This window comes from Acidithiobacillus sp., assembly GCF_023229925.1.
Taxonomy (GTDB): domain Bacteria; phylum Pseudomonadota; class Gammaproteobacteria; order Acidithiobacillales; family Acidithiobacillaceae; genus Acidithiobacillus.
Genome location: NZ_JALNYM010000001.1, coordinates 1 through 54,157 on the forward strand (window position 1 = coordinate 1; position 54,157 = coordinate 54,157).

Here is a 54,157-nt window from a genome sequence, read left to right on the forward strand (position 1 = left end):
CTATCCCATCGCTATCGGCGATACTCCAGGAACCCTCTCGCAGGCGTGTCATCCATGGCAACAGTGCTGGAAACAATTCAGCTACGACAATCCACAGGCACATTAAATACCCTATGATTATTGGGTGACCATTTACGGGGCACACCGCCGCCCATCGCGGGTTGCGCGGCTCCTCCGTGAAAAACGTGGGCCAACGCTTACAGCAGGTTGATGTTTACCCGTTGGAGCGCTCCGCAGGAGGCTGGGTGCCGGGCACCAGATAGGTTGCTTCCTGATCGGCAGGCATCTCGGTGAGTTCCTCCGGGGTCAGGCGCGCGTAGACTTCCAGGTTGTAACCGGTGGGGTCGCGCAGCCAGAGTTCATGGAGGGGCGTGCCCCGCCAGGTGGTGCGGGGAGGCTTGACGATCTCGGCACCAGCGGCCTGGGCGCGGTGGTAGCTTTCGACGACCGCTGCGCGGTTGGGTACACCTAAACCCAGGTGATAGAGGCTATAGGTGTCCAATGCTTCACCTTTATCGTTGACCAGCAGCACCAGATTCAGGCGCAAGTGGGGCACGATGAAGGTGCTGTAACGTGTCGTCCGATCTTTGGGTTCAACACCGAAAAACTGCACGTAAAAATCGGTACTCGCCGCGAGGTCAGCAACGCGGATGCTGATATGAAATTCTTGGGGATCAACGATCATGGACATCGTGATGTGCTCCGTAGAATGGGGTGACTCAGGGTTCCAGGCTGCCAATACGGGCCAGTTCCGCACGCAATTGTGCCGGGTCTTTTTCCATGAGCTCTGCCACAGGCAATTGGCACATGGTCTCAATGCGATGCCGCAAAATACGGTAGGCTGTGTCGAAAGCGGCTTCGATTTCACTTTCGCTGCCGGTAGCTTTGGCAGGGTCTTCCACACCCCAGTGGGCGCGGATGGCCGGACCCAGATACGCCGGGCAGGTTTCGCCGGCGGCACTGGCGCAGACGGTAATGACGACGTCGGGGGTGACGGTGAGGTCATCCCAGGATTTGCTGCTGAGCCCTTCAGTAGAAAACCCCTCCCGCCGCAGCAAGGCCAGCGACCGGGGATGGACGTACCCGGCGGGATGGCTGCCCGCACTGACGGCGTGCATGGCCGGAGCCGCCAGGGCATTGAAGGTGACCTCGGCGAGAATGGAGCGGCAGGAGTTGCCGGTGCAGAGGAACAAAATTTCCGGTTTTTTCATGGCAGATTTCCTGGTGGGACGATAGGCGCTGTGGATACTTCCGCATGCGTTATGGCGCATTCCTGAGTGCCGCGGCAGCAATTTTCAGTGAGATAGGCCACTAAAGCGCGTACTACAGGCATGGCCGCACGATAGCGTTGGTAGCGGCCCTCCCGCTGCACGGTGACCAGTCCTGCATGCTGCAGTGACTTGAGATGAAAAGAGATGCTGTTGTGCGCCTGGCCCAGATGCTCGGCAAGCTCACCAGACACCAAGCCTGCGGGCTCCTGCTCCACCAGGAGCCGGAAAATATCCAGCCGTACCGGCGACGCGAGTGCCTCCAGGTAGATCACAATCTGATCCCGTTGTTCTGCCGTGTCCATAAATCAACTCCCGAACTTTCGTTGCAGTATTGACAGGAACTGGTAGCTCGTCAAGACTACGAGCCAAATTTTCTGCGGAGTAGCCGATCCATGCTGGCGGTACTGATCTTTCTGGCAACGTTGATATTGGTGGTCTGGCAACCCAAGGGGCTGAGTATCGGTTGGAGTGCTATGGGCGGTGCGGTGCTGGCACTGACGACTGGCGTCATCACCTGGAGTGATATCCCCGTGGTCTGGCACATCATCTGGGATGCCACTTTTACTTTTGTGGCGCTCATCATCATCTCGCTGATTCTGGATGAAGCGGGCTTTTTCCACTGGGCGGCGCTGCACGTAGCCCGCTGGGGCGGCGGGCGAGGGCGACTCCTGTTCCCGCTGATTGTCATCCTCGGGGCAGCCATTGCCGCGGTCTTTGCCAATGATGGCGCAGCGCTGCTCCTGACCCCGATCGTGATGGCCATCCTGTTGCAACTGGAGTTCACCCCGACCGCCACTTTTGCTTTTGTCATCGCCACGGGATTTGTGGCCGATACCACCAGCCTGCCTCTGATGATTTCTAATCTGGTGAATATCGTCAGCGCCAATTATTTCAATATTTCGTTTGTTCGCTATGCCCTGGTGATGGTTCCGGTGGATCTGGTGGCGCTGACCGCGACGCTGCTGGTGCTCTGGATCGCCTTTCGGCGGGTGCTGCCGCAGCATTACGGCACGGCGCATCTCCCGGAACCGGCAACAGCGATCAGGGACCATCTGGTGTTTCGCGCCAGCTTTCCGGTGCTGGGCCTGCTGCTCATCGCCTATTTTGTCACCGCGCAGTGGCAGGTGCCCGTCTCTGTGGTCACTGTTACGGGCGCCTTGATTCTGCTTGCTCTGGCGGGCCGCTGGTTTCGGGGTGGACGCGGCGCCCAGATTTCCGTACGTAAGGTTTTGCAGGATGCGCCCTGGAAAATTGTGGTTTTCAGTTTGGGTATGTACCTGGTGGTGTATGGGCTGCGCAATGCCGGACTGACGGCCTATGTGGCGCAGGCCCTGCACTGGTTTGGCACCCATGGGCCGGTCGCCGCCGCACTGGGTACGGGTTTTCTGGCGGCATTGCTCTCATCGATAATGAATAACATGCCCGCGGTGCTGGTGGGCGCGCTGGCTATCCATCACGCGTCTGCCGCGGCGGATCCCATGATTCGCGAGATCATGGTTTATGCCAATATCATCGGTTGTGATCTGGGTCCCAAGTTTACACCCATTGGCAGTCTCGCCACTTTGTTGTGGTTACATGTGCTGGGTCGCAAGGGGGTCACCATCACCTGGGGCCAATATATGAAGACCGGACTGCTGATCACACCGCCGGTGCTTTTGGTGACTCTGCTGGCACTCGCCTGGTGGCTGCCGTTGATTTAAGGAAAAAGCCATGATGGATACATTGCCAAATATCGACCCGGCGCTCTTGCGGATTCCCGTTTCGGCGAACTTGAAGAGCGGGACCGAATGTCTGGGAAAACCGCGCGTGCTTCTGCTGTATGGTTCCAATCGCGAGCGTTCCTACAGCCGTCTGATGGTGGAGGAGGCCGCCCGGCTGCTCCGCCTCTTCGGGGCAGAAACCCGCATTTTCAATCCCTCCGGGCTGCCTCTGGCCGATGATGCGCCCGATACTCACCCGAAGGTTCAGGAGCTGCGGGAAGCCGTGCTATGGTCGGAGGGGCAGGTCTGGTGTTCGCCGGAGCGTCATGGTGCCATGACCGGGGTATTTAAATCACAAATCGACTGGATCCCCCTGAATGCCGGGGCGGTGCGTCCCAGCCAGGGCAAGACCCTCGCCCTCATCCAGGTCTGCGGTGGATCCCAGTCTTTCAACGCGCTGAACCAGATGCGTATTCTGGGTCGTTGGATGCGCATGTTCACCATTCCCAACCAGTCTTCGGTGCCCAAGGCCTTTCTGGAGTTTGACGAGATTGGGCGGATGAAACCTTCGGCCTATTACGACCGGCTGGTGGATGTAATGGAAGAGCTTGTGAAGTTCACTCTGCTGTTGCGCAACCATGCCGAATATCTGGTGGACCGCTATTCGGAGCGCAAAGAATCCGCCGGGGAGTTGTCCCAGCGAGTGAATCAGCAGGAAATCTGAGCGCGAATCAGGGATTTTTCTGTGCGGTCTAATCACGGCCCCTTGAAAAAATTCTTTCCTATCCTGATATATCTAACATGAAGATGTTGGCCTTATAGCGGCCAGGGAGAGTGCTTCATGAATCTCGTCAGACCAGCGGCGGTGGCCGGCATGTTTTATCCTGCCGAGGCTGCTGTTTTGCGGGCGGAAGTAGGACGTTTACTGGCCAGGGCTGAAGATGCCAGCAATGTGGTGTCGGTTCCCTGGCCCAAGGCCATTATTGTCCCCCATGCGGGCTACATCTACTCGGGAGCGGTAGCCGCTTCCGGTTACGCCCTGTTGGCCACGGGGCGGGGGCGCATCCGTCGGGTGGTACTTCTCGGGCCAGCGCATCGCCTTCCATTTCGCGGCCTCGCTCTGCCTGGGGTTCAGGCCATGCAAACGCCGCTGGGTACCGTCGCGGTGGATCAGGCGGGGGTGGAAGCACTGGCCGGGTTGCCGCAGGTTCGGGAAATCGCCGCTGCCCACGCGCAGGAGCATGCCCTGGAAGTACAATTGCCTTTTATCCAGGAGGTGCTGGGTGACGTCAGCGTCGTCCCGCTGGTGGTGGGCGATGCCCGGCCGGACGAAGTGGCCCAGGTTCTGGAGAAGCTCTGGGGTGGCGAGGAGACGGTCATCGTCATCAGTTCCGATCTTTCTCACTATCACCCCTATGCCGAAGCCCGTGCGATAGACCTCCATACGGTGGAGGAAATATTGCGCTTCGATCCCATGCCCATAGACCACGAGCAGGCTTGCGGCGCCACGCCCATCAATGGCCTTCTTCCGGTTGCCCACAAGCACCACCTGCACCCACGCCTGGTGGAGCTGTGTAATTCGGGTGATACGGCAGGGTCCCGTGATGCGGTGGTGGGTTATGCCGCAGTCGCTTTTTACGGAGAGAGCCATGATCGCGCATGAAGGTGACGAAAAGACCGGTGGGCTTCCGCCGGAAGCCGGGGGAATCCTGCTTGATATAGCCCGTGCCACCATTGCCGACGCACTGAATTTGCCTGTCGAGCCCCCGGTGGTGCCGAACTGGGCGCAGCAGCCCGGTGCGACTTTCGTGACGCTCACCGAACCCCAGGGCTTGCGAGGCTGCATCGGCAGCCTGCAAGCCTATCGTCCCCTCGGGGTGGACCTGCGCGCCAATGCACTGGCGGCGGCCTTCGAGGATCCACGTTTTCCGCCGCTGGCTGTAGCGGAGTGGTCACAGGTGCGGGTGGAAGTTTCATTACTCTCTGCGCTGCAGCGCATACATTTTGACAGTGAGGAGAGCCTTTTGGCGCAAATTCAACCGCACCGGCATGGTTTGGTTCTCACTTATGGTTCGCGTCGCGGCACCTTTCTTCCCCAGGTGTGGGAAGAGCTTCCCCAGCCACGGGAATTTCTGCGGGCGCTCAAACGCAAGGCGGGTCTGCCGGCGGATTTCTGGGCCGGAGAAATGGAAGTGTATTGGTACACGGTGGAGAAATGGCGTGAAGAGCAGCCGCCAGGGGGGAGGGGCAATGGATAAGGAGACGTTTATAACGCATCCGGGCCGCTACTGGCATACACTCGCCGATGGGCGCATTCAGTGTGACCTCTGTCCGCGCGACTGCCGTCTGCAGGAAGGGCAACGCGGGGCCTGTTTCGTGCGAATGCGGGAGGGCGACACCATGGTCCTCACCACCTATGGTCGCTCCTCGGGTTTTTGTATTGACCCCATCGAGAAAAAACCACTGAATCATTTTTATCCCGGCAGCAGTGTGCTTTCTTTTGGCACAGCAGGCTGTAATCTGGCCTGCAAGTTCTGCCAGAACTGGGATATTTCCAAATCCCGCGAAATGGACCGGCTCCAGGACCAGGCGAGTCCCGCAGGCATCGCGGCAACCGCCCAGTCGCTGGATGTCAAAAGTGTGGCCTTTACCTATAACGATCCGGTTATTTTTGCCGAATACGCCATGGATACGGCGGATGCCTGCCATGCCGTCGGCATCAAGACCGTGGCCGTTACCGCCGGTTATATCCATGCGCAGCCGCGGGCGGAGTTTTTCGCCAAAATGGACGCAACCAATGTCGACCTCAAGGCCTTTACCGACGAGTTTTACTTCAAACTGACCGGGGCGCATCTCGCCCCCATACTGGAAACACTGGAGTATATCGTCAAGGAGACCCAGACCTGGCTGGAAATCACCACGTTGCTTATTCCGGGCCATAATGATTCCGAGGCGGAGATTCGCGCCGCGGCGGAGTGGATGATGGGGCATCTGGGTCCCGACGTACCGCTGCATTTCTCCGCTTTCCATCCTGACTACCGGATGCCGGATGTGCCTGCCACACCGGCAGATACCCTGGTGCGGGCACGCCGCGTGGCCATGGAGACGGGTTTGCATTACGTCTATACCGGCAATGTGCATGATCAGGCGGGCGATACCACTTTTTGTCCCGGATGCGGGGCGGCATTGATCGTCCGCGACTGGTATCAGATATTGTCGTATCACCTGACTCCGGAGGGGCATTGTCCCCATTGTGGTCACGGTATTGCCGGACATTTCGAGGCCAGACCGGGGCATTTCGGGCGCAAGCGCATTCCCCTGCGCGTCGGGGCCTGAAGAGGGTCACATTCCCTGGATTCACTGCATCCGGTGGCGGAACAACCAGGCCGCGGCGGTCATGGAACTCAGGGCGATCAGGGCCAATGGCCAGTATTGCGACCAGAGTTCGTGAAAGCCGTCGCCCTCCAGAAAAACCCCGCGCACGATCACCAGGAAGTAACGCATGGGATTGATATAGGTGAGATCCTGCACCAATTCCGGCATGTTGGCGATGGGGGTGGCGAAGCCGGAGAGAATGATGGCGGGCACCAAAAAAAGAAATACCCCCAACAGACCCTGCTGCTGGGTGACGGCGAGCGATGAGATCATCAGCCCGATCCCGATGGCGGCGAGCAGGAACAGCGCCATGCCCAGCGCCAGCGCCAGGATGCTGCCGATGAAGGGGACCTGAAACCAGAAAATCCCCGCGAGGATGATAAAAACGCCTTCCAGCGCGCCAATGATGAAGCCGGGCAGTGCCTTGCCCAGGAGGATTTCCAGGGGATTCAGCGGGGTGACGAGCAACTGATCGAAGGTGCCCTGCTCGCGCTCCCGCGCCACGGACAACCCAGTCACCAGCAGGGTGACCACCAGGGTCAGTAGGGCGACAATGCCCGGTACGATAAACCAGCGGGATAACAAATTGGGGTTGAACCAGGAGCGAACCACCAGTTGCGCCGGAGGCTTACCCCAATGGTGGGTGGCGGCCCAGTGGGTGTCGAAAGACAGGATGACACTGTTGACGTAGTTGAGTGCCACGGTAGCGGTGTTGGAGTTGCGTCCATCGATGATCACCTGCACGGATGCCGGGTGATGCAGCAGCAGGTCGCGGGTGAAGTTCGGACCGATCTGCAATACCAGTAACACTTTCTGATTGTTGATCATGGGCGCGATTTGGGCATTATGGGTAATGGCCGCCTCCTGCTGAAAGGCGGGGGAGCCCTGAAAATGGCTTAATAACTCTCTGGACGCAAAACCGGGATCCTGATTGTAGGCTGCGTAGGGGATATGATTGAGATCGAAAGTCGCGGCATAGCCGAAGACCAGCAACTGAATCAGAGGCGGACCGATCAGCACGAATCGGCTCCTTTTGTCCCGCAACAGAGCGAGGAATTCCTTGATCACCAAAGCCCAGACTCGCGCCAGCATCAGTCCAGCCTCTTGCGGGAACGACGCAGGGTAATGCCGAGAAAGAAGGTTGCCATGAGTGCCAGGGCCAGGCTGTTCCAGAAAATGACGGGCCAGACGTCACCGGCGAGGAAGAGGGTCTGCAGAATAGTGACGAAGTAGCGGGCGGCCACGATATGGGTGATGACCTGAATAGCCGTGGGCATGGACTGGATGTCGAAGATAAAGCCCGAGAGGATAAAGGCCGGCAGGAAGGTCACGATAATGGCGATTTGACCGGCCACGAACTGGTTATGGGCGGCGCTGGAGATCAGCAGTCCCATGCCCAGCGCCGCCAGTAAAAAGAGCGAGGAGCAGAGCAGCAGGATCCAGAAGCTGCCCACCAGAGGGACGGTGAAGAGCCAGACCGCCAGCGCCACCGACAGGAGCATGCCGCCCATACCGAGAAAGAAATAGGGGATGAGCTTGCCGAGGAGGATCTCCCCCATGGTCACCGGACTGGCCATGAGGGCTTCCATGGTGCCGCGCTCCCATTCCCGGGCCACCACCAGTGCTGTCAGCAGAGCACCAATGAGGGTCATGATCACGGCAATGAGCCCCGGTACCAGATAATCGCGACTGCGCAGAGCCGGATTGAACCAGATACGGTCCTGACCGGTGACCGGAATGACCAGCGCGGCCCCGGCGCTAGCAGCGCGTTGTTGCAGCCACGCCTGCCAGACACCCTGCAGGTAACCCTGCAAAATGCGGGCATTATTGGCATCCTTACCGTTGACGAATACCCCGATGCTGGTGGTGTCCCCTTGCAACACCTGACGGCTGAAGTTGCCGCGCAGCCAGAGAATACCGTCGGCCTGGCGCGCCATCACTGCCTGTCGGGCCGCTTGAATACTGCCATAGACCTGTGGCGTGAAGTAAGCCGACTGCTGTAGCCCGCCGATAAAGGCGCTGGTTTCCGCACTGGGCTGGTCCACCACCACGGCCACCGGCACATGGCGCGCGTCCAGCGATACGCCATAGCCAAAAAGAAAGAGCAGAAACACCGGCATGACAAAAGCGATGGCAATGGCGGACGGGTCGCGCCAGATCTGGATGAACTCCTTGCGAATCAGGCCGTGCAGGCGCTGGAGCTTCATGATGCTCTCCGGAGCTGGCTTTCATGATGCTGAATGAGATGGATGAAGGCCTCTTCCATGCTCGGCTCGGGGTGTGCCGGATCTTTGGCCTGATCCCGTATTTCCTGGGGGCTACCCCGGGCCAGCACCTCGCCCAGGGACATCAGGACGAGTTGATCGCAATATTCGGCCTCGTCCATGAAGTGGGTAGTGATCAACACCGTGACCCCGCCTTCGGCCAGGGCATTGATGCGCTGCCAGAATTCGCGGCGGGCGAGGGGGTCCACGCCGGAGGTGGGTTCGTCCAGGAAAAGAATGGGCGGTTCGTGCAGGAGGGCGCAGGACAGGGCCAGGCGCTGTTTGATCCCCAGTGGCAGATCGTCGGCATTGACGTTGCGATAGTCCGCTAGTTGGAATTCCCGTCGCGCCCAGTCCATACGCGTTTGTCGCGCCTCGCCGTGCAGTCCGTAGGCGGCCGAGAAAAAGGCCAGGTTCTGGTCGGCGCTGAGGTTACCGTAGAGGGCAAATTTCTGGGCGACGTAGCCGATGCGCCCCCGAGCCTGTGCGGAGGCATGGCGCATATCCACCCCGGCAATTCGCAGGGTGCCGGAAGAAGCCGGGAGCAGGCCGCAGAGCATGCGAAAGGTGGTGGTCTTGCCCGCGCCGTTGGCGCCCAGCAGGCCAAATATCTGACCTTTGCGAACGGTGAAGGTGTTGCCTTTAACCGCCTCGAACTTGCCGTAGAACTTGCACAGATCGCGCACTTCCACCACGGTTTCTGCTTCCTGGTCCGTGGGCGGGGCGGCGGCTGGAGGGTCGGACATGATTTCGGCATCCGGGTCTTCGGGGGCACCTAACAGGTCGACAAAGGCATCTTCAAAGGTGGGTGTCGCAATCTGCCAGTTTTCCCCCGCCACGGCATGGGGCTGGGTATCCCGGCAGAGCACGCGCACGCCTTCGGCGAGGATGCGCGCGTCCTGGACGCTGGCCCGGTGTTGCAGGGTTTCCCGTAGGTGGCGTTTGCTCACCGCCGCCTGGGTGACCAGGAAACAGCGCCCGTTCAGCGGCTGGTGGAAGGCCTCGGGGCTGTCCTTTTTCAGGAGCTTGCCCTGATGCAGCAGAATGATTTCGTCACAGCGCTCCGCCTCGTCAAAATAGGCGGTGCTCATGAGCACCGTAACGCCCTGTTTACTGAGTCCCTGGACGATCTCCCAGAGTTCGCGGCGGGCGATGGGATCCACGCCCACCGTTGGCTCGTCCAGGAGGAGCAGTTGCGGGGCACGCAGCAGGGCGCAAGCGACGCCGAGTTTTTGTTTCATGCCGCCGGACAGCGCTCCGGCGCGCCGGGCACCAAAGGGACCGAGCGCCGTGAGTTTGAGCAGTTCCTGCTGCCGGGCGGCTGCCGCCACCGGCGTCAATCCCTGCAAATCGGCGTACAGGTCGAGATTCTCCTGCACAGTGAGATCTTCATAGAGACCAAAGCGTTGTGGCATATAACCGATGGCCGCCTGCACCTGTTTCGCCCGGAGGCGGGTGTCGGCGCCGAAGACGGATATCGTGCCGCTGTCGGGGACCATCAGCCCGGCGGCAAGACGCATCAGCGTGGTCTTGCCCGCCCCGTCAGGTCCCAGAAGGGCGGTGATGGAGCCGGAGGGGAGACTCAGATCCAGGTTGCTCAAAGCCTGCACCCGGTCTTTGCCGCGGGCGAAGCTTTTGCTGACCTGGCTGAAACGCAAGGGCGTGTCGGTCATGGCTCAACGTCCGCAGACGTTCGTATCTCGATTCTGTGGCGGATTATTTCGGAGCGGAATCTGTACCGTCACGGGCATGCCCAGGCGCAACTGGTGCCCGGGATTACAGGCATAAATACGCACCCGATACACCAGCTCGGTGCGCAGATCCGTGGTTTGTACGGTTTTTGGGGTGAACTCGGCAGTGGGCGAAATAAAACCGACCCAACCGGCGAAATGCTTGTCTGGAAAAGAATCACTCTCGATGTCGGCCTGCATGCCGAGGCGCACCTGCCCCAGTGATTTTTCGGGCAGATAGGCACGTACCCAGACGGGATTGTCCAACGCGAGGGTAAAAACGGGCACCTGTGGACTGGCCATATCCCCCGGTTCGAGGATGCGGTCCTGTACCACGCCCTCTTGCGGCGCGAAGAGTTGGGTGTCCACCAGTTGGCGCTGTGCCAGATGCAGAGCGGCCTGCTCGGCGGTGAGCTGGCTGCGGGCAGCGGCAATGTCTTCCTTGCGCGGCCCTTTGATCGCCAGGGTCAGGCCCTGTTGGGCATGATCCAGATTGGCCCGGGCGGTTTTCAGGGCGGCGGCTGCATTATCCAGATTCTGCTTGGGTACATATTGCTCAGCGGCCAGCGCCTGCTGCCGGCGCCAGGTGATTTCCGCATTGGCCAGGGTAGCCTGAGCGGCCGCGGCGCTGGCCCGGGCTGCCGCGATTTCTTCGGGGCGGGAACCGGCTAGAAGACGGGCGAGCACCTGTTCTTGCGTGGCGACACTGGCCTGATCACGGTCCACCGCGTCCAGAAAGCGGATCGGGTCGAGTTCCGCCAGCAACTGGCCTTTGTGGACGCGGTCACCCTCCTGCACCGCGAGACGCAGGATGCGTCCGCTGTCGTCGAAAGCCGCCTGCACCTGGCGGATATCCACATTCCCATAAATGGTGACCCGATCGGCGGGCGCCATAGGGCGGGTTTCCCAATAGGCCACTCCGGCACCGATGGCGAGAATGACCGCCGCGGCAATGACCATCCTTTTTTTTGCAGTGGCCATGCGTCATATACTCCCAGGCTAGTGGACTATGGGTTTGCGCTATTGTCCAGCAAGGCATTGATGGCTTCGAGGTCCGCCATATTGATCTGACCCGAGGCGGCCTTGAGTTCTACCCGCGCTATGATCTGATTATAGAACGCCACATTGTAGTCCTGCTCGGCGCGGATGTAATCCGTGGCCGTCTGCAGCAGGTCGATGATGGAGCGGGTACCCACCTCATAACCCTTGCGCGTGCCTTCCAGGGAAACTTTGGCCGAGGCGGCAGTCTCTTGGGCGGCGCGCAATAGAGCCACGCTATCTTTGAGATTGAGGAAGGCGGTCTGGGTACTGAGCGTGACTTCATCGCGGACATTGGCGACGTGATCAACACTGGCGATGGTCTGCGCCTGTGCCTGTTGTACGGAGGCAGAGGTGTGTCCGCCCTGATAGAAGGGTACGGAGAGGTTGAGGCTCACCCCGGCCTGATTCATGGCCATGCCGGGGAAGGGGCTACCCAGGGAGTGTTGTGCGATACCCTGAAGATTCACCACCGGCCAGCGCGCACGGCGGTTATATTCGACCTGGTCCTGCGCGGTTTGCATCTGCGCTTCCGCCTGATGTATCAGCGGTTGATCTTTGACGGCACTCTGCACCCAGGTGGTCATATCGTCCGGTTGAGGACCCATGGCCTCATAATGCCCCAGGTTGTCGAGCACGCCGATGGGATGATGGGTGAGCCGTTGCAGGCGGCGCTGAGCAACAGCGACCCCGTTGCGGGCCGTGATGAGATCGGCTTTGGCGGCATCAAGGCGAGCTTGTGCCTCACGTACGGCAATGATGTCCCCGGTGCCGATTTTCAGAGTGGCGTCCGTCTGCTTGTAAATACTTTCGAGCAGCGACTTCTGTTTTTCGGCAACATGTTTCTGGGCTTGTGCCTCCAGTACGCTGAAGTAAGCCTGAGCCACCTTCAAAGCCAGTTGTTGCTCGGTATACGTGAGGCCTGCTGCGCTCGCCTGAATCTTGGTGTTGGCTTGCTTGAGCGCTGTCCATGCCTGCCCGTCAAAAACGGATTGGGTAATGTTGACGCTGTAGCTGTCTGACAGGTAGGCGCGATTGATGGGCTGCGCGCCAAAGCCGGTGATGTCGGCGGTGTTAAAGCCGACACCGGCACCAGCACCCACATGGGGGAGCAGGGCGGAACGAGCGAGGGGCTTGTCCTGCATCTGTGCCGACAGCTCGGCGCGAGCTTGTGCCAGTGCCGGATCTGTCCGGTAGGCCTGTTGATACGCATCAATGAGGCTTTCTGCCCCGGCGGGCGTCGTGCCCAGAATCAATACCGCCATGAGAAGCGAAAGACGTGGGGAGAGACGATCTGCGCGCATGGGAATGACCCTGTCGTTACGGTAAGGCCACAAGATACTGACCGCTCGGTCAGCCGTCAAGGAAGAATCCCGCAGTGATGTGTCCCAGAGCGGCGTCCGGGGAATGGGCAAAATCACGCTTCTCCCTTATGCTGATGCTCCCGTTTCAGTGGACGCCGTGCTGCTTATGCCTCACCCCGTACTGACCCAATGTGTGGTGCCTTATCCTGAGCATGTCGCCACGGTGTTCGCGCCGCTCGCCGCCACGCCGTGGTCCTTCTTTCTGGATAGTGGTGCGACGGTGTCCCCGCAGGGGCGTTACAGCATACTGGTGACGGCACCGCGCCAGCGTCTGTGGCAGGCGGCGGGGCAGCTTTGGATTGCCGATGGGGATGATCCCGCGCGGCGCTCGGCGCTTTCGCTCTGGGAGGCGTTGCGCGCGTCGGTGACAAGGCTCCCCGATGCCGCTTCTCTGCCCGCAGAACTACCATTTGCGGGTGGAGCGCTGGGTTATCTGGCCTATGATTTTGGGCTGGCGGGGCAGGGCATTTCGCCGCCTCCTACACCGTCGCTTCCTGAAGCGGCCTTCGGTATCTACGATACGGCGCTGCTGGTCGACCACCATGGGCGCCAGGCTTGGCTTTGTGCGCCCGAAGACCGGATGGTGCAGGCACTCGCGGAGTGGCAGCCACGCCTGGCTCGGGCGACGGCATATGCCCCTGATCCATCTTTCCAGGTGCAGGGGCCAGTGCAGTCGCTCTGGAGTCGCGGCGACTATGCCGCAGCTTTTGGTCGGGTGCAGGACTATATCCAGGCGGGTGACTGCTATCAGGTGAACCTGGCCCAACCCTTTGCCGTCCCATACGCGGGATCGCCATGGTCGCTTTACCAGCACCTGCGGACGGTCAATCCGGCGCCCTTTTCGGCATATTTGTCCTTGCCCCAGGGTGCGGTGCTGAGTTTTTCCCCAGAACGGCTGTTGCGGGTTCAAAAAGAGCGTTTACAGGCCCGCCCCATCAAAGGGACACGTCCTCGTCTGGAGGACCCGCAGAAAGACCAACAGATGGCGCAAGCACTTTTAGCCAGCGCCAAGGATCGCGCCGAGAACGTGATGATTGTCGATCTGTTGCGCAACGATCTGGGGCGGGTGGCAGCGATTGGTTCGGTGCAGGTGCCGCAACTCTGCGCGCTCGAATCTTACGCCCACGTTCATCATCTGGTCAGCGTGGTGGAGGCGCAGTTGGCGTCGGGACAGGATGCCTTGAGTGCGCTGGGGGCCTGCTTCCCGGGGGGATCTATTACCGGCGCCCCTAAACGCCGGGCCATGGAAGTCATCGCGGAACTGGAAGCCGGGGCACGCGGCCTGTATTGCGGAAGTGTTGGTTATCTGGATCAGCGCGGCGAACTGGATATGAATATTGCCATTCGCACTATGACGGCGGTTCAGGGGGAACTGCGCTTTTGGGCGGGGGGCGGCATCGTCGCGGATTCTGATCCGGATGCCGAGTATCAGGAGACGCTGGATAAGGTGGCCGTATTTCATCGCGAGCTTGCCGCATTGGCGGGAGAGGGGTGAGGATGTTTGTCATGGTGCCTCCATCTGGCATAGAGTCGCTGCCAGCCTTGACTGCAAAAAATTGAATATGTCCGAAGAAAACAAAAAACGTCATACCCATTGGCAATTGTTGCTGCAGGTCGTCTTTACGGTCGGCGTTCTGCTTTGGCTTCTGCACAACACCAACTGGCAGGACCTGAGTCAGCGTTTTGCGGCGCTACGCCCGTTGTGGTTTGTGGCGGCCGTGTTGTCCTATGCCATGAATCTGTCCGTGTCTGCCATACGCTGGCGCATTATTCTCATGGCAATGGAGCGCTCCGCACCCCTGCTCTGGCTGCTGCGGCTGAACTGGGTGGGTGCCTATTTCAATCAGGTACTGCCGGGTTCCGTGTCCGGTGACGTGATCCGCGCCTGGTACACCCGCCATCAGACCCACTCCATGCCGCTGGCGCTGGCCGCAGTGTTCGGTGACCGCTTCATGGGTTTGGGGGCGCTCATCGCCATTGCTGCCGTGGCCTTTGTGCTGGGCGGTGCGCGGGTGGGATTGTTGCCGCAGATGGGATGGACGATCGGGATTCTGGTCTTTGCCTACGTCCTGATTGTATTTTTGATTCTGAGCCCCTTGCTCAACTTTCTGGAAAGATTTGCGGGTAAGCTGGGTGAAAAGCTGCACGACATTCGTCTCGGTATGGGCGCGCTGCTGCGCCATCGTCTGGCACTCGGTGGCACCATTGTGCTCTCCTTTGTGGTGCAATTATTTTCCATCCTGACTTTCTGGCTGCTCGCCCGTGCCCTGGGTGAAGCCCCCGACGCCGTGGCGGTCTGGGTGGTCTGGCCAGTGATCAGCCTTTTTCTGGCCTTACCCATCTCTTTTGCAGGCTGGGGGCTGCGCGAGGGGCTGATGGTGTTTTACCTGTCTTACCTGCACATGGGACATGAACAGGCCCTGGCGCTCTCCCTTTTGCTGGGCTTTACCGTCGTGCTGACCAGCCTGCCGGGTGCGCTGCTCTGGATTGGACTGCACCGCCACCATCAGGCGCCGCCGGATTTGAAAACACCGCCCGCCTCGCGTTAAACTGCGCGTCTTGCTGGCGTAGCTCAGTCGGTAGAGCTACTGATTTGTAATCAGTGGGTCGGGGGTTCGATTCCTCTCGCCAGCACCATAAAAACAGGCACTTAGAGTTAACCTCTGGGTGCCTTTTTCGTTTCTAGTAGACACATAGTAGACGGTTGGCGTCCAATTATGTCCGGCTATGTGCTAGTTGGTGCGGTTGGCTTTAGAAGGGGAGCATCATGCAGCCCCCCCCCAAAGACCCGCCTGACTATCCGATCAGTCCGGTTAATCTACGTCAAAGACCAGCTCTTGCACCTTATTGATATCCTTCCCCACCTCTATGATCTTGGGCAGATCCATTCCAGCCATGAGTTCACTAAGCCTGCCCCGAAAAACTGATTCAACCAGCTTCCACCGTTGGATATAGGCCCCAGCAAAAATTCTGCCCCGCCAAGGTGCGTCATCTTCGGTAAACAAGATGAGCGGGTCTGTCTTTTCATATTTGCCGAAGAACTTACCATCAAATTCCAGACAACCAAAGCGTGGGTAATCTATAAGTCCAGACTTACTTCCGTTCACCCAGGTGTTAGTGTCAATTTTCTCCCGATATTCGCAGAAAGACTCTCCCCATGAATTAGCCAAATGGTATAGCTCTGTGTTGCGATTAAAGGTAATTTTTTGCGGGGCGACACGTTTTACATAGGTTCCAAAGTCTATGTACTGATCATAATTATCATAATAATAATCGTCATGGACATTGGAAATGTCGCCCTCCAAATTTCTGGTGTTAGCCAGAATCATGTTCAGAGCGAAGACGTCATTCACATAGTACGTTGATTTAAATATTTCATTCATTTCAATACCTCCTGCATCCGGTTGTCCAGTTCCTTCAGTTCCAGCCACTTCTGCATGTTGGGGACGCGCCCCTGCTTCATCCAGCCATGCAGCGTGGATACCGATATCTTGAGCTCACGGGCCACAAAACTGGGGCCGCCGAGCTTATGCACCAATTGGTGCAGATCATTGGGTGTCTCTTTAATGCTCATTGGTTTGTTCCTTCTTTAAAATGGTTACGGGAATCCACGAGTCCAGCTATGAACTTCGTGGAATTGCAGAGTAATTTTAGTATGGTCACGCTGCGGCTATTCGGGAGTCCACGCAGATTGTTTTACCTTCCGTGGAATCTCAGAGGAATTTTAGTGTGTCGCTATTGGTGGCTTATTTTAGAAGAAATAGCAATTGCTTGGTATAAGAAATATGGAGCAATATCGCTCATTTTACTGAGGGGTGGAATCATGGCTTTTTTATACGCGTTGCGTTTCTGGTTATCTCTGGCACTGCAGGTGCTGGAACGTTTTGTTGGCCGCATTTAAGGAGAGCGTCATGGCACATTTAGTAGAGAGTATGGCATTTGTAAGGGAAACCCCCTGGCATGGTTTGGGGAACCGCTTGCCAGATAAGCAGCCTTTGGAAGTCTGGCTGGAAGCGGCGGGCATGGATTGGGAAATCAAGACCACGGACGTGCTGTTTCGGGTCGGTACGGGGAATAACTTCAATGTCCATCCCAATCCTGATGCCAAGGTGCTGTATCGTTCGGATACTTTGGCGCCTCTGTCGGTGGTATCCCCCCGTTACAAGGTGGTGCAGCCCAAAGAGATTCTTGAGTTTTACCGGGATCTGGTGTCCTTGGGCGGTTTTGAGCTGGAAACGGCGGGTGTTCTCAAGGAGGGTAAAAAACTTTGGGCACTAGCCAAGACGGGTGAAGAGATGCTGCTTAAGGGCGGTGACCGGGTAAAGGGCTATCTGCTTCTGGCTACCAGCTGTGACGGGACCCTCGCCACTACAGCCCAATTCACCTCTGTTCGGGTCGTTTGCAATAACACTCTACAGATCGCCACAAATGATCGGGAGGGTGCTATCAAAGTCCCGCACTCAACCAAGTTTGACCCCCTTGTCGTAAAGCAGGCTCTGGGTGTGGGTGCCTCAGCCTGGGATGCCTTTGCAGAGAAAGCGCAGGCTTTGTCCGGTAGAAAGGTCAACCGCCTGGATGTGACCAAATATTTGATTGACGTGCTGGGGGATCGCAATGCCCCCATTGCCGAGCAGCCCAATGAAAAGGCCCTGAAATCGGTGATTGATTTGTTTGCCGGTCAGGGTAAGGGCAGCACCCTCAGTTCCGCAGAGGGTACGGCCTGGGGCTTGATCAATGCGGTCACAGAATATGTGGACCATCATCGCCGGGCACGGAGCCAGGATTACCGTTTGGACTCAGCCTGGTTTGGTCAGGGGGCGGGCATCAAGGAAAAGGCGTGGATGGAGGCGCTGAAGTTGGTGGCCTGAAACACGACAAGCAGCGGCAATACACCACGACCTTCAAGGATTGTCCTTGAGGGTCTTTTCACGTCTGGAGGTCATCATGAGTGCAGTGAAATTAGTATCTACGAAGGAAATGAACAGGGATGAGTGGCTGCGATGGCGTAACCGTGGCATTGGCTCCAGTGATGCGCCGGTGGCCGTGGGCGTGTCCCGCTACAAGTCCCCGCTGGAATTGTGGATGGAGAAGACCGGCAGAAAGATCCAGGAGGATATTTCCAATAAGGACGCAGTGTTCTGGGGCACAACCCTGGAACCTATCGTGGCCAACGTTTACGCGGAAAAGACCGGCAAAAAGGTACGTAGGGTAAATTCAGTCCTGCAGCATCCGGAATATCCCTTCATGCTGGCGAATCTAGATCGGATCGTGGAAGGCGGTGGCGTGTTGGAAATCAAAACCGCTGGGTTACGCAGTCAGGGCCAATGGGAGGAAGGGGTGCCGCTGGCCTACCAGATTCAGGTGCTGCATCAGCTGGCCGTAACCGGCAAGGCATGGGCGGACGTGGCTGTGCTCATTGGTGGTCAGGAATTCCGTATTTATCGGATTGAGCGGGATGAGGAGCGTATTGCCCAATTGGTGGATATGGAGAAAACCTTCTGGGACCACGTAGAGCAGGAAACAGCGCCGGAGGTAGATGGGTCGGAATCCAGCAACCGGGCGCTGGCACTACTGTATCCCCGCACTGCCGCCGTCATGGTGGACTACACCGAACGGAAGGAAATGAACACCCTTTTCAAGACCCTGCTGGAGGCCCGACAGAGTACAAAAGCCGCAGAGAACAACGAGGCCCTTCTGGAACAGAAGGTCAAGGAGGCCATCGGGTTTGCTGAGGGAGCCATATTCACCCAAGGCAAGGCGATGTGGAAGCTGAGCAAGCCCAGCCGGAGCCTGGACACGAAAAAACTCACCCAGGAACACCCCGAGCTGACAGCACCCTATTGGGGCGAAAAGCCTGGCAGCAGACGGTTCACTGTTATGGAAGGAGACTGAAATGATTAAAGGACTAGCAATAACCCCGCCGGTAATAGGGCGGATTGCCATCGGCAAAGTGCTGGAGAAAAACGGCAAGCGTTTACCCGAGAAGGATGATGCCTTTACGATTACGACGCAGGTGCAGCAACGGGGCGAGTGGATATTGCATCCTCTCCACAATAGCCTAATTGCACAGCAGGACGGCGGAAAGCTGAGGAGTATTCCCGTCACATTGCTGTTCAACGACCCGGACCTGAACTTGAGAGCAGAGTACAGCCTGTTCGACAGGACTACGGGCAGGCCGGTGTGTGTCGGTAATGGTGAGGTGGCCAGGCGCAGCACACGGGACGGGTTCAAGAGCATTCCCTGCCCCGGCCCGCAAGGTTGTGCCCTGGGCTCTGAATTGGGCTGCAAGCCCTATGGCAGACTCAACGTGCAGATAGAAGGTCAAGAGGATGATCTGGGCAGCTTTATGTTCCGGACGACAGGTTATAACAGCATCCGGACGCTGGCGGCACGGCTGCAGTATTTGAATGCCGTTAGTGGTGGGAGGGCCCGGTTTCTGCCTCTGTCCTTGAAGCTGAGAGCCAAGAGCACGGCGCAGTCCCATCGGACCCCTGTGTATTATGTGGACATGGTATTCAGGGATGGGGTAGAGTCAAAGAAAATGCTTATGGATGCCAAGGAGCTAGCTGGGCAGTCTGGGGAGTACGTCGAGGCCCTGGAGGCAGCTGCTAGAGCTGGACTGGGTAATGGTGCGTTTGAAGAGACCGAGGACGAGGGTGCAGAGGTAGTGGAAGAGTTCTTTCCTGCGGGTGAGGATACTCATGTTGCTGAGAGTGTTTCTGGGTTGACGGCAATGCAAACGAGACGAGTGGGCTGACTTGGGTGCCCCTGGGAGATGGGTTCTCTTGGGGGCTTAGCTTATACCGAACGGTGTTATTTCTATGGCATAGGACGAGTCGAAGTTATCGCTATGGGCGAGTCAGAAGCTACAGAAAATACCAAGAAATATATATAAAAGGGTAATCAAAGTAAACTTATGCCAAAAATAAATAGATGCTGCCGCGCATCATTGATAAACAACACCAACAGATTAAAGAGATTCATAATAGTCGGCGCTACATCATTTTTTATATGTGCAGGCACAGCACAAGCTGTTGACGTGTATTATGTCACTGAGAATGGTGGGGGCTTCGGATTCGCCGGGAAATATTCGGACATATCGAAACTATATCCTCTCGCCGCAAAGTCGGTTGTCCTGCCAGAATTTAGAAGAGACCTGTTGAATCACGTTCAGCAGACAACCCCGTCAGGATATGATCTAAAGATAAACACGCTAAGTAATAATGCCGATAGTTATACCAAATCTATCGTGCTTGATATGGTCTTAGATGGTGAAACGGTTTCCATAGAGCAGTATGATGTAGATGGAACTCCAGTATATAAACTAGATATACTTTTGCATGCTGAGGCCATTTTCTTTGATTACGCAAAGAAAACAATCCTTACAACTGTGCCAATTAGTGAAGAATATATTGGGACGGTCGATCAATATCCAAGTATGTCTGATGAGCAAGAGGCAGTGAATCAGGCTTTGTTTGAAAATCATGGCAACAACTTGGTAGAACGTTTCGCAGCTTCCATATCCACAGCTGACCTGCCGAAGGGTATAGTCAAATTTGCTCAGGTTACTAAAGTAACCATAGCACCAAGAGCGCAAGTATCAATCAATAATCATCCAGAAATGGGATGGTCTAACAGACAGATGTCTAATAATGCGGTCGCCAACGAATTTAGCTCCGCCGTAGACTCCATTGCTGGAATACCACTAGAGCCATACGCAATAGATAGTGCAACAGGTCAAATGGCTGTGGCATTTAGCAACACCTCTTCCTATAACTTTACACTACTTTACACTTCCGACCCCAAGTTATCATATACATATCACTGTGGACGGATTCAAGAATGTTCCATACCAATCTAGTGCGGCAGGTTACTCGCAAATATACGGGGCATTCGTTCATATCAAGGTGGTTGACCCCCTTCTAAACGATGTCTACATGGATGCAGCATTTAAAAATGGGGTTATTAAAATAATCCCAGAAACTCAAGTAACCGTGGCTACAGGACCCGCCTATCAAGCTGCCTTGCGGGGCTTGTTTATTAAATTGGCTAAAGCACTCAACGGATCTAACGAAAAATGGGTTGCTTCAGCGTCTTCCACACCTGGCATCAAGAGAATGCTTTCCAACACCAATAACGCACTGGAGTCTTGCAAGCAATGAAAAGAGCAATATTACTTATAACGCTGTCATCCGTAACAGGTGTTGCGTATGCTAATGGTGGTATAAACGACATACAGGGCATGGGGTCCATTACCTACGCTGGAAGACATGTTACGGCCCAGGATAAGCAACATGCCTTTCAAAAGGCAGAACAAAATGCAGTAATCCGTTATTATGCTGAAAAGGGCGACTCATCCACCGCCAACTTTTCCAGCGTACAACAATCTGTCATGAATAATCTTCCTAATTATGTTCTAGGTACATCAGTGATCTCCCAGGTGGAACACAAAAGTTTACACATGTACCAGATATCCCTCCAGGTGCAACTTAATACTTCTCTGCTGGATAATGCTTTAAGGTCGGCATCTTCTGTGGGTCAATCCCCAGGATACAAGAAGACCCAGATTGGATTCTTTTTTGTGGCAAGGCAAATAGCGTCAGCGAAAGATTTTAGTGCGCGCAGATATCAAAGAACCGATACAGGATTTCAGCAGAATCTGGGGCTGGCGAAAACCAACGTCGGTGAGGAGTCTCAAAATATAAATGGTGGCTCTATAGGGGTTGGGTCAAACGATCGGAGAACAGAGGATTTCTCTGATCACACGTCTCAAACGGTAGTATCTGGTGGAAGTCAGTTACGGCAGAGCACCAAATACAAGTACAAGCTTATCACCGCCCAATCTATTAAGAGCATTTTCACTGGAGATTTTGCGCAGGCAGGATTCTCTCTTGTTTCAGCATCTCAAGTTGCATCAAGATCTGATGGTCTAATAAATATAAATGAAATAAAAAATGAGTATAAGATTGGAAGAGATATCAAGCCGAAAACACGCGATGATATGATAAAGGGCATGCAACTAGTGCAAATACCTTATTTGGCCATAGGTAGCATGAGAGTTGGGCTTCCAATCACGGACCCTAATACAGGGTTGAAGGAAATAACAGTTACAGTAGATGCAACGATGTATAATGTCGAGTCGCGTTTTGCAACTGTTATTGCTGCTGTTGGACCAGAACAGTTTTCTGGCCTAGGACCCACTCAGGGTATCGCACTGACGAATGCGATTAAGAATGCGGCCAACAAAACTGCATTAGATATGGTGTCTCGTCTGAATGAACAATCTGTTAATTAACAACCTACCTACTAGGAGCTACTGAATATGAAAAAAACAACTTTTGTCTTAGCCGCCATCCTTGCTGCTCTCCCTATTTCAGCCTCAGCTGGGTTGTTTGGCTCAGTGGCTAACGCTGTTACCGGAGGCGGATCGGCGCAGTCCTCTGGCGATCCGGTTGCGGCCAGCAATCAGCTTGTTGGTCAGTATGTTGCCGGAAATATTTCTGTTCTTACCGCCCAGAAAGATATGGCTCAGGCATTACACCTCAAGGGTCAGGTGGCTACGATCAAGGCCACTTTGACATCCCTGAAAACAGGTGCAGCAGGCAAAGTCGGTAAATCAGGGCTTGAGCATGCAGGTACAATCATTGGTGGAAGTTCCAAAGCTATCGCTGAAGCACAAGCCAAGAAGCCGATATTGTCTGCTGAAGACAAGATTGATTATGCAAAAGGTCTAGGCAGCCTTGGTGGTGGCATTCTCCATTATGTCGGCATGAAGAACGCCGCCAGTTCCTTCTCTTCTTCTGTGTCATCGTTGTCGCCAATGACTGCGGCACAAGACGCATCAGCACTCTCTTCGGGGCTTTATGTAGTAAAGTCTTTACCATCCAGCATTAGCAACCTTGGCAGCTCATTAAATGAAGCTGTCTCTTTTGCAAAAAGCAATAAAATCGCTGTACCAGCCAGTGCTACAAACGCATTGGGGTCATTATAAATAAACCATAGTCGCAGGAGCGAATATAGTTTTTGCTCTCGGGGAGGGGTTGATATTCCCCTTCCCCATATTTTTAATCGGGGGGAAAATGATACAAAACCGGATGGCATATAGTTTGCCAATCGCTTTACTGCTTTTAACCAGCTGTGCAAAACATGAAAACCATAATGCCTCGACTTCTGCCGCTTCGAGTAGCACCCCGTCATCACCTTATGCCGCACCCGTTCCGAACGCAGGCCATATTACTACTGTCAAAGTTACAGCTACAGGTACAGGCCTTACACGCAACGATGCCATCAATGATGCGGTTAAAAATGCAATACTGCAAGAGTATGGCGAGAAAGTTAACTTTGATTCCATAAAGTATAAAGCCGCAATCCATATTGCTGATAACATGAAAACCAGGAATATTGAAGCCGAGGTCTCCGGTTCTGCTGTTAAAAATGAAACAAATGGATTGTTAAATTCGCTGAAAATTGTAAAAATAAAGAAGCCAGAGCTGTTTGGTTTTCTAGGCAAAAGCTATACGGCCACAATAGAGGCTTCATTCCCTAAGTTTCAGAGTCAAAAATCTCCTAATCTGCTGAAGATCGTTATTGGAACCATTAAAACGCCAAATTCGACCTTTACAGTTGGTGGTCAATCTGTCCCGTCCACCAAGGTTACTAATGATATACGCCAGCAACTAGTTACCGCACTTAGTCAGACCGGTCGTTTTGTTGTTTTGGATCGTGGTGACAATGCGGAAATAGATAGTGAGCTTTCACTCATCACTAACGGTCAAACGCCAAGCGCCGACTATGCGAAGCTTGGTCAGGAAACAAGTGCAGATGTGATTTGGTCTGGAACCATCAACAATCTAGGATATTATAGGCATGCACAAAACCTATCTATATCTAGTAGACAGCTCGTTAGTTATTCTGGTGGATGGTCTTTGTCTGAAAAACTGGTTGATGTTACCAATCGCCAGATTATGACTGCCGATACTATTCAGGGTGCCATTCCATCAATATCTCCTACTACACTCGGCACAAACTTTAGTGCCTCGTCTACATTGCAGAATATGGAAAATAGTATAGTCCACAAAATCATTGCCTCTATTCTCATGCGAGAATATCCTATTACAATTCTCCAAAAAAATGGGGACCAAGTAGTATTAAGTCAGGGTGGAGAGTCAGTCGAAAAGGGAGCCTTATATCGTGTCGTAGCTATGGGCCAAGAGATGAAAGATCCTCAAACTGGACAAGACCTCGGGCGGACTCAAACGCCTTTCGGAAAGGTTGTGATAGATCGGGTCACTCCAACATTATCTTACGGTCATCTTGTAAATGTAGATTCTGGTAATTCTAGCGTTGCACCCGGTGAGTTGCAAATCGGTAGGATGTTAAGTTCCTCCTACCATGCGCAAAGCCAATCCGTTCCGAGCCAAGTGTCTACCGTAGCTACGCCTTCTTACCACCCCAACATTCAGCAACCAAGTGTGGATGCCAAGCCTGAGACAAAGAAACACAATAGTAATTGGTAGCAACATTTTGAGGGCCATAAAGCATTTATGGCCCTCGTATATTCCTGTGGTAAAACTCACCGCCACATAGCCGAAAGAGACCCCCGTGGCGTCTCTGGAGGCGAATTTGTGGATCAGGGAGCAAAGGAGCCAGTTCTCGGCGCTGTTCAACTGGTCAATGAGATCTGCCCCACTTTTGGTGCGGATGATCTTTTCGTCCACCCCCAGGAACACCTTTTCAATCTGTTCGTCCAGTTCGGTGCGGTCGGTGCGGTCGGTGATAATGAGTACCCGTGCGTCGGTAATATTTTCCCGAATCCACTTGGCCAGCCAGACCATGGTGAGGCTTTTGCCGCTGCCCTGGGTGTGCCAGACAATGCCGCCCATGTGTCGGCGAATCTGTTCCTAGGAAGCCTTTACCCCGAAATACTGATTGTGGCGGGGGGTCTTTTTGATTCCGGCATCAAAGACGATGAAGTCGTGAACGAGCTCCAGGAAGCGGGCCTTGCTGCAGAGCTGGGTCAGGTGCCGGTCCAGGAGGTTTTCTATGGGGCTGGGTTCTTTCCAGCTGCGGTAATATTTTTCAGGGGTGCCGATGGTGCCGTAACGGACGCCTTCCGTGTCGTTACCGGCCAAAAGCAACTGCAGCGGGGCAAAGAAGCGTTCTATGAACTCCACCTTCTGGTTGTCCAGGTGCTGCCGAATGCCTTCCGTTATGGAGATCGTAGAGCGTTTGAGTTCAATGATGCCGAGGGCAATACCATTCACGTAAAGGACCAGATCCGGACGCTTATCGTGGGTGCCTTTGACGGTCACTTCTTCGGCCAGGCCAAAATGATTGTTTTCAGGGTGCTTCCAGTCGATGAGCCAGACCGTCTGGGTTTGCTCTCCGGTATCGGCTTTGACCTTGACGCCGTAACGGAGCAGGCCATGGACGGCCCGGTTGACGTTGTAGAGGGGCTGGGTGCTGTCTCCGGCTATGGTTTGCAGTTCGTGGAGGGCGCGGGAAATGAGGGCGGTGGTATAGCCTTGTTTTTGGAGGTAGCGGGTCAGGAGGGTTTCTTCAATGGGCCGGTTGTCGGGCCGGTCTTTCCAGTTGCCGAGGTATTGGTAGCCGAGGGTGTGCTGGAAGAGATGAATGATCCGGTCTTGGGCGTGTCTTTCTCGGGCACCGATGGGGGCTGGCATGGGTTAGCGTCCTTTGGCTTTGTGATAGGCGACAGAGCCTTCCCGCTTGCCTACCGCCAGGACCAACACTTGGACTTCCGTTTCCATCACTTGGTAGATCAAGCGATAGCCTATGCTGCGGAGTTTGATCTTGTAGCGATCCGGGTGGCCCTGCAGTTGAGCGGAAGGGACGCGTGGGTGCACTAAGCGTTCTGCCAGTTTCTTTTTGAATGGGGCACGGACGCTATGGTCCAAGGCCTGCCATTCTTTGAGGGCAGAGGGATGAAAAGTGAGCTCATAAGGCATCCAGCGACACCTTGATCGGGGTTTGGCCATCCTTCAGACGGCTTTCCGCCAAAGCGTTCAGCTCCAAATCTTCCAGATGTTCCAGGAGTGCAGCATAGGTAGCGGCTGGGACACAGTAAAAAGCCGGTTCGTTGCGGTTGAGAATGGCCACAGTAGCCCCTTCTCCTGCGGCCACGGTTCCCATAGGGTTCTTTTTGAGTTCGGAAACACTGGCAGCAACATCGGCAAGAATGACGTGGGTCATGGAAAGTCCCTCATAGTCTCTAAAAGACCGGTTAAGCGTACCATAATAAGTAGCCTAAAGGCCACGCGGCCATCAGGCCATACACCATTTAAATCACCTGGACCTGTCCGACTTCCCGTTATTGTTTTCTGCAAACCCCAGCGCCTGACTCATCAGCATGGCCAGGACAATGATCAGGGCCAAATCCTATGCGGTGGAATCCAGAGCAGATAGGCCAAGGCCACGGCTGCGCCAAATAGAGCGGAACCCATGGTCGAAAAGAAACTGCTGCGGGTAGTAACACGATCGTCCTTGTATACGGCCAACACCGTAACGGCGGCCCACAAGGCACCGACTACGGCTGCCCCGCCATGCAGCGGAGCCATCAGGTCAAACTCGTATCCCAGCAGGTAGGCCATGATCACCAGAATGGTAACGTAGACACTTCGGACGTACGCATCCCAGTGGTCTAGACGCTGTTCAGTCTCGTGGACTTTGCGACGTGCGGTTTCAGGCAACATGTGAACACGCTTCATGAATCAATATAGGCATAGAGGATATGCTCACCTCCCTCAACGGATATCTCGGTTCAGCCAATATATAGTCCAGTTCAAATACAACGCCACGAACAGCCATAGTCCATACGGAACCAGAAGCAGTGCCGCTATGGCTATGGAGTTGATCGCCGCAAAGACCCCTATGGCAGCCAGGACCAAGGCCAATAGTGTAATGGGAGAAATACCTGTTGCGTGCAAGGATTGATTGGCAAGACGGGCCCTACCGTTTTGCGCAAAAACCGGTTGGAGCACAGCATGGCAGAGAGAATTTGGATTTTCCGATCGACTGCTTTCTGCTTTGAGGAGTGCGAACTCTCGACTCATTACTGTCCTTTGCCCTGCGACTGCGAGCGACAGCAACGCAGCGGGAGCAGTCGTCCAGCGGACTGACCATCATGTTCTCGAAACTCGTCACCATGGCTGCAAACCTTAGCAGTCTTTTGAGAATGGTTTTCGAGAATTGCAACCCTTTGATTTGCTGTGAAACAATCACCGCCATCTGAAGACTCTCGAAAACGGTGGTTTGTGAGGAAAGACCGGATCAAATCCCACCCAGGTGGATTTTCATGATGGTTGAATAGGTATAATATACTAATACTAATGAATACCTCGGAGAGCTTGATCATGTCCACATCCGTCCCCCCTACCGTACCCATGGCGGTTAAGATAGATCTCGAAATGAAGGCGCGTATCCAGCGTCTGGGCGACGCCCGTCATCGTTCTATGCACTGGCTCATGAAAGAAGCGATCCGCCAGTTTGTGGAGAGGGAAGAGCAGCAGGAAGCGTTGCGGCAGGAAGGTATTCAGGCCTGGGAGGCCTATCAGGACACGGGGCTGCATGTCACGCAGGAAGAGGCCGATACCTGGATGGCGCGCTTGGAAGCCGGTGAAGACGTGGAGCCTCCCCATTGCCACGTCTGATCTGGTCCCCACCGGCGCTGCTGGATGTGCAGCGGCTGTACCGATTTCTGGCGGATCGGAACAAAGATGCTGCGCAACGTGCGGTCAAAACCATCCGGGCCGGAGTGAAAATACTAGCGGCACATCCAGAGGCGGGGCGTCCGGCGGAAAGCATGGAACCCGAATACCGGGAGTGGCTGATTGGTTTTGGTGGAAGCGGGTATGTGGCTCTGTATCGTTATGACGGGGAAACTGCATTGATCGTAGCTGTTCGGCACCAACGAGAGAGCACCCATCCAGAGATGTTAAGCGAACATTGAAACATGGACGGGTTGATGGACAGATTCAGGGCCGAAAAAGGCCCCGAAAGTGTCTAGAAACGAAGTGTTCAGAAAACCTTGGTTTTCAGGTGCGGCTTTGGTTTATTTATTTTATAAAATAAATATATCTTTTATGTGACGATCTTCAGCAGAGTACGGGCCATGTATTGACGCTGTCCAATATCCTTCTCTTTCAGAATCCAATCAACATAGAAGCGCCATTCAGACAAATCTACATCCTTAACAATTCCTATTGCCCTAACAGCAATAATTCCATCGCCTATCAGGCTCTTCTTTACAGCTATTCTATCGCCAGGTTTTACTTTCTTAAACCTTTTTCTTTGAGCGAGCACAGAGTTTCCCCCACCAAAAGAGCTTTCATAAATATCAATATTATCCCAACAATACCAGTACCATCTGTCCTCAAAGGTTGATAAGGAATCATCACTTCCACTGAACATTGCGCCAACAATCCCATATGCCGTCATTCTATCGGAACGGCCAATGGAGCATGCGCATCAATGATCAGTGGCGGATTTGCTTCGTATGGCGCGACAGCAACGCCTGGGACGTGGAGATCGTGGATTATCACTGATGGATGGAGGTATATCGTGAGCATTCGTGTGGAAGAGATCGAAAAGATGGATTTTTCCGATGTGGCGAATCTGCGCGCAGGTCGGTCTGCCTGTTGGCAGCCGCGCAGTGAACAGCGTATGCAAAGATTTTGCGAGGAAAACGCGGCATTGGCGTTGCTCCTCATTTGATGAATCATCACTACAGACTTAGGTTTCATCATTAAATCCGATCGACACGTGTGTGCCGTCGCAGAAAGGCTTGTTCTGAGAAGCACCGCAACGGCACAGGGTCATTCGGTTGCGCACTTCGTACTCGAAACCATCGGCCCCGATCAATTGCACTCCACCGCGCAACCACGCGGGTCCGGAACACGCCTTGGAGGGGTCTTCAATCAGTGCTATGGATGGCTCATATTCCGGCTCAATCGGTTTACCGGTGTTGTTGTCCCAGGCCACCAGTCGCCCCGATGGGCAGTCACAGGTCTGGTTGACGAAATGCCTGCTTTTCAGCGGGTCATCTGTTTCATAGACCAGACCCCATACCTGTCCGTGTGGATCACAGAAGCGCGCAAAAGCGCACAAACTCTCAACATCCGTCAATGACAGATTCTGGCCTCGTAAAGTCTTGGCCTGATCAATATAAGATTGGCGATTCGCAGCTTCAGTACCATCAAAGTCGGTTTTTAAATGTGAGCCATCGCAAAATGGCTTGTTCCTGCTGTGGCCACAACGGCACAATGCATACTGTTCCTGGGAAGGGTATTTCTGTCCCTGCTCCCACTTTATTGATTCTCCGGATGCGTTTACGCCGATGATCTCCTTGCTTAGCGGAACATCTCCAGAAACAATATATGGGCCATTCTTTGAAATTTGAACTTTCGCACCCATGACTTTATTTTGGCTCATCTGTACGCCTCCAATTGCTTTGTTGAGGTGAACAATCCTTTGGTGAGCAATGACGCCGGTCGTGCTTAGGCTATATCAAAGATCAGGGCCTCTGCTTCAGGCGCACCTGTCAATAAGATTGACGATTCATCAGTGATGCGCGCACCATCGCCGGCATGGAGGAGGTGACTGTTGACTTCAGCAGCGCCCGAAGCTAACTGCACGTAAGCCCGTCGACCGGGCGCCAACGTGTGAGTCACGCTGCTGCTTTTTTCCAGCACACTCGAGTAGATGCGGATATCCTGATGTACGGTGACTGAACCGTCGTGTCCGTCTGGAGACACCAGAAGACACAGCCGGTTGCGTTTATCATTGATGGGAAAATACTTCTGCTCATAGCTTGGAGCTAATCCGATAGTCTTGGGCAGGATCCAAATCTGGAGAAAATGTACCAGCTCGCTTTGTGACGCGTTGTACTCGCTATGGGTAACACCGGTTCCTGCGCTCATTCGCTGCACATCGCCAGGACTGATGATCGAACCGTTCCCCATGCTATCGCTGTGTTTCAGCGCGCCCTCCAGCACGTAACTGACGATTTCCATGTCGCGGTGCCCGTGCGTACCGAAACCTTGACCTGGCTGCACGCGATCTTCGTTAATGACACGCAGGCTGCCGAACTGCACATGATTTGGATCATGGTACTCGGCAAACGAGAACGTGTGGTAGCTATCGAGCCAACCGTGGTTGGCATGCCCGCGCTCTTCACTCTTGCGGATTTTGATCATCGGTTTCCCCCGTAAGGCCAAGACAGCAGCCAGAAAGTGAGCAACAGATCGCGCTCCAGTTCGTGCTTCTTCCGCAGCAAGGATCGTCGGAAGCTCTTATCAGAGTTTAGTCTACGGTGGGCCAGCAGCTTGAACTCATGGTGGTGAGTATGCATAGCCAGGCATCATTAAGCTAGCCGCCCGTCGGTTTTAGTTTCGGACCGCCGTCCATAGCCATTCAGTTCTGATATGAGAGCCATTGCAAAACCTCATTGGCGCGTATTCTCAGATAGCACTTTTGCGATGACCGGGCAATTTCTTCAAAGGCACAACCTCGGCAGTTTTCTTGAGTCCAGCAGCCACCAGAATGTAGCTTCTGCTCATCAGGGTGCAGGCGGCGATCCCGGCTTTCTTCACGGTGCATCTTCAGGCCAGCAGCAGGGTTACTCAGGTTCGGTATGCCCAGCGTCCTTTCTTGTGCATTACGTAGCGCTGTTCCCCACTGGCTCCCCATTCGGCTGCCATTTAGTGGGCTTTAATCACCTAGACCTGTCCGACTCCCCGTTATTGTTTATGGTGTTCTGCCTCTGCGCTCTTTTCTGGCTTTTCATCCAATCCGGGCAAATGTTCACCAAAATAACCACCGAGCAGACCGACCACCGCACCTATGAGCACCTCGGCCGTCCGCATAGCCGCGTTCACCCAGGGGGTTGAATTGTTTAAGTGGGAAAAGATGACGATGATCAGAAGTGTCGAGACCACTTGTCGCCCCCGATCTGCAAACCCCAGCAACTGACTTATCAGCATGGCTGGGACAATGACCAGGGCCAAATCCCACATATGCGGTGGAATCCAGAGCAGATAAGCCAAGGCCACGGCTGCGCCAAATAGAGCGGAACCCATGGTCGAAAAGAAGCTGCTGCGGGTAGTAACACGGTCGTCTTTGTATACGGCTAATACCGTAACGGCGGCCCACAAGGCACCGACTACGGCTGCTCCTCCATGCAGCGGAGCCATCAGGTCAAACTCGTATCCCAGCAGATAGGCCATGATCACCAGGATGGTAATGTAGATACTTCGGACATACGCATCCCAGTGGCCTAGACGCTGTTCAGTCTCGTGGACTTTGCGGCGTGCGGTTTCAGGCAACATGTTCATACGCTCCGACATGGCGGTGAGGTAAGCGCATTTTCAGTTCCCGGCAGACTTCCGGATATCGTCTGGACCTATCGGAGCGATAGAGTCACCCTTTAAGGTATAAGCCTTCCCGAACCCGGCGATATAACGCCCGGATAAAGGATCAAAAGCAAACAGGCGAAAGTCCGGTAACTGGAATAAGAGTTCCATGATGCCGCCGAACTTGGCCTTGAACTGTTCGTAGAGTATGTGACAAATTTCGGTCTCCCTGAAGATTTCATGGACATCGCAGGTATAGCTCACGCGCTTTCTGGCAAGCACCTGAGGGGCACCCTGTTCATCCGCGATGAACAGGATCCCCGTGGGCTTTTTAGCAGCCAGATGGGCCGTATGCGAGGAAAGTCCACTCACGGCAGTATAAAACTGACGAGTTGCCATATCATGAATAAATGGTGCTATAGATGCCTCTGGGAGACCTGCTGAATCCAGTGTTGCCAGAGTCATGGTTTGTGTATGGGCGATCAGATTGTTTATTTCAGTGGCAACGACTTCTGTGCTTTCCATCATGGTCACGCCTCACTCAACGGATTCTTCGGTTAAGCCAAAGAGTATGGTCCACACCACCGGAAAGACCCAAGGCGGGGGTGTAGAGCTGGCTTTTGCCCCGGCCCAGTTTATCAGCATCGTTGAAGTCGGTCACATTGATCACGCCGGTCAGGTCGTTGGGTTCGGCTGGGCGATGTCGCCCTTGGCTTTGCCTCTATCAGTAATATGCATTATACCCCGCTCGGTTGGATCCACGAGACTGGCCTGAGCAATGTAGGTTTTTGCCCACCCCACACGGGAGTCGGGGAGTTCTGGCAAAGCTTCAGTTCCTTTAATGCAAATATGGATGCTTCCTATTGTGGATATCTTGACCGTCCAAATAACCAGCGGAAATATCCTGGAACCACTCGTAATTCCTCAAAAAACAGATAGAATGCGGGCGTGATGTAAAGGGTCAGGAACTGTGAAAATATCAGGCCGCCCACTACCGCAATACCTAGAGGTACCCGGCTGCCAGCACCGGCACCAAAACCGATGGCAATGGGTAATACACCGAGGATTGCTGCAAAAGTGGTCATCATAATCGGGCGATAACGAATGGAGCAGGCATCGACAATGGCATCGAAGGCATCTGCGCCTTCGCGACGGCGGCTGACGGCAAAATCGACGAGAATGATCCCGTTTTTCTTGACCAGTCCCAGCAGCATGATGATCCCGATAAAGCTATACAGGTCGAGGGGTTCGTTAAAAATGACCAGCGACAGCAAAGCGCCGAAGGCGGCAAGGGGCAATGCCGTCAGAATGGTCAGGGGATGCAGAAAATGCTCATAGAGAATGGCTAATACCACATAAATCAGCAAGACGGTCGCCAGCAACAGGAAGGGCAAAGATTTGAAAGCCGACTGGAATTGCGCGGCATTTCCTCCCAGATGACCGACAATCCCCGCAGGAAGTACTTCTGTGGCTGATTTTTGCAGGGCAGATATGGCGGTACCCAGGCTGACCCCCGGCCTCAGATTGAAGGAGATGGTGGTCGAAGGCTGACCATCATGTTGCATCAGGTTTAGGGGGGCGGCATCGTAATGAAACTCGGCCACCGCCGAGAGCGGTACCAAAGCACCTCCGGCACCGGGGACGCTCAGGGTGGATAGGGCATTGATGTTTTTCTGATAGCGCGGTTCAAGTTCAATGATCACTTCATACTGATTATTGGCGCCGTAAATAGTCCCCACCTCATGACCGCCGAATGCCAGACCCAGGGTGTTTTCGATCGCCGCAGGAGTGACACCCAACGCGGTTGCTCTTGGGCGGTTGATACGGATGGCTACCTGAGGATTGTTATTCTGCAGACTGTTACTGACAGAACGGAGTTGCGGCAAGCGACGGAGGGCTTCCGTCATCTTGAGGGTCGCGGCATTTAGATTCGTCCAGTTGCCACCCATGAGTTCATAGTCATAGCTGCCATTGCCGCTGGCAGTACCGGAGTGCGCACTTTGAGGTCCTTGAAATACGATTTGGACATTGTGAAAACGGCGCGTTGTGTGATCGAGTGCGGTGATGATTTCCCCGGTTTGTGGGGCATAGCCGTTGCGAATGTGGATGAACATATGCCCGGAACTGGGGCTGCCGAAGCCTCCTGGACCCTGTCCTGCCGAAGAGACTACCGACTGAATGCGCGGATCGGCTTTGACCACCTTGGCGATCTCCGCTTGTTCGCCGCTAATCTCGGCAAAAGTCATTCCGGTCGGATACTCGATGTTGGCATTGATCGTTCCTGAATTCTGGTTGGGCAAAAAAGCTTTCGGTACGATCATCAGCAGCCAGACACTCCCCGCGAGAGATAATCCGGTCAGCGCCAGCATCCAGTATTTGTGCTGCAGCGCTACCTTCAGGGTGCGGATATAAAAACCCCGACTTCCCTTGAAAAAGCGCTGGAATATTCCGTTTTCCGGAAGGTGTCCTTGATCCTGGAGGTCATGCTGTGCATTGAGGTGGCTGGGTTTGAGATAACGGCTGCAGAGCATGGGGGTCACCGTCAGGGCGACGATGCCAGAAATCAGAATGACCACGGCGATACAGACCCCGAAGTCGGAAAACAAGTGCCCGATGAAACCGCCCAGAAAAATCAGAGGCAGAAAGATGATGGACAGAGACAAGGTCATCGATAGCACGGTGAAGCTGATTTCCTTGCTGCCATTCAAGGCGGCGGCTCGGCCCACTTCGCCTCGATCAATATGCCGGTTGATGTTTTCGAGCATCACGACCGCGTCGTCGACCACGAATCCGACGGAAAGTGTCAATGCCAGAAGGGTTAGGGTGTTGATGCTGAAGCCGAGGAGCATCATCACCAGAAAGGTGCCTAGCAGAGACAGTGGGATGGCTGCCGCGCCGATGAGGGTGGCGGACGGTCGCCGCAAAAATATCCACATGACACCCGCTACCAGAATGCTGGCCAGAATCAGGGTCATCAGGACTTCATGCACAGCGGCACGTATGTAGTCGGCCAGATCGAAAACCTGGGTCAGATGCACGCCTCCCGGCATGGCGGCCTGAAGTTGCGGAAGCAGGGCACGAATTTTATCGGAGATGGCCACGGTATTGCTGCCGGGCTGTCGGACCACGGCCAGGACAATTCCCGGGGTACGATTGATCCAGGTTTCCTGCTCGTTGTATTGCGTACTGTTAATGGCCTTGCCGACGGCACTGAGGGGCACCGCCTGTCCACCTTCATAAGCCAGAACCAGGTGATTAAAGGCGTTTGCTGTGTGAAGCTGACCATGGACCTGGGTTGCGAAATCCTGCCCGCCCCCGGTCAGCGTACCGCCCGGCAGGTTCACATTGGCGTTGCCGAGGGCGCTTTGTACTGCCTGCAGGCTGAGTCCCCGGGCGGAGAGGGCAAAGGGATTCACATAGATGCGCACGGCATAGGTCTGGGCGCCGTAGACCTGGACATCCGATACCCCGGCAATGCCCGACAAGGCAGTACTCACCTTGGTTTGCGCATATTTGTCCAGCTCGTACAGCGGCATGTTGGGAGCCGACATACCGATATAAAACACCGGTTGGGCGGAGGGGTTCATCTGCCGTACCGAGGGCGGTTCCGGCATGCCCGGGGGCAGAAAATGCTGAGCCTGGGCGACGGCATTGGAGACTTGCTGGGTAGCACCTAGAGGAGATTTGTTGAGATTGAACTGCAAGGTGATCTGGGTAACGCCATCCTGACTGACGGCGCTCATGGAGTTGAGGCCGGGGATGCTGGAAAACTGTCTTTCCAGAGGTGTCGCCACTGCGCTCGACATGGTCTTGGGGCTGGCTCCGGGGAGCTGTGCGGTGACCATGACCATGGGAAAACTGACGTTGGGTAACAGGGCGGTGGGTAACTGCAAATAGGCGAATAAGCCAAGCAGGGCCACAGCCGCTGCCAACACGGTGGTGGCAACAGGACGGCGGATGAACGGTTCGGACAAATTCATGGTTGAAGGACTCGAACCGACGAGCCGGGATGCAGGCGGGTCGGAGCGCCTACGATGACCGCCTTCCCGGACAGACGGGGTGCCGCAATGGCTACCTGGTTTCCGTCTTGCCCGAGGAACTTGATGGGGTTCATGACCGCCTTGCCATCGTTGATAGTGTAAACAAAGGATCCGGAAACCCCTTGCTGTAGGGCATTTGCAGGAATGATCAGTGCGTTGCGCAGTTGTCTGACCGTGAAATCCACCTGTACATATTCACCGGGCCAGAGCAGAGACTGCTGGTTGGGTATGCTGGCCCGCGCAGTGACCGTGGCGGAGCTGGTATTGACGGTATTGTCAATGACGGTAACTTTGCCCTGGCCAATCAGGTGCTGGTGATTTTCGTCCCAGATGAGCACTTTGCCGGTCTGGTGAGCGACGGCCGTATGCAGGTCATCGAGGTACGTTTCGGGCAGGCTGAACTGGACATTCATGGGTTGAATCTGGTTGATGGTGACCAGTTGGGTGCTGTTCGCCGTGACTAGATTGCCAGACTTGAGATTCAGGATGCCGACCGTGCCACTGATCGGGGCGGTGATCCGGGTTTCCGCCAGGGTGATCCGTGCACTCTGCAAAGCTGCCCGATCTGCGGCAACGGTTGCGGCCGCTGTGTCAGCTTGTGCCTGGGCTTGCTGGACCGTCTGGCGGGTGACGTAGTCTTTGCTGAGTAGGGGGGCATAGGCCTTTACCTGGGCATCGTCATACTGTTCCTGCGCTATCTCGCCATGTAAGTTGGCGCGATCCTGGGCGACCTGCGCGGCGGGCGTGGCGGGATCAATCTGGAACAGCAACTGGCCTTTCTGCACAGTTTGTCCCGAGTGGAGAGCGACTTGCTGCAGAATCCCGCTGACCTGCGGAGTAACCGTGACACTATGCGAAGCGACCGCCTGCCCGAGTGTGTTGACTACGATAGGCATGCCGCCCGTATGCACGAGAGCCGTTTCGACAGGGAGTGGCTGGTGCTTGCGTACATGGTCATGTTTTGCACAACCGTTCAGAACTAGGAGTGCCGTTGCCAGAAGTAGGGTGATCCTGCCAGAAATTCGTCGGGTCATGGAGTCGTCTCCGTAGCATTTGCTGCTTTTGGCAGCCCGATCATCCCCAGGGCGTTGGCAAGATTGGCCAGTTGCACATAGGCGGTGGTGATGTCCTGAATACGCGTTTGTTCGGCAGTGGTGAGGGTGGCCTGGGCGGTGAGCAGATTGAGCATGGTGGAGAGTCCTACCTGGTATTGCGCACGAATAGCCGCGAGAGAAGCTTGGGCACTACGGACCGCTAGTTGTGCAGCGGAAGCTGCCGAGCGGGCCCCCATGACCGTCTGATAATCCTGATATACGGTTAAGGCAATGCTTTGGGTCTCCTGGTTTAATGAAGCCCGTGCGCTGCGTTCCTCCCGACGAGCCTGCTGGATCTGGTAGCTGTCATGAAAGCCGGTAAAGAGGGGCACTTTCAGAGAGAATCCGATAGCCCAGTTTTGCGAAGGTTGCAGTCCATTCTGAAAGCGTTTTCCAGCGGATGCGGAGGCGCTCAGGGTCGGCAGCCCCTGTGCCTGGTCCTCCCGTAGGGTCGCACGGCTGGCAAGAATTTGCGCGGCTGCCGCCTGCACGTTGGGATTATTCTGGGTCGCACGAAAAACCAGAGATTGCACAGAAGGCGTGATACTGGGTGGTAGTCGATGGGTATTCAGGGGAACCAGGGGAATGGGGTTGGCGGGTGGCAGCCCGCAACTCTCCGCCAAAGCGGCCTGGTCCGAGAGGACGGTGGCTTTCGCCGAAATCCATTGTGCTTGAGCCTGGGCCAGCGCAGACTGTGCCTGCAGTACATCGGCGATGGTCGCCATGCCGGAATGCCGTTTGAGACTGGCGGCGTCTAGATTGGCGCGATCTTCTACAACCGTTTTTAGGTAAGCCCCGACCAGCGCCTGCTCCCCAATCAGTTGATAGTAGTTCTGGGTCACGCTCAGGGCCACCTTGGTCAGTGCGGCGTTGTTGTCAAAGCCGGAGATGTAGAGCTGGGCGAGAGCGGCATCCCTTTGCGCAGCACGCAAGCCAAAGTCCAGCAGCACATAACTCAAGCTAAGTGTGGCAGAATGGCTGTTGATGATGGGGATGCTGAAACCTGCGGTGGTGTTGCCTTGCGAACGGGCAGCATTATCGGTGAGAGACATGCTGGGCAGGTAAGCCGATTCTGCAACTCCCAGCCCCGCTGCAGAGGCTTGCAGATTTTCGAAAGCAACCCGTGTTTGCGGGTTATGGGCGAGGGCATAGGTGGTCAGCGCGGTCAAGCTTTGTGGTTTCGTAACGGTTTGTTCTTCAGGCAGCTTGCTCTGTGGGAGTTCGAGCCCGTGGACTTGCCATCTTACTCCCAGCGGTTGTTTTGCCCATCCTCGAGTATCGAAGGGATCATGGACCAGTATGTCGAGCGGGGCCGCATGCGCACCAGGAATGAAAAGCAGCGCTAATAAGGGTAACCGTAGGCTCAAATAAATCCGTAAGAAAAGGTGCGCCAGATTTATTTTGCGCACTGTCAGAAAGACGCCATTTTTTAAAAAATAACCGGTAGTGGCCTGAACGCTGGCCCATGCACCTACACTCAAAATCCCCATGGCTACGGAAAGCAAACGGTGACACGGCATTACGACTCCTGATCTGGTTGTTACCGGCGGCTAATCTATTTCAAATTATGAATTTGGCATAGTTATATGACAGTATGACGACGGTTTGATGACGAATTTCTGACAAATTCAAAAAATGTCTGCAATCGTCTCACCTTTTGGCCGTTCCTGAAAGACGTTCCTTCGGTTCAGCAAGCCGTGTGCCAAGTCGACCGTATAGTGACGAATATCTACAGAAACCAATTAAATCGAGAAGTAATTCATTGCGGGGCTGACTCCAGATCGGCCTGACAGGCAATGCTGCCCGAAAAATGGGCCCCATAATGATGCAACGCACGATGTTGATGCGGTGCGGCGGACCAGAATCAGGTGACTCCGGAATAAAAGCCGAGATTCGCGAGGATGCTTCCGCTGACCACAACAGCTATTGATGCTCCTGTGTGAATCATTTCGAGTAGAAAAAGGCGGACAGGATGCCTGCCTCTCGCTTACGTTGTCCAGAGGGTCGTAAGAAATTGGTATACATCAGCCGTCGTGACGACATGCCCCTACATAATGTCCGGTTACCGTGTCGTTGATCGGAAAGTGATAGCCATCCGCATTCACCTGTCCGGTAACAGTGGACCGGAACCTACGCCCCACACCGGTGACCGTCAGATGAACCGTCATGTGTATATGCGCAGCACCGCCTTGTGGTTGCCTTGAGAGGCAATTCTCCTGAAAAACCGTCCGCCCGTTGCCTTCGATAACCGGCACCCCCGTAGTCATACAGGTCGATCCCTGTTTTGACATCATCCAGGAGGTAAAGGCTTGACCGTGATTACATACGGTAGAGGTGTCCTTGATGCCACTTCCGTTGGCAACGCTCGTATCTTTCCATTCACCGCGCTTCATGTGCGGCAGTCCTTGCGCAAACGCCCTTGTTGAAAATGCCGCCACACATGCCATCAGCACTATTTGACGAATACGCATATTTTCTCCGACACTGCGCCATAAAAAAACACGAATAGGACACCATTTTTCCGTAGGACGGGAAGGTTTGTCCAGCACCCACAAAATTTTGGAGGATATCCATGCACATTAAGTTCAAAGCTCCCTCTGGACGACCAACGAATAGATATTCGATAGATGCTAATCGCCAGCTAGAAGGCAACAAACTGTTTCCACAGCATGTACAGCCCAACAGCAATGACGACCGTCGCAAAGACATAGCGCATAATAGTTTTCTTCTGACCTAGCCGGTTAGCAAGCATGACACCCAGCCATCCGCCTACCACGCCTCCTATTATGTATTCAGCAGCAATCCGCCAATCAACTAACCCAGACCACGCGTAACTTGCCGCCGTGGTTGCTCCCAATGCCGAGACGGCAACCAGCGAGGATCCAATCGCGTTGATGATAGGGAGGCGGGCAGAGCGCATGAGCGCGGGAACGATCAGAAATCCGCCCCCGATGCCGAAGAATCCTGAAAGGATCCCAACACCACTACCGTAAGCATATACGCGCTTTTGGTTCTTTGCCGGGACTGGACATGATGGATGCGTTTCAGTGCGGTACATGCGCGCTCCCACATATAACATAAGCAGGGCAAAGAGAAACAACAGATGTTTCCCACTTACTGCCTTGCCCAACTCCGAGCCAACAAGTGCCCCTGCTATCCCGGCACCGGCAAAGCGCAACGCAGTTCCCCAGCGGACATTACCCGCACGATGATGATGGAATAGGCTGTACAGTGCGGTTAATGAAACAGCGAGAGCCGTTGTTCCAATTGCTATGTGCGGCTCCGAGAGACCGACGAAATATACGAGAAGTGGCACGGCCAGTACTGAACCCCCACCTCCAATCAACCCCAGTGAAAAACCAACAATCACACCTGAGATGACGCTAGAAATGGTTTGAAACGTTGTAATGCTTATAGGAATCATCTGGTTGCACCTGATCTTTTCATCTATAGAGCCTATTATGCCATAAATGGCTGTCAGCTAGCTTCGATGAGCACATTAATGCCATCGCCAGGTAGAACGATCCGGGCGATAGCCGCTTTAAGCTTCTCGCTTTTGCCATCGGGCCAGTCCGCAACAAGCATTACCATAGCAAACCGCCCATGGCTATAGTTCCGCATCAGTGGGGGTGGAGGAGCCAACCCGCGATGGGTCCTAGGTATCAGGATGGCATTTGCTTGACGCTCCCCCGGTGAGGTTCTAGCATCGCTACCATGCAAATTCTGGTAAATGGTGTGGCGCGTGAGGTGCCGGAGCAGATGACGCTGCTGGCGCTGCTGGCGGATTTGGGCTGGGCGGATCGTCGTGTGGCCGTTGAATGCAATGGTGAAATTGTACCGCGCAGCACGCATGCCACAGTGGTGATGATGGCTGGTGACCGCCTGGAGATCATCCAGGCGGTGGGCGGCGGATAAGCGCCTTGCGCTAACCCCTTTTATGAGGCGAAGATAAAATACGATGCGTAAAGATCCTTTGGTGATTGCGGGGCGGGAGTACCAGTCCCGCCTGCTGGTAGGTACAGGAAAATATAAGGATTTTTCCGAGACGCGGGCGGCCGTCGATGCGGCCGGTGCGGAGATTGTTACGGTGGCACTGCGCCGGGTGAATCTGGGGCAAAATAAAGACGAGGCCAATCTGCTGGAGTTCTTGCCGGCGGACCGCTTTACCATCCTGCCGAACACGGCGGGGTGCTATACGGCGGAGGACGCGGTGCGCACCTGCCGTCTGGCGCGGGAGCTGGGTGACTGGAAACTGGTCAAGCTGGAAGTCATCGGTGACCCTCAGACCCTTTACCCGGATATGCGGCAGACCTACGAGGCCGCCAAAACCCTCATCGCCGAGGGTTTTGAGGTGATGGTGTACAGCGTGGATGATCCTGTGGCGTGCAAGGTCTTTGCGGAGATGGGCTGTGTGGCGGTGATGCCGTTGGCGGCGCCCATCGGTTCCGGTCTCGGTATTCGCAATCCATACAATCTGCGCATCATTCTGGAGCAGGCGACAGTACCGATTCTGGTGGATGCCGGTGTGGGCACAGCGTCCGATGTGGCGGTGGCGCTGGAGCTGGGTTGCGATGGGGTGTTGTTGAATACCGCCATTGCCGCCGCCAAAGATCCCATTCTCATGGCCGAGGCGATGCGCTTAGGGGTAGATGCGGGGCGCAAGGCTTTTCTGGCGGGACGCATGCCGCGCAAGCTATATGCCAGCGCCAGCAGTCCTGTGGATGGCCTTTTTTTTGAGTAGCAACGACGTCTTGGAATACGCGCGTACGGCACCTCTTGATGAGGAGTTTGTCGAGAGAGTGGAACGTCTGGTCATGGGTGCCGTGCCCGGCGGTGTGCTGCCCGACTATGCGGAAGACTGGGACGAGGCGGAGCGCCTGATTGCCAGGCTGGGCGATCAGGGGGTGGGCGTGCGCCTGGAGTATATGGTGGATGAAAACGGCCAGCGCTGGCACGTCTATATGGATTGGCAGGAGCCGGTCAGCCACGAATGGCAGTTGACCGAGGCGGAAGAAATGACTGCGGCGCAGGCGGTGACGCGGGCAGCGCTGGTCTGGTTTTACCAGCAGGAGATCACGGCGGCTAGCGCCCAGCCGCCGGACGGCTGGGCCTATTTTGAGGTGGTGGAACGCCTGGGTATGGCGCGGGATATGCTGGCACGCTCTTTGGACGATCATCCGGTGCTGGCCGAGGAGACGGAGATGATGACCCGTTATCAGGAGCTCCTGGAAAAATTCAATGCGCTCTATGAGCTGGCCAATCAGGCGCTGGATCTGCGTCTCGGCGCACCGGCACGTAGCACCATGCATTAGGCCTAACGCTCCATGCATATTCACGTCCTCGGCATCTGCGGGACTTTTATGGCGGGCATCGCGCTGCTGGCACGGGCGGCGGGGCATCAGGTAACAGGCTCGGATGTCCATACTTATCCGCCCATGAGTGATTTGCTGGCCCGCGAAGGGGTTACGGTCTATGAGGGTTATGATCCCGCCCAACTGAATCCCGCCCCCGACATGGTACTCATCGGCAATGCTCTGTCGAGGGGGAATCCTTGCGTGGAGGCTGTGCTGGATCGGCAGATTCCTTATGACTCCGGCCCGGCCTGGTTGTCCCGGGAGATTTTGCAAAGCCGCTGGGTGCTGGCGGTGGCGGGTACTCACGGCAAGACCACGACGACCTCCATCCTGACCTGGATATTGCAGGAAGCGGGGCTCAATCCGGGTTTTCTGATTGGCGGTGAAGCGCGTAACTTTGGCGTATCCGCACGTTTGACGGACAGCCCTTTTTTTGTGATTGAGGCGGATGAGTATGATACGGCCTTTTTCGATAAGCGCTCCAAATTCGTGCACTATCACCCGCGGTCGCTGATTCTCAATAACCTGGAATACGACCATGCCGATATATTCCCGGATATGGATGCGATCATCACCCAGTTCCACCATCTGCTGCGCACGGTGCCGGGCACGGGTGCGATCATCATGAATGCTGCGGCACCGGCACTGAAACAAGTGCTGGAGCGGGGGTGCTGGACGCCGCTGCAACGTTTTGCCGGAGAAGGTGAGTGGCAGGTGCGGCTCGCTACTTTGGATGGCTGCCGTTTTAGCGTGCTGGAGCGGGGCGTGGAGCGCGGACGCGTCAGTTGGGACATGGCCGGAGCCTTCAATGCCGAGAATGCGCTGGCGGCCTTGCTGGCGGCGCGTCATGCCGGAGTGCCGCTGGCGGTTGGTTGCGCCGCTTTGCAGCGCTTTCAAGGGGTGCGGCGGCGCCTGGAACTGCGGGGTAAAGCCGCCGGCGTGGCGGTGTATGACGACTTCGCCCATCACCCTACGGCCATTGCGGCTACTATTGCGGCCCTGCGTGGGCGGATGGCGGGAGAGAAGGGACGCCTGGTGGCGGTGCTGGAGCCGCGCTCCAATACCATGAAGATGGGGGTGCACCGGCAGACGCTAGGACAGAGCTTACAGAGTGCGGATCGGGCGTTTGTCTATGCCCCCGCGGATGTCGGTTGGGATGTGGCGACCGCACTGGGTTCTGCCGCGCAGGTTTACGCGGATATGGATGCACTCCTGGGGGCGCTGGAGGCCGAGTTGCGTGCAGGGGACCAAGTGCTCATTATGAGCAATGGTGCTTTCGGCGGGATTCATGGACGCTTGTTGGAACGCCTCATGCACCGGGATTCATCGGCAGAACCGTAATCCCGGATTCAATCCGGATCAAGGAGCAGCAATGGAAGATTGGCGACGGCAGGACCGGATTTGTGTAGCCATTACAGGCGCTTCCGGGGCGGCCTATGGGATGCGGCTGGTGGAGGTGCTGCTGACCGCCGGGGTGCGCGTCCATCTGCTGATATCGGACGCGGCGCGGATTGTTTGCCGTGAAGAACTGGATCTGGAACTCCCGGCTGCGGCAGAGGCCGTGACCCGCTTTCTCAATGAACGGTTCGGTGTCGAGCCGGATTTGTTGTCCGTTTATGCCCAGGATGATTGGTTTTCTCCTGTGGCCTCAGGCTCCAACGCAGCGCAGGCCATGGTGGTTTGTCCTTGTTCTGGAGGAACGCTGGCGGCCATTGCCCACGGGCTGTCCGAGAATCTGATCGAGCGCGCCGCGGACGTGATGCTGAAGGAAGGCCTGAAACTCATTCTGGTGCCCCGTGAAAGTCCCATCTCCACGATTCATCTGGAAAATATGCTGACGCTGGCGCGAATGGGCGTGCGGATTTTGCCAGCAAGTCCCGGCTTCTACCATCGTCCGCAAAAAATCGAAGATCTGGTGGATTTTATTGTGGCGAGGATTCTGGATCAATTGGGGCTGCCGAACCGAATCGGATGGCGTTGGGGGAACCGGGAGGTGGTTCCCGCAGCAGATTGAAATCAGGTGTCGGCGCTTAACATTTGCCGCCGGCACGGAGACCGGTCAGCAGGCGTTCGCCGCGTTCCCCGTGGAAGAACTCACGGATGTAAGGGTGGTCCACCTGTTGAATCTCGGTAAGCGGCCCCACCGTCAGCACCTTGCCGTCGGCGAGCACGGCGACGCGGTCCGCTGTGGCGGCAAGGCTGTCGAGGTCATGGCTGATCATAACGACGGTGAAGCCGATGTCGCCGTGGACCTGGCGGAGCAGGGCGTCAAATTCGGCGGCGGCGATGGGGTCGAGCCCGGAGGTGGGTTCATCGAGAAAGAGAATTTCCGCCTCCATAGCCAGCGCACGGGCGAGGGCGACCCGCTTGATCATTCCGCCCGATAATTCGGCGGGTAATTTCCATGCGTCACTGGGATTCAGGCCTACCATTTGCAGCTTCAGGGCTACCAGATTGCTGATTTCGGCGCGGGTCAAGTGGCCCCACTCGTGCAGCGGAAAGGCGATGTTTTCAAAAACCGTCAAGGCGCTGAACAGGGCACCTTGCTGAAAAAGCACTCCCCAGCGCTGGCGCAGGGCAATCTGTTCGCGCAGATGGAGCGCTTGCGGATTTTCGCCAAGAATGGTCATCTGCCCTTCGGCGATGGGGACGAGGCCCATCATGGCGCGCAGCAGTGTGGTTTTGCCGGTACCGCTGCCACCGACGATGGCGAGTATTTCGCCGCAATGTATGGTCAGATCAAGGTGCCGCTGAATCCAATGGGTTCCGAACCGGGTGGCGATGTCGGTCAGGATGATGGCGTCGGGGCGAGCCATCAGTTGGTAATTCCCGTATTGGAAAAGATCAGGGCAAGGATGGCATCAATGAGGATAACCAGGGTGATGGACACGACCACTGAGTTAGTGGTTTCCCGGCTTAGGCTAGTGGTGTTGGGCTGTACCTTAAGGCCATGAAAGCCTGCGATCCACGCAATAAGGACGCCAAAGATCGCCCCTTTGGCAATACCCAGCCACAGGTTAAAACTCGGGACCGCGATGGGCATTTGTTGGATGAAGAAGGTGGTGCCGATGTTGAGCTCCAATTTGGCCACGAGCATGGCCCCGAGGAGTCCCACCACGTCGGTCCAGAGGACGAGTAGTGGCATGACCAGCGCCAGGGCGATGACCTTGGGCAGAATCAGGCGGCGGATCGGGGGGATACCGAAAGTGCGCAGGGCGTCCAGTTCTTCGGTTACGCACATGCCGCCGATTTGCGCGGTGAACGCGGAGCCGGAACGCCCCGAAAGAATGATCGCGGTAATCAACGGCCCGAATTCGCGCAGGATGCTTAGACCGGCAATGTTGACGATGTAAATGTTGGCGCCATATTGGGCGAGCGTTGAGGCCGACTGAAAAGAAATCACTACACCGATGAGGAAGCCGATCAGGGTAAGGATGGGCAGTGAGTTAGGACCGGTATTGACGACGGTGGCGGAGATTTCACGCCACGGAAAGCTGCGCGGGTGGCGCAGTCCGCGCCCACACTCCAGCAAAAGGGCGCCCAGGAGCAGAAAAAGTCCCCAGAGGTCGCGTCCTGTTTCGATCAGGGACGTACCTAGTTGGTCAAGAAAGTGCCAGGGGCGGTGGGGTGGAGTGGTAATCGGCTGAATCTGCGCCAGACGGGCAAAAATACGGTGTTGCTGGGCTTCCATCCGGATATTTTCAGGCAGTTGGCGACCCCAGGCCTGCCAGAGCAGGAGTGCCCCGGCGCTGTCGAGCGCCTCGATGGCGGTGAGGTCCCACAGTATTTCCGGACCCAGGTTCCGTAGTGCCGCTTCTTGTGCTGCAAAATTGCCGCCAAGGCGTCGCAGAGTCCAGCGCCCGCTGAGGCGCAGCGTCTGGCCGTCGCGTTCCCAGTTCGGTTGCTGTGGTCTACCTTTCGTCATGCGCGGATCTGGGCTTTTCTCGGTCATTCCTTAGGCTATACTCGGCGACTGGCGTTTGCAGGAGTACACACGGATGACTATTGTTGCACGAAGTTCCGGCTTCACCCAATGGTTTCGGCGCTGGTCCACGCTGCTGCTGGTCGCGCTGCCACTCAGCGCCTGCAGCGCGTTTCCTGTGCACCATCCGGAGGTACAGTTACTGGGTATCCAGCCGGAGTCTGTGGGGCTGGTCTCGCAGACGTTTTTACTGTCGCTCAAGGTCAGCAACCCCAATGCCCGCGCGCTCCATGCCAAGGCAGGGGAGGCGCGTTTATATGTGCAGGACCGGCAGGTGGCTTACGGCTTGCTGGATAAGCCGGTCGATGTGCCCGCCTACGGCAGCGCCACGGTGACGATACCGGTCACTGGCAATTTTCTGACATTGCTGGGGAATCTCGGCAGTGTCAGCGCTAGGACTGGGCTCCCCTATGCAGTCAAAGGTTACCTCGTAACGGGCATGCTCGATATGCGGATACCTTTTACCGTCACTGGGGCTTTGCATCTGCCGTTGTCGCCGAGACCCAGCGCAGTCTTGCCTTGAGTGCGAGGTGGTCGGAGAGCGGTTCGGTGACGGTTTCAATCGCTGTAAATTCCAGGTCTGGGCTACAAAGGATGTGATCGAAGGAAAAGCGCGGTGACCAACTGGGAAAGGTGGGCGGGCTCCAGGGCGGCGCCTGCAATCCACTTTCGTTGAGGAGCAGACGTATTTCCGGGGAGCGGGCCGTGCAGTTCAGGTCGCCCATGAGAATGAGGTTCGGGCGTCCGCGCAGACGTTGGGCGAGATCGCGTATCTGACTCAGGCGTGCGTGACGGCTGAGGCCGAGGTGGGTGATGATCACTGTCAGGGGTCTTCCGCCAACATCGAGTCGGTTTTCCAGCATGCCGCGCCCCTTCATAAAGCTAGGCAAGGAATGCGCTATGGTCTCTTCAATGGGCCAGCGGGAGAGAATGCCGTTGCTGTGCTGGGCGAAGTCGCCAAAGTCGCGGGTACGTTGTTGCGCCCAGTAAGGGAAATGGGCGCGTTCAGCGAGAAATCCCGCCTGATTGACATACTGGCTGCGAAAAGAGCCGGCATCGACTTCGTTGAGTCCGGCGATGTCGGTTTCCTTCAAAATCATGGCGATCCGTTCCAGGTTGCGCAGACTCTGGCCGTGCGGCATCACATACTTCCAGCCGTGCAGGAGCATGTGCCGGGCGCGATGGGAACCGATGCCCACCTGGATATTGAAAGACGTCACAGAAAACGCTGAGGTGTCAGTCATGGTCGAGCTCAATGTCGAGTTCCTGCCAGCGCGTGTCATCACCAGCGCGGGTGAATGCGCGCAGGAGAATTACCCCTTTGATGTCCGCAGCCAGTAGTATCTGATAGGGGGTGCCGGTGGGGACGATATCCGCGATGGGAGCGGCGGCGTGAGCGTAATGTGCGAAAGATATCTCGCCACGGGACCGGATCAACGCGAGTGCGGTGGCAAAGCGCGCCGGTGGGCAAGGATAGACGGAGACGGGCACGCCGGCGCTAGCGCCGATAAGTCCTTCGCCAACACCTGCTTGCAGGTCTGCAAGCAGGGCGTTGGCCAGAGTGCGCGGCAGTTTCAGGCGCTTCACGCGCAGACGCCACAGGCCGGGTCGCGGCGCAGGGCGATCTGCCGCCACTGCCAGCTTTGTGCATCCATCAGCAGGAGTTGCCCGGCCAGCGGGGAATGGCCCGTGCAGAGCAAGCGAATGGCCTCTGTCGCCTGCATACTGCCGAGTACGCCGAGGAGCGGGCCAAGGACGCCGCTGCGTGAGCAGGTGTCTTCGGTGTCCTCCATGCCATCCGGGTAGAGACAGGCATAGCAGGCGCTTTCCGGCACACGAAAATCAAAGACGGCGAGTTGCCCCTCCCAGCGGATGGCCGCAGCGCTGACCAGAGGTTTGCCGGTGTTCCGGCAGACGCGGTTGATGGCGTGGCGGCTGCTGAAGTTGTCGGTGCAGTCCAGCACCAGATCGTGGGTGTCCAGTGCTGCTGCAAGAGACTCAGGTTGCGCTGATTCTGCCCAGGCGCTGACCCGAATCTGTTGATTCATGGCACCCAGTCTATCGCGTGCGGCCAGGGCTTTGGGGCGTCCCAGGTCGGCTTCGCTATAGAGAATCTGGCGTTGCAGATTGCTGAGTTCGACCTGATCCCCATCGCAGACGGTCAGGTTGCCGACGCCCGCGGCCGCCAGATACTGGGCGGCCGGGCAGCCTAGTCCACCCATACCGATGATCAGCACCCGGCTGGCGGCCAGCGCCCGCTGTCCGGCAATGTCGATTTCCGGCAAAAGAATCTGGCGCGCATAACGCAGCAATGCCGCGTCGTCGAGAATGTCAGTCATTGGTGCAATGCATAACCGATGTCGTTGTCTGCCACGGCCATGCTGACGAGGAACGGTTCCGGGAACCCGCGATGCACGATGGTGGTGCGTCCGGTGAGCTGTTCCAGAAATTGTTGTTGCAGCAGCAGACGGGAGCTTTCGTTGAGCATGTCATCAGTGTAGCAACGCGGAGGAGATTGCTCCAGTTATGGAGTGCTTCGCCGAGGGTCTATTGGCCCAGGGCCAGACGACCGCCATAGCCGGTGAGTTCCAGATAGCCTTTTCCTACGGTCTGCTGGTCCGCCATGGCGCGTACGGCGCCTTCCCAGTAGACGGTACCGCTGCTGCGGCTGGCATCGAATTCCTGATTGTCCATGAGCGGAACGATAGCGAGATGCAGGTTTCCCACCTGCATCTGCCAGCGTACAGGGTAGCGTATGCCGGTTTGCAGCGACCGCCACCAGCCAGTGGGCTGCATGCGGATGTCCTTGGCCGGAATGTAGTGTACCTGGCCCAGCGCATTACGCTCTGTGCCGGCCAGCCAGAAGGGCGCACCATCGGCGCGGTGCATCATGAAGACCATGAGGGCACCGCCATCCTTCAGATTGATCCCCAGCCAATCCCAGCCGACGGCCTTTTTGGGCAGATATGCCGCCGACCATTCGTGATCCAGCCACGCCTCGCCGCTGACTAGCTCACGCCGTCCTTTGATGTCCACCGTCCCGCTGACCTTTAGATGAGGAAGGCTGTAGTAGTAGCTGGCATTCTTCGGGTCTGGACCCTTCCGGCTGATGCCCTGGAGACCTTCGAGTATCACCGGTTGGGTTGGCGTGAATCGCAGTCGATAACGGATTTTTTTGCCGATGATATGCGTCTCGTAATCCTGCCCCCGCTGGCGCAGGTACCAACGGCGAATCCAGACATCGGTATGGTCTCGATCCGCCCCTGCTAATCCGAGACCCGCGCGCGCGGCCCGTTGCGCGGTAAGCAGATGCCCGACGCGGGGATCGCTCAGCGCCGCTTCGGCAAAAATCAGTTCGCGGGGATTGAAGGCGCTGGGGTTCGCCCAGACCTTAGGGGGCCGGACCCGGAAAAAGGTGATCTGAAATCCCAGCGGTTTTCCCGACGCGTTATGCAGCCAACCCGTTACATACCACCATTCAATGGGGAAAGCCGGGTGACTACCCAGGGCGTTGGGGAAGTGCATGGGGTATTGCGAGGTGACCTTTACATCCGGCGTGGGCTGTAAAGGCAGGGGCGTCCCCGGCAGGCTGGATTCGGCCTGCGCTGGTCCACAGAGCCCGCAGCACAGCATCAGCAGACCGGAACATATCCCTTTGCGCAGTAATCCCGACCGTAAATGACTAATCATCATGCAGCACCGCGGAGTTGTGCCGGATCGCCCGCCGCCCGGCCAGCACCATGGTGGCCGTGCTCGCCAGCCAGAGGATGGCACTCAGGGTCAGTAGCAGCGGCCAGGACGGACGAAAGCCCATCTGCCAATGGAAAGACTGCGGATTGACCACTTCGATCAGGATGACGCTGATGGCCATCCCCAGCGCGCCGCCGATGAGTATCCCGAGGACTGAAAGAATGCTGCCCTCGGCAAAGAGCAGGATGAGCAGATCACGCCGCCGCAAACCCAGATGCCGCAGCATGGCGTATTCGTCGCGGCGCATCAGCGTCTGCGCCCCGAAGCCGCTGCTCACTCCCAGCAGCCCGATCACCATGGCGACAGCCTCCAGTGCATAGGTGGCGGCAAAGCTCTGGTTGAATATTTGCAGGCTCTTAGTACGAATTTCTTTGGGGGTCGCGACCAATAATTGGCCACCACCGGGCAGTGTCCGCCGCAAGTTGCGGATGGCGGCCGGTATTGCGGTGCCCGCACGTAGCCAGAGGGCGACACCATTGACCGCATCGTCTCCGGACCAAGCGCGGTATTGCTGAATGGGTATGGACACTGATCCCTCCTGATAGGCGTAATCCCGATAAATGCCGGCGATGGTCACCGTCCGCTCTTGCCCACCCAGCGGCAGATGGATCAACTGTCCGGCCTGCCAGCCACTAATGCCCGCCAGAATCTCCGAAATCCACACGGGCGGTGGCTGTTGTGGTCCGACCCTGACCGCATGGAGTATTTGCAATTCCCGCTCTGGATCGCTGCTGTTCATGCCCCGCGCGAGAAGCATCACGGGTGGATGTCCAGGCAACAAATTCAGGGTGACTCGCCGCAGGGGTGAGCAGGCGCGGACATTGGGCAATGCGCACAGCAGATGCGCCGCCCCATGAGGGAGGGACGCGTCCCTATTCATCCCTGCCTGCACATAGAGGTCGGCCCGCAAGATGTCGGTCAGCCAGTTGGCGACTGAGTCGCGGAATGAACCTACCATCACGGCCATGGCCACGACCAGACTAAAGGCTACTACTACTGCAGCTAGGCTTTGCGCCGCCCGCCTGGGCGCGCCCCGCAGTTGTTCCAAGGCCAGACGCCAGACGGGTGCATGGGGCAGGGGAAAGAGCCAGGTCAGGGCGCGCAGGAGCGGCGCCAATAAAAAGAGCAGGGCCAAGAGTAGGCAGGCTACCGCGCCGTAGGCCAGATAAGGGATACCGTGGATGGCCGGAGCTAAAGACCCCGCTAAGGCCAGTCCCAAGAGCAGCAGACCTATCCAGGGATGCTGACGCTGCTGATGGTCTTGTTCTTCGGCGCCAGCACGCAGTGCCAGGGCAGGGGTTGCCCGGCTGGTTTCCCAAGCCGGTAAAAAGGCGCCGGTCAGTGCCGCACCCAGGCCCGCCACAAAAAAGACCAGCATGAGTCCCGGATGCCATTGCAAATGCAAAGCCGTGGCAGTGAAATATCCCGCCCCGAGGTCACCTCCCATACGTGCCAGGGCCAGCTTGGCCGCCAGCACGCCCAGCGGCAGACCCAGTAGCGCACCGGGCAGACCCAAAACCGCCCCCTGTAACAATATGGCCAATACGACTTCTCGGCGGCGCAGACCCAGGACCCGCAATAACGCCAGTTGCTGCCGCTGCCGCACCACTCCCATGGCCAGGGTGGAATAGACAAGAAAGGCACCGGTAAACAGCGCTACCAGCGACAGCACCAGCAGATTCACCCGATAGGCGCGTGATGCATCCGCCGCCACTCGCCCTTGCTGGGCAGGGCTTTGCAACACGGCGCCGACCGGCAGATGGCGACGCCACCGCGCCAGGAAGTCGCCGGTGCTCGTTCCGGGACGCAGGCGCAGATCCACCTGATTCAGGGCGCCCACCCGTCCCCACAACCACTGCACCGCCGCAATATCCATGACGCCGAATGCTTCGCTATCGCCCATACCGGGGAGTTCCCCGATGATCCGTAGCGTGCGTGGCCGCCCCGCCGCATCGAGCGTCAGCATATCGCCTACCCGCAGGCCGAGATGCGCCAGCGCCGCCGGGCTCAGGGCAATGTGGTCAGGGGTCATCATGGCAAGCGGGTTATGCAGGTTAAAGGGCAGCAGCGGTTGCCCCATACGTGCCGCCTGAAAGGCGTCAATACCCAGAATACGAAGCATCCCTTCGCTTGCAGGGTGCAGTACCGGCGCCTGCAAGCGGATTTCCGGAGTAGCTACGGCCACACCTTTGGCCATACTCAGGCGCACATACCATTGTTCGGAAAAGCCCCGTCCCGGCGCCGTCAGCGCGAGGTCAGCCTGCCCCGACAGGCGTCGCAGTCCGGTAGAAAAATCACTCACGGCCTGAATGTTGATGAGGGCGATGGCCAGTCCCAGAGCGACCCCCAGCGCAATGCCGATGATAGCCAGCACGCTCGCGCCCGACCTTTGGCGCAGGGGGCGCCAAACGGCCGACTGCCACGGAATCCGGGCGATCACAGGAAACGGAAGCCCTGTGCGTCAAAACGCAGACGCCGCTGCGCCCAGCCTGCCGCCGTTGCCGAGTGGGTCACCAGTAAAACTGCCGCCTCTTCCGCTTCTCCCGCTTCACGTAGGAGGTTGAGCACGGTTGCCGCGGATTCTGCGTCGAGGCTGCCCGTCGGTTCGTCAGCAAGGATCAGTGACGGGCGATGTATTACCGCCCGCGCTACCGCAACCCGCTGCATCTCCCCACCGGAAAGCTCTCTTGGCCAAGCATTCAGGTGACTACCGATGCCGAGCCGTTCCGCCAGTATTCTAACCCGCTGATTCATGTCACGTCGGGGGAGGCCATTCAGTCGCCAGGGCAGGGCGATATTTTCCTCTACGGTCAATTGCGGGATCAGATGAAACGCCTGAAACACAAAACCCATGTGCCGCCGCCGCAGGAGTGTACGCGCGTCGTCATCCAGAGTGTCGAGCGGATGACCTTTGAAAGTCATGTGCCCCGCATCGGGGTGATCCAGACCGGCTATAATATTGAGCAGGGTGCTCTTACCAACGCCACTTTCCCCCATAATGGCTACAAAGTCTGCTGGTGCTACGTTGAGGCTCGCGTTGCGGAATAACCAACGCTGTGGGTCTCCGGGAAGCCGTTTTGCCAGATTGTTCAGAACCAGAAGTGCAGTCACGCCATCCCTTCCAAGCTTTACCAAACGTAGTTAGTTTACCATACGTCAGTCCTGCGGTGGCGGCCACGCCATCCTCCTGTGTCCGGCTTGGGCATCAGGTTTTGACCTTGGCCCCCGCAACAGGTTAGAATCCCGCTACCGGAGAGATGGCCGAGCGGCTGAAGGCGCTCCCCTGCTAAGGGAGTATGGGGCTAAACACTCCATCGAGGGTTCGAATCCCTCTCTCTCCGCCACCCTTGCTGGCTTAAAACTTTAACGAAAGTGACTGCCCATCGCTCTTGCATCCCAGTTTTATCGTGCTATTCTTCAATTACCTTATGGACTGAAAGAAGTGCTTATCTGCGGGCGCCATCCGGCGCATGTGGTTTCGGGTTAAACCCCGAGAACGATAAAAATCTCATGAATATCCACCAAAGCGCTGTACCCAACTGACTGAGGAGCCCCCTCCAATGAGTGACGCTATTCTTTATGTATCTGATGACAGTTTTGAAACGGACGTCCTGAAGTCTTCTAAACCGGTTCTAGTCGATTTTTGGGCCGAATGGTGCGGGCCTTGCAAGATGATTGCCCCCATTCTGGAAGAGATCGCTGGCGAATATGCCGACCGCCTGCAAGTTGCTAAATTTAATATCGACGAAAATCCCAACACTCCCCCTCAGTACGGCATTCGCGGTATTCCCACATTGCTCCTCTTCAAAGCGGGCAAGCTCGAAGCCACCAAGGTGGGTGCCCTGAGTAAAGCCCAACTGACCGCATTCCTGGATAGCCAACTTTGAATACACCACGTCCCCGCCGTAAATCTCCCCGGACGCCCAAGTCCTTCCCCAACGAAGACATTCTGCTAGACGAAGACGATAGCACGTTTTGCCCGGCACCTGGCGCTTCGGCGATGAATCTGACCGATCTCAAGCGCAAAACAGCGGCTGAACTGGCGGTGATCTGTCAGGATATGGGGTTGGAGGGTACCGCCCGCCAGAAGAAACAGGAAATCATCTTCAATATCCTCAAGGCGCACGCGCGCAATGGGGATGCCATTTACGGCGAGGGCGTGCTGGAAATTCTGCAGGATGGTTTTGGTTTTCTGCGCGCCGCCTCAGGGTCCTACATGGCGGGGCCGGATGACATTTATGTCTCGCCCTCGCAGGTGCGGCGCTTTCATCTGCAGACCGGAGACACGGTTTCCGGGCAGATACGTCCTCCCAAAGAGGGTGAGCGCTATTTCGCGCTGCTCAAAGTGGAGAGCATCAATTTCGAAGCGCCGGAAGCGACCCGCAACAAGGTGAACTTCGACGATTTGACGCCGCTGTTCCCTGAAGAGCGGCTGCGTCTGGAATCCGACAATATCCCCTATGGCGAAATGGCGCCGCGGATCATTGATCTGGTGTCACCCATCGGCAAGGGTCAGCGCGGTCTGATCGTCGCCCCGCCTAAAACGGGGAAGACGGTGCTGCTGCAGCAGATTGCCCATGCCATCACCGCCAATCATCCGGAATGCTATCTGATTGTGCTGCTGATCGACGAACGCCCGGAAGAAGTGACGGAAATGCAGCGTTCGGTGAAGGGCGAGGTGGTCTCATCCACCTTTGATGAACCGGCGACGCGCCACACCCAGGTTGCAGAAATCGTCCTGGAAAAGGCCAAGCGTCTGGTCGAGCACAAACACGATGTGGTCATTCTGCTCGACTCCATTACCCGTCTGGCGCGTGCCTTCAACAC

The 54,157-nt window shown here is 56.3% G+C and carries 65 protein-coding genes, 2 tRNA genes and 1 pseudogene (1 of these 68 cut by a window edge); 30 read left to right on the forward strand and 38 right to left on the reverse strand.

All coding sequences use genetic code 11. The features are described from left to right. Positions 1-214 precede the first annotated feature (214 nt). The 3 genes from M0P56_RS00005 to M0P56_RS00015 are packed head-to-tail and all read right to left on the reverse strand — an operon-like array spanning position 215 to position 1,573. Positions 215-691, reverse strand: coding sequence for a VOC family protein (locus M0P56_RS00005; protein ID WP_291508008.1), 477 nt, complete (start codon positions 689-691; stop codon positions 215-217). Between the two features lie 28 nt (positions 692-719). Further along, positions 720-1,211: an arsenate reductase ArsC gene (locus tag M0P56_RS00010; RefSeq protein WP_291508009.1), complete on the reverse strand. Its 492-nt coding sequence runs from the start codon at positions 1,209-1,211 to the stop codon at positions 720-722. Beyond that, entirely contained in the window at positions 1,208-1,573 is a 366-nt protein-coding gene (locus M0P56_RS00015; protein ID WP_291508010.1) for a helix-turn-helix transcriptional regulator, read from the reverse strand. Before M0P56_RS00015 ends, M0P56_RS00010 begins: the two co-directional genes overlap by 4 nt. Before the next feature lie 90 nt (positions 1,574-1,663). Between M0P56_RS00015 and M0P56_RS00020 the strand changes: the two genes are divergently transcribed. The 5 genes from M0P56_RS00020 (at position 1,664) to amrS (ending at position 6,307) form a co-directional block, all read left to right on the forward strand. Then, complete coding sequence (locus M0P56_RS00020) at positions 1,664-2,971, forward strand: arsenic transporter (protein WP_291508011.1); 1,308 nt, start codon at positions 1,664-1,666, stop codon at positions 2,969-2,971. Positions 2,972-2,981: 10 nt separating this feature from the next. Then, positions 2,982-3,695, forward strand: coding sequence for an arsenical resistance protein ArsH (gene arsH / locus M0P56_RS00025; RefSeq protein ID WP_291508012.1), 714 nt, complete (start codon positions 2,982-2,984; stop codon positions 3,693-3,695). A gap of 117 nt (positions 3,696-3,812) precedes the next feature. Further along, positions 3,813-4,634, forward strand: a complete 822-nt coding sequence (gene amrB / locus M0P56_RS00030; RefSeq protein ID WP_291508013.1) for an AmmeMemoRadiSam system protein B — start codon at positions 3,813-3,815, stop codon at positions 4,632-4,634. Beyond that, positions 4,621-5,229, forward strand: a complete 609-nt coding sequence (gene amrA, locus M0P56_RS00035; RefSeq protein WP_291508014.1) for an AmmeMemoRadiSam system protein A — start codon at positions 4,621-4,623, stop codon at positions 5,227-5,229. The genes amrB and amrA overlap by 14 nt, the downstream gene beginning before the upstream one ends. Continuing rightward, positions 5,222-6,307, forward strand: coding sequence for an AmmeMemoRadiSam system radical SAM enzyme (gene amrS, locus M0P56_RS00040; RefSeq protein ID WP_291508015.1), 1,086 nt, complete (start codon positions 5,222-5,224; stop codon positions 6,305-6,307). Before amrA ends, amrS begins: the two co-directional genes overlap by 8 nt. Before the next feature lie 21 nt (positions 6,308-6,328). On the opposite strand, the gene M0P56_RS00045 is transcribed toward amrS, so the two are convergent. The 5 genes from M0P56_RS00045 to M0P56_RS00065 are packed head-to-tail and all read right to left on the reverse strand — an operon-like array spanning position 6,329 to position 12,682. Further along, positions 6,329-7,438, reverse strand: coding sequence for an ABC transporter permease (locus tag M0P56_RS00045; protein WP_291508016.1), 1,110 nt, complete (start codon positions 7,436-7,438; stop codon positions 6,329-6,331). Further along, on the reverse strand, positions 7,438-8,553 hold the full coding sequence (locus tag M0P56_RS00050) for an ABC transporter permease (RefSeq protein ID WP_291508017.1): 1,116 nt from the start codon (positions 8,551-8,553) through the stop codon (positions 7,438-7,440). The genes M0P56_RS00045 and M0P56_RS00050 overlap by 1 nt, the downstream gene beginning before the upstream one ends. Continuing rightward, positions 8,550-10,283 (reverse strand): ATP-binding cassette domain-containing protein, encoded by a 1,734-nt coding sequence (locus M0P56_RS00055; RefSeq protein WP_291508018.1) that lies wholly within the window; start codon positions 10,281-10,283, stop codon positions 8,550-8,552. Before M0P56_RS00055 ends, M0P56_RS00050 begins: the two co-directional genes overlap by 4 nt. A 3-nt stretch (positions 10,284-10,286) precedes the next feature. Further along, the gene (locus tag M0P56_RS00060) at positions 10,287-11,321 is read right to left on the reverse strand and encodes an efflux RND transporter periplasmic adaptor subunit (RefSeq protein ID WP_291508019.1); all 1,035 of its coding nucleotides are present in this window, start codon (positions 11,319-11,321) and stop codon (positions 10,287-10,289) included. Positions 11,322-11,347: 26 nt separating this feature from the next. Beyond that, positions 11,348-12,682, reverse strand: a complete 1,335-nt coding sequence (locus tag M0P56_RS00065) for a TolC family outer membrane protein (RefSeq protein ID WP_291509239.1) — start codon at positions 12,680-12,682, stop codon at positions 11,348-11,350. A gap of 103 nt (positions 12,683-12,785) precedes the next feature. Here M0P56_RS00065 and pabB point away from each other — a divergent pair, with 103 nt between their 5' ends. The 3 genes from pabB to M0P56_RS00080 all read left to right on the forward strand — a co-directional run bounded on the left by pabB (position 12,786) and on the right by M0P56_RS00080 (position 15,379). Beyond that, positions 12,786-14,237, forward strand: coding sequence for an aminodeoxychorismate synthase component I (gene pabB / locus M0P56_RS00070; protein ID WP_291508020.1), 1,452 nt, complete (start codon positions 12,786-12,788; stop codon positions 14,235-14,237). A gap of 67 nt (positions 14,238-14,304) precedes the next feature. Further along, positions 14,305-15,291, forward strand: a complete 987-nt coding sequence (locus M0P56_RS00075) for a lysylphosphatidylglycerol synthase transmembrane domain-containing protein (protein ID WP_291508021.1) — start codon at positions 14,305-14,307, stop codon at positions 15,289-15,291. Positions 15,292-15,303: 12 nt separating this feature from the next. Then, positions 15,304-15,379 (forward strand) — tRNA-Thr (locus tag M0P56_RS00080). A gap of 176 nt (positions 15,380-15,555) precedes the next feature. On the opposite strand, the gene M0P56_RS00085 is transcribed toward M0P56_RS00080, so the two are convergent. Together M0P56_RS00085 and M0P56_RS00090 are read right to left on the reverse strand one after the other, a co-directional pair. After that, positions 15,556-16,125, reverse strand: coding sequence for a hypothetical protein (locus M0P56_RS00085; RefSeq protein ID WP_291508022.1), 570 nt, complete (start codon positions 16,123-16,125; stop codon positions 15,556-15,558). Further along, positions 16,122-16,316: a hypothetical protein gene (locus tag M0P56_RS00090; protein WP_291508023.1), complete on the reverse strand. Its 195-nt coding sequence runs from the start codon at positions 16,314-16,316 to the stop codon at positions 16,122-16,124. The genes M0P56_RS00085 and M0P56_RS00090 overlap by 4 nt, the downstream gene beginning before the upstream one ends. 48 nt (positions 16,317-16,364) lie before the next feature. Between M0P56_RS00090 and M0P56_RS00095 the strand changes: the two genes are divergently transcribed. The 9 genes from M0P56_RS00095 (at position 16,365) to M0P56_RS00135 (ending at position 24,258) form a co-directional block, all read left to right on the forward strand. Further along, positions 16,365-16,643: a hypothetical protein gene (locus M0P56_RS00095; protein WP_291508024.1), complete on the forward strand. Its 279-nt coding sequence runs from the start codon at positions 16,365-16,367 to the stop codon at positions 16,641-16,643. A gap of 10 nt (positions 16,644-16,653) precedes the next feature. Continuing rightward, positions 16,654-17,610, forward strand: coding sequence for a DUF932 domain-containing protein (locus M0P56_RS00100; protein ID WP_291508025.1), 957 nt, complete (start codon positions 16,654-16,656; stop codon positions 17,608-17,610). Positions 17,611-17,686: 76 nt separating this feature from the next. Next, on the forward strand, positions 17,687-18,634 hold the full coding sequence (locus M0P56_RS00105) for a lambda-exonuclease family protein (RefSeq protein ID WP_291508026.1): 948 nt from the start codon (positions 17,687-17,689) through the stop codon (positions 18,632-18,634). Position 18,635: 1 nt separating this feature from the next. Next, positions 18,636-19,499, forward strand: a complete 864-nt coding sequence (locus M0P56_RS00110) for a hypothetical protein (RefSeq protein ID WP_291508027.1) — start codon at positions 18,636-18,638, stop codon at positions 19,497-19,499. Positions 19,500-19,901: 402 nt separating this feature from the next. After that, on the forward strand, positions 19,902-20,603 hold the full coding sequence (locus M0P56_RS00115) for a hypothetical protein (RefSeq protein WP_291508028.1): 702 nt from the start codon (positions 19,902-19,904) through the stop codon (positions 20,601-20,603). A gap of 76 nt (positions 20,604-20,679) precedes the next feature. Continuing rightward, positions 20,680-20,904: a hypothetical protein gene (locus M0P56_RS00120; RefSeq protein ID WP_291508029.1), complete on the forward strand. Its 225-nt coding sequence runs from the start codon at positions 20,680-20,682 to the stop codon at positions 20,902-20,904. Next, positions 20,901-22,037, forward strand: coding sequence for a hypothetical protein (locus tag M0P56_RS00125; RefSeq protein ID WP_291508030.1), 1,137 nt, complete (start codon positions 20,901-20,903; stop codon positions 22,035-22,037). Before M0P56_RS00120 ends, M0P56_RS00125 begins: the two co-directional genes overlap by 4 nt. Positions 22,038-22,064: 27 nt before the next feature. Then, the gene (locus tag M0P56_RS00130) at positions 22,065-22,733 is read left to right on the forward strand and encodes a hypothetical protein (protein ID WP_291508031.1); all 669 of its coding nucleotides are present in this window, start codon (positions 22,065-22,067) and stop codon (positions 22,731-22,733) included. 88 nt (positions 22,734-22,821) lie between these two features. Further along, entirely contained in the window at positions 22,822-24,258 is a 1,437-nt protein-coding gene (locus tag M0P56_RS00135; RefSeq protein ID WP_291508032.1) for a CsgG/HfaB family protein, read from the forward strand. A 102-nt stretch (positions 24,259-24,360) separates the two neighbouring features. On the opposite strand, the pseudogene M0P56_RS00140 reads toward M0P56_RS00135, so the two are convergent. The 6 genes and pseudogenes from M0P56_RS00140 to M0P56_RS00165 all read right to left on the reverse strand — a co-directional run. Next, positions 24,361-24,624: pseudogene (locus M0P56_RS00140) on the reverse strand (DEAD/DEAH box helicase family protein); the annotation flags it as partial. 18 nt (positions 24,625-24,642) lie between these two features. Beyond that, a complete protein-coding gene (locus M0P56_RS00145) occupies positions 24,643-25,425 on the reverse strand; it encodes a type I restriction endonuclease (RefSeq protein ID WP_291508033.1) in 783 nt (260 codons plus the stop codon). A gap of 3 nt (positions 25,426-25,428) precedes the next feature. Then, positions 25,429-25,710 carry a type II toxin-antitoxin system RelE/ParE family toxin gene (locus tag M0P56_RS00150; protein WP_215877056.1) on the reverse strand — a complete coding sequence of 94 codons (282 nt, stop codon included), beginning with the start codon at positions 25,708-25,710 and terminating at the stop codon, positions 25,429-25,431. Beyond that, positions 25,700-25,954, reverse strand: a complete 255-nt coding sequence (locus M0P56_RS00155) for a type II toxin-antitoxin system Phd/YefM family antitoxin (RefSeq protein WP_014029619.1) — start codon at positions 25,952-25,954, stop codon at positions 25,700-25,702. The genes M0P56_RS00150 and M0P56_RS00155 overlap by 11 nt, the downstream gene beginning before the upstream one ends. Positions 25,955-26,127: 173 nt before the next feature. Next, complete coding sequence (locus M0P56_RS00160; protein WP_291508034.1) at positions 26,128-26,454, reverse strand: hypothetical protein; 327 nt, start codon at positions 26,452-26,454, stop codon at positions 26,128-26,130. Between the two features lie 51 nt (positions 26,455-26,505). Next, on the reverse strand, positions 26,506-26,814 hold the full coding sequence (locus tag M0P56_RS00165) for a tryptophan-rich sensory protein (protein ID WP_291508035.1): 309 nt from the start codon (positions 26,812-26,814) through the stop codon (positions 26,506-26,508). 300 nt (positions 26,815-27,114) lie between these two features. On the opposite strand from M0P56_RS00165, the gene M0P56_RS00170 reads away from it, so the two are divergent. Then, positions 27,115-27,411 carry a CopG family ribbon-helix-helix protein gene (locus M0P56_RS00170; protein ID WP_291508036.1) on the forward strand — a complete coding sequence of 99 codons (297 nt, stop codon included), beginning with the start codon at positions 27,115-27,117 and terminating at the stop codon, positions 27,409-27,411. Continuing rightward, positions 27,399-27,710 carry a type II toxin-antitoxin system RelE/ParE family toxin gene (locus tag M0P56_RS00175; RefSeq protein WP_291508037.1) on the forward strand — a complete coding sequence of 104 codons (312 nt, stop codon included), beginning with the start codon at positions 27,399-27,401 and terminating at the stop codon, positions 27,708-27,710. Before M0P56_RS00170 ends, M0P56_RS00175 begins: the two co-directional genes overlap by 13 nt. Before the next feature lie 131 nt (positions 27,711-27,841). Here M0P56_RS00175 and M0P56_RS00180 read toward each other — a convergent pair whose 3' ends face one another. Then, a complete protein-coding gene (locus M0P56_RS00180; RefSeq protein WP_291508038.1) occupies positions 27,842-28,198 on the reverse strand; it encodes a hypothetical protein in 357 nt (118 codons plus the stop codon). Here M0P56_RS00180 and M0P56_RS00185 point away from each other — a divergent pair. Both M0P56_RS00185 and M0P56_RS00190 read left to right on the forward strand, forming a co-directional pair. Then, a complete protein-coding gene (locus M0P56_RS00185; RefSeq protein WP_291508039.1) occupies positions 28,189-28,305 on the forward strand; it encodes a type II toxin-antitoxin system RelE/ParE family toxin in 117 nt (38 codons plus the stop codon). The two genes, M0P56_RS00180 and M0P56_RS00185, sit on opposite strands and share 10 nt — an antisense overlap. A 16-nt stretch (positions 28,306-28,321) precedes the next feature. Further along, positions 28,322-28,474 carry a hypothetical protein gene (locus M0P56_RS00190; protein ID WP_291508040.1) on the forward strand — a complete coding sequence of 51 codons (153 nt, stop codon included), beginning with the start codon at positions 28,322-28,324 and terminating at the stop codon, positions 28,472-28,474. Between the two features lie 18 nt (positions 28,475-28,492). On the opposite strand, the gene M0P56_RS00195 is transcribed toward M0P56_RS00190, so the two are convergent. The 12 genes from M0P56_RS00195 to M0P56_RS00245 all read right to left on the reverse strand — a co-directional run bounded on the left by M0P56_RS00195 (position 28,493) and on the right by M0P56_RS00245 (position 39,668). Next, positions 28,493-29,191, reverse strand: coding sequence for a CDGSH iron-sulfur domain-containing protein (locus M0P56_RS00195; RefSeq protein WP_291508041.1), 699 nt, complete (start codon positions 29,189-29,191; stop codon positions 28,493-28,495). A gap of 65 nt (positions 29,192-29,256) precedes the next feature. After that, the gene (locus M0P56_RS00200) at positions 29,257-29,955 is read right to left on the reverse strand and encodes a pirin family protein (RefSeq protein WP_291508042.1); all 699 of its coding nucleotides are present in this window, start codon (positions 29,953-29,955) and stop codon (positions 29,257-29,259) included. Positions 29,956-30,219: 264 nt separating this feature from the next. Beyond that, positions 30,220-30,351 carry a hypothetical protein gene (locus M0P56_RS00205; protein WP_291508043.1) on the reverse strand — a complete coding sequence of 44 codons (132 nt, stop codon included), beginning with the start codon at positions 30,349-30,351 and terminating at the stop codon, positions 30,220-30,222. Positions 30,352-30,498: 147 nt separating this feature from the next. After that, positions 30,499-31,086: an FUSC family protein gene (locus M0P56_RS00210; protein ID WP_291508044.1), complete on the reverse strand. Its 588-nt coding sequence runs from the start codon at positions 31,084-31,086 to the stop codon at positions 30,499-30,501. Positions 31,087-31,125: 39 nt separating this feature from the next. After that, positions 31,126-31,638, reverse strand: coding sequence for a HugZ family protein (locus tag M0P56_RS00215; protein ID WP_291508045.1), 513 nt, complete (start codon positions 31,636-31,638; stop codon positions 31,126-31,128). 9 nt (positions 31,639-31,647) lie between these two features. After that, complete coding sequence (locus M0P56_RS12345) at positions 31,648-31,755, reverse strand: tryptophan-rich sensory protein (protein WP_366110254.1); 108 nt, start codon at positions 31,753-31,755, stop codon at positions 31,648-31,650. 30 nt (positions 31,756-31,785) lie between these two features. Further along, complete coding sequence (locus tag M0P56_RS00220; RefSeq protein WP_291509240.1) at positions 31,786-31,911, reverse strand: winged helix-turn-helix domain-containing protein; 126 nt, start codon at positions 31,909-31,911, stop codon at positions 31,786-31,788. A gap of 59 nt (positions 31,912-31,970) precedes the next feature. Further along, positions 31,971-35,090, reverse strand: coding sequence for an efflux RND transporter permease subunit (locus M0P56_RS00225; protein WP_291508046.1), 3,120 nt, complete (start codon positions 35,088-35,090; stop codon positions 31,971-31,973). Continuing rightward, entirely contained in the window at positions 35,087-36,184 is a 1,098-nt protein-coding gene (locus M0P56_RS00230; RefSeq protein WP_291508047.1) for an efflux RND transporter periplasmic adaptor subunit, read from the reverse strand. The genes M0P56_RS00225 and M0P56_RS00230 overlap by 4 nt, the downstream gene beginning before the upstream one ends. After that, a complete protein-coding gene (locus tag M0P56_RS00235; protein ID WP_291508048.1) occupies positions 36,181-37,764 on the reverse strand; it encodes a TolC family protein in 1,584 nt (527 codons plus the stop codon). The genes M0P56_RS00230 and M0P56_RS00235 overlap by 4 nt, the downstream gene beginning before the upstream one ends. Positions 37,765-38,268: 504 nt before the next feature. Continuing rightward, positions 38,269-38,715, reverse strand: coding sequence for a hypothetical protein (locus tag M0P56_RS00240; RefSeq protein ID WP_291508049.1), 447 nt, complete (start codon positions 38,713-38,715; stop codon positions 38,269-38,271). A gap of 170 nt (positions 38,716-38,885) precedes the next feature. Next, positions 38,886-39,668 carry a sulfite exporter TauE/SafE family protein gene (locus M0P56_RS00245; RefSeq protein WP_291508050.1) on the reverse strand — a complete coding sequence of 261 codons (783 nt, stop codon included), beginning with the start codon at positions 39,666-39,668 and terminating at the stop codon, positions 38,886-38,888. Between the two features lie 290 nt (positions 39,669-39,958). On the opposite strand from M0P56_RS00245, the gene thiS reads away from it, so the two are divergent. From thiS to M0P56_RS00270, 5 genes are read left to right on the forward strand one after another with little or no spacing between them, the layout of a single operon-like run. After that, positions 39,959-40,159, forward strand: coding sequence for a sulfur carrier protein ThiS (gene thiS, locus M0P56_RS00250; RefSeq protein ID WP_291508051.1), 201 nt, complete (start codon positions 39,959-39,961; stop codon positions 40,157-40,159). 43 nt (positions 40,160-40,202) lie between these two features. After that, entirely contained in the window at positions 40,203-40,985 is a 783-nt protein-coding gene (locus tag M0P56_RS00255; protein ID WP_291508052.1) for a thiazole synthase, read from the forward strand. Continuing rightward, entirely contained in the window at positions 40,966-41,556 is a 591-nt protein-coding gene (locus tag M0P56_RS00260; protein WP_291508053.1) for a hypothetical protein, read from the forward strand. Before M0P56_RS00255 ends, M0P56_RS00260 begins: the two co-directional genes overlap by 20 nt. 12 nt (positions 41,557-41,568) lie before the next feature. Continuing rightward, positions 41,569-42,939 carry a UDP-N-acetylmuramate:L-alanyl-gamma-D-glutamyl-meso-diaminopimelate ligase gene (mpl, locus tag M0P56_RS00265; RefSeq protein WP_291508054.1) on the forward strand — a complete coding sequence of 457 codons (1,371 nt, stop codon included), beginning with the start codon at positions 41,569-41,571 and terminating at the stop codon, positions 42,937-42,939. Positions 42,940-42,970: 31 nt separating this feature from the next. Further along, complete coding sequence (locus M0P56_RS00270) at positions 42,971-43,612, forward strand: flavin prenyltransferase UbiX (RefSeq protein WP_291508055.1); 642 nt, start codon at positions 42,971-42,973, stop codon at positions 43,610-43,612. 16 nt (positions 43,613-43,628) lie between these two features. On the opposite strand, the gene M0P56_RS00275 is transcribed toward M0P56_RS00270, so the two are convergent. Both M0P56_RS00275 and M0P56_RS00280 read right to left on the reverse strand, forming a co-directional pair. Next, a complete protein-coding gene (locus tag M0P56_RS00275) occupies positions 43,629-44,414 on the reverse strand; it encodes an ABC transporter ATP-binding protein (RefSeq protein ID WP_291508056.1) in 786 nt (261 codons plus the stop codon). Continuing rightward, on the reverse strand, positions 44,414-45,523 hold the full coding sequence (locus M0P56_RS00280; RefSeq protein ID WP_291508057.1) for an ABC transporter permease: 1,110 nt from the start codon (positions 45,521-45,523) through the stop codon (positions 44,414-44,416). The genes M0P56_RS00275 and M0P56_RS00280 overlap by 1 nt, the downstream gene beginning before the upstream one ends. 73 nt (positions 45,524-45,596) lie before the next feature. On the opposite strand from M0P56_RS00280, the gene M0P56_RS00285 reads away from it, so the two are divergent. Beyond that, complete coding sequence (locus tag M0P56_RS00285) at positions 45,597-46,103, forward strand: LEA type 2 family protein (protein WP_291508058.1); 507 nt, start codon at positions 45,597-45,599, stop codon at positions 46,101-46,103. Here M0P56_RS00285 and M0P56_RS00290 read toward each other — a convergent pair. From M0P56_RS00290 to M0P56_RS00320, 7 genes are all read right to left on the reverse strand, one after another. Further along, positions 46,048-46,824, reverse strand: a complete 777-nt coding sequence (locus M0P56_RS00290; RefSeq protein WP_291508059.1) for an endonuclease/exonuclease/phosphatase family protein — start codon at positions 46,822-46,824, stop codon at positions 46,048-46,050. The two genes, M0P56_RS00285 and M0P56_RS00290, sit on opposite strands and share 56 nt — an antisense overlap. Next, on the reverse strand, positions 46,817-47,167 hold the full coding sequence (locus M0P56_RS00295) for a hypothetical protein (protein WP_291508060.1): 351 nt from the start codon (positions 47,165-47,167) through the stop codon (positions 46,817-46,819). Before M0P56_RS00295 ends, M0P56_RS00290 begins: the two co-directional genes overlap by 8 nt. Then, positions 47,164-47,919: a molybdopterin-synthase adenylyltransferase MoeB gene (locus M0P56_RS00300; protein ID WP_291508061.1), complete on the reverse strand. Its 756-nt coding sequence runs from the start codon at positions 47,917-47,919 to the stop codon at positions 47,164-47,166. The genes M0P56_RS00295 and M0P56_RS00300 overlap by 4 nt, the downstream gene beginning before the upstream one ends. Further along, on the reverse strand, positions 47,916-48,068 hold the full coding sequence (locus M0P56_RS00305; protein ID WP_291508062.1) for a hypothetical protein: 153 nt from the start codon (positions 48,066-48,068) through the stop codon (positions 47,916-47,918). Before M0P56_RS00305 ends, M0P56_RS00300 begins: the two co-directional genes overlap by 4 nt. Before the next feature lie 59 nt (positions 48,069-48,127). After that, positions 48,128-49,273: a carotenoid 1,2-hydratase gene (locus tag M0P56_RS00310; protein WP_291508063.1), complete on the reverse strand. Its 1,146-nt coding sequence runs from the start codon at positions 49,271-49,273 to the stop codon at positions 48,128-48,130. Further along, a complete protein-coding gene (locus tag M0P56_RS00315; RefSeq protein WP_291508064.1) occupies positions 49,263-51,704 on the reverse strand; it encodes an FtsX-like permease family protein in 2,442 nt (813 codons plus the stop codon). Before M0P56_RS00315 ends, M0P56_RS00310 begins: the two co-directional genes overlap by 11 nt. Before the next feature lie 62 nt (positions 51,705-51,766). Continuing rightward, positions 51,767-52,441, reverse strand: coding sequence for an ABC transporter ATP-binding protein (locus M0P56_RS00320; RefSeq protein ID WP_291508065.1), 675 nt, complete (start codon positions 52,439-52,441; stop codon positions 51,767-51,769). Positions 52,442-52,581: 140 nt separating this feature from the next. On the opposite strand from M0P56_RS00320, the gene M0P56_RS00325 reads away from it, so the two are divergent. The 3 genes from M0P56_RS00325 to rho form a co-directional block, all read left to right on the forward strand. After that, positions 52,582-52,674: transfer RNA gene (locus M0P56_RS00325), tRNA-Ser, on the forward strand. A gap of 216 nt (positions 52,675-52,890) precedes the next feature. After that, positions 52,891-53,217, forward strand: coding sequence for a thioredoxin TrxA (gene trxA, locus M0P56_RS00330; protein ID WP_291508066.1), 327 nt, complete (start codon positions 52,891-52,893; stop codon positions 53,215-53,217). 113 nt (positions 53,218-53,330) lie between these two features. Beyond that, positions 53,331-54,157: the 5' portion of a transcription termination factor Rho gene (gene rho, locus M0P56_RS00335; protein ID WP_291509241.1), read on the forward strand. The gene runs 430 nt beyond the window's last position; the window shows 827 of its 1,257 coding nt (coding positions 1-827); its start codon is at positions 53,331-53,333; its stop codon lies off the right edge, out of view.

Bases quoted from the DNA above. Each gene is read 5' to 3' on its own strand.
- M0P56_RS00130 (WP_291508031.1), top strand. From the start codon at position 22,065: ATGAAAAAAACAACTTTTGTCTTAGCCGCCATCCTTGCTGCTCTCCCT.
- M0P56_RS00060 (WP_291508019.1), bottom strand. From the start codon at position 11,321: ATGGCCACTGCAAAAAAAAGGATGGTCATTGCCGCGGCGGTCATTCTC.
- M0P56_RS00285 (WP_291508058.1), top strand. From the start codon at position 45,597: ATGACTATTGTTGCACGAAGTTCCGGCTTCACCCAATGGTTTCGGCGC.
- M0P56_RS00010 (WP_291508009.1), bottom strand. From the start codon at position 1,211: ATGAAAAAACCGGAAATTTTGTTCCTCTGCACCGGCAACTCCTGCCGC.
- pabB (WP_291508020.1), top strand. From the start codon at position 12,786: ATGGGCAAAATCACGCTTCTCCCTTATGCTGATGCTCCCGTTTCAGTG.
- amrB (WP_291508013.1), top strand. From the start codon at position 3,813: ATGAATCTCGTCAGACCAGCGGCGGTGGCCGGCATGTTTTATCCTGCC.
- M0P56_RS12345 (WP_366110254.1), bottom strand. From the start codon at position 31,755: ATGCTGATAAACTGGGCCGGGGCAAAAGCCAGCTCTACACCCCCGCCT.
- M0P56_RS00300 (WP_291508061.1), bottom strand. From the start codon at position 47,919: ATGACTGACATTCTCGACGACGCGGCATTGCTGCGTTATGCGCGCCAG.
- M0P56_RS00215 (WP_291508045.1), bottom strand. From the start codon at position 31,638: ATGATGGAAAGCACAGAAGTCGTTGCCACTGAAATAAACAATCTGATC.
- M0P56_RS00005 (WP_291508008.1), bottom strand. From the start codon at position 691: ATGTCCATGATCGTTGATCCCCAAGAATTTCATATCAGCATCCGCGTT.
- M0P56_RS00185 (WP_291508039.1), top strand. From the start codon at position 28,189: ATGCCGTCATTCTATCGGAACGGCCAATGGAGCATGCGCATCAATGAT.
- M0P56_RS00160 (WP_291508034.1), bottom strand. From the start codon at position 26,454: ATGTTGCCTGAAACCGCACGTCGCAAAGTCCACGAGACTGAACAGCGT.
- arsH (WP_291508012.1), top strand. From the start codon at position 2,982: ATGATGGATACATTGCCAAATATCGACCCGGCGCTCTTGCGGATTCCC.
- M0P56_RS00055 (WP_291508018.1), bottom strand. From the start codon at position 10,283: ATGACCGACACGCCCTTGCGTTTCAGCCAGGTCAGCAAAAGCTTCGCC.
- M0P56_RS00105 (WP_291508026.1), top strand. From the start codon at position 17,687: ATGAGTGCAGTGAAATTAGTATCTACGAAGGAAATGAACAGGGATGAG.
- M0P56_RS00170 (WP_291508036.1), top strand. From the start codon at position 27,115: ATGTCCACATCCGTCCCCCCTACCGTACCCATGGCGGTTAAGATAGAT.
- M0P56_RS00075 (WP_291508021.1), top strand. From the start codon at position 14,305: ATGTCCGAAGAAAACAAAAAACGTCATACCCATTGGCAATTGTTGCTG.
- M0P56_RS00240 (WP_291508049.1), bottom strand. From the start codon at position 38,715: ATGCGTATTCGTCAAATAGTGCTGATGGCATGTGTGGCGGCATTTTCA.
- M0P56_RS00210 (WP_291508044.1), bottom strand. From the start codon at position 31,086: ATGTTGCCTGAAACCGCACGCCGCAAAGTCCACGAGACTGAACAGCGT.
- M0P56_RS00270 (WP_291508055.1), top strand. From the start codon at position 42,971: ATGGAAGATTGGCGACGGCAGGACCGGATTTGTGTAGCCATTACAGGC.
- M0P56_RS00145 (WP_291508033.1), bottom strand. From the start codon at position 25,425: ATGCCAGCCCCCATCGGTGCCCGAGAAAGACACGCCCAAGACCGGATC.
- M0P56_RS00225 (WP_291508046.1), bottom strand. From the start codon at position 35,090: ATGAATTTGTCCGAACCGTTCATCCGCCGTCCTGTTGCCACCACCGTG.
- M0P56_RS00050 (WP_291508017.1), bottom strand. From the start codon at position 8,553: ATGAAGCTCCAGCGCCTGCACGGCCTGATTCGCAAGGAGTTCATCCAG.
- M0P56_RS00015 (WP_291508010.1), bottom strand. From the start codon at position 1,573: ATGGACACGGCAGAACAACGGGATCAGATTGTGATCTACCTGGAGGCA.
- M0P56_RS00260 (WP_291508053.1), top strand. From the start codon at position 40,966: ATGGCCTTTTTTTTGAGTAGCAACGACGTCTTGGAATACGCGCGTACG.
- M0P56_RS00180 (WP_291508038.1), bottom strand. From the start codon at position 28,198: ATGACGGCATATGGGATTGTTGGCGCAATGTTCAGTGGAAGTGATGAT.
- mpl (WP_291508054.1), top strand. From the start codon at position 41,569: ATGCATATTCACGTCCTCGGCATCTGCGGGACTTTTATGGCGGGCATC.
- M0P56_RS00255 (WP_291508052.1), top strand. From the start codon at position 40,203: ATGCGTAAAGATCCTTTGGTGATTGCGGGGCGGGAGTACCAGTCCCGC.
- M0P56_RS00290 (WP_291508059.1), bottom strand. From the start codon at position 46,824: ATGACTGACACCTCAGCGTTTTCTGTGACGTCTTTCAATATCCAGGTG.
- amrS (WP_291508015.1), top strand. From the start codon at position 5,222: ATGGATAAGGAGACGTTTATAACGCATCCGGGCCGCTACTGGCATACA.
- M0P56_RS00085 (WP_291508022.1), bottom strand. From the start codon at position 16,125: ATGAATGAAATATTTAAATCAACGTACTATGTGAATGACGTCTTCGCT.
- thiS (WP_291508051.1), top strand. From the start codon at position 39,959: ATGCAAATTCTGGTAAATGGTGTGGCGCGTGAGGTGCCGGAGCAGATG.
- trxA (WP_291508066.1), top strand. From the start codon at position 52,891: ATGAGTGACGCTATTCTTTATGTATCTGATGACAGTTTTGAAACGGAC.
- M0P56_RS00195 (WP_291508041.1), bottom strand. From the start codon at position 29,191: ATGAGCCAAAATAAAGTCATGGGTGCGAAAGTTCAAATTTCAAAGAAT.
- M0P56_RS00125 (WP_291508030.1), top strand. From the start codon at position 20,901: ATGAAAAGAGCAATATTACTTATAACGCTGTCATCCGTAACAGGTGTT.
- M0P56_RS00305 (WP_291508062.1), bottom strand. From the start codon at position 48,068: ATGCTCAACGAAAGCTCCCGTCTGCTGCTGCAACAACAATTTCTGGAA.
- M0P56_RS00100 (WP_291508025.1), top strand. From the start codon at position 16,654: ATGGCACATTTAGTAGAGAGTATGGCATTTGTAAGGGAAACCCCCTGG.
- M0P56_RS00155 (WP_014029619.1), bottom strand. From the start codon at position 25,954: ATGACCCACGTCATTCTTGCCGATGTTGCTGCCAGTGTTTCCGAACTC.
- M0P56_RS00150 (WP_215877056.1), bottom strand. From the start codon at position 25,710: ATGCCTTATGAGCTCACTTTTCATCCCTCTGCCCTCAAAGAATGGCAG.
- M0P56_RS00235 (WP_291508048.1), bottom strand. From the start codon at position 37,764: ATGCCGTGTCACCGTTTGCTTTCCGTAGCCATGGGGATTTTGAGTGTA.
- M0P56_RS00045 (WP_291508016.1), bottom strand. From the start codon at position 7,438: ATGCTGGCGCGAGTCTGGGCTTTGGTGATCAAGGAATTCCTCGCTCTG.
- M0P56_RS00200 (WP_291508042.1), bottom strand. From the start codon at position 29,955: ATGATCAAAATCCGCAAGAGTGAAGAGCGCGGGCATGCCAACCACGGT.
- M0P56_RS00120 (WP_291508029.1), top strand. From the start codon at position 20,680: ATGGATGCAGCATTTAAAAATGGGGTTATTAAAATAATCCCAGAAACT.
- M0P56_RS00110 (WP_291508027.1), top strand. From the start codon at position 18,636: ATGATTAAAGGACTAGCAATAACCCCGCCGGTAATAGGGCGGATTGCC.
- M0P56_RS00245 (WP_291508050.1), bottom strand. From the start codon at position 39,668: ATGATTCCTATAAGCATTACAACGTTTCAAACCATTTCTAGCGTCATC.
- M0P56_RS00090 (WP_291508023.1), bottom strand. From the start codon at position 16,316: ATGAGCATTAAAGAGACACCCAATGATCTGCACCAATTGGTGCATAAG.
- M0P56_RS00135 (WP_291508032.1), top strand. From the start codon at position 22,822: ATGATACAAAACCGGATGGCATATAGTTTGCCAATCGCTTTACTGCTT.
- M0P56_RS00065 (WP_291509239.1), bottom strand. From the start codon at position 12,682: ATGCGCGCAGATCGTCTCTCCCCACGTCTTTCGCTTCTCATGGCGGTA.
- M0P56_RS00165 (WP_291508035.1), bottom strand. From the start codon at position 26,814: ATGAGTCGAGAGTTCGCACTCCTCAAAGCAGAAAGCAGTCGATCGGAA.
- M0P56_RS00310 (WP_291508063.1), bottom strand. From the start codon at position 49,273: ATGATGATTAGTCATTTACGGTCGGGATTACTGCGCAAAGGGATATGT.
- M0P56_RS00020 (WP_291508011.1), top strand. From the start codon at position 1,664: ATGCTGGCGGTACTGATCTTTCTGGCAACGTTGATATTGGTGGTCTGG.
- M0P56_RS00275 (WP_291508056.1), bottom strand. From the start codon at position 44,414: ATGGCTCGCCCCGACGCCATCATCCTGACCGACATCGCCACCCGGTTC.
- M0P56_RS00095 (WP_291508024.1), top strand. From the start codon at position 16,365: ATGAACTTCGTGGAATTGCAGAGTAATTTTAGTATGGTCACGCTGCGG.
- M0P56_RS00280 (WP_291508057.1), bottom strand. From the start codon at position 45,523: ATGACGAAAGGTAGACCACAGCAACCGAACTGGGAACGCGACGGCCAG.
- M0P56_RS00230 (WP_291508047.1), bottom strand. From the start codon at position 36,184: ATGACCCGACGAATTTCTGGCAGGATCACCCTACTTCTGGCAACGGCA.
- amrA (WP_291508014.1), top strand. From the start codon at position 4,621: ATGATCGCGCATGAAGGTGACGAAAAGACCGGTGGGCTTCCGCCGGAA.